We start from the raw sequence: 56,133 nt of genomic DNA on the forward strand, positions 1-56,133 counted from the left end.
CCCCAGACACCCCAAGGGGCGAAGCGTTCCTCCACATTTCCGGCCCCTACGCCCCGCTCGGCGAGTCGTAGCCTCCCCCTCTTCCCTTTTTCGAACATGCGTACGAACATGGAGGCATGGCCACCACCGACCGGCAGGCCACAACGCTGGCCCTCGCACACGCCCTGTCAGCCGCCGAACGCGGACTGGCCGTGATCCCCCTGTCCCGGACGAAACTCCCGGCCCTGCGCTCCCCGCACCGCGACGACCTCGACGCCGACCCGGTGGGCGTGCCCTGCCACGGCGAGTGCGGACGCCTCGGCCACGGGGTGTACGACGCCTCGACCGACCCGGCACGCATCCGCGAACTGTTCGCCGCCGCGCCCTGGGCCACCGGCTACGGCATCGCGTGCGGGCTGCCGCCGCACCATCTGATCGGCATCGACCTCGACACCAAGTCGGGTACGGACTCCTCGTCCGCCCTGCGCGAACTCGCCCTCCGCCACCTGTTCACGATTCCCGAGACGGTCGTCGTCCTGACCCCCAGCGGCGGCCGCCACCTCTGGCTCAGCGGCCCGCCCGACGTGGTCGTCCCCAACTCCGCGAGCCGGCTCGCCCCCGGCATCGACATCCGCGGCGCCGGCGGCTACCTCGTCGGCCCCGGCTCCCGCACCGACCACGGCCTCTACGGCGCCGCCCCGGCCACCGCCCACCTCGCACCGGCCCCGTGCCCGCCCTCGCTCCTGCGCCTCCTGCTCCCCCCGCCCCGCTCCCACCACCCGACCCCCACCTCGACCGGCCAACACGGCCAGGGCCTGGTCCAGTTCGTCCTCGCCGCCCACGAGGGCCAACGCAACACCCGCCTCTTCTGGGCGGCCTGCCGCGCCTACGAGAACGACATCGGGCCCGCGCTGACCGAGCCCCTGGTCGAGGCGGCGCTGGGCACGGGGCTCACCGAGAGAGAGGCCCGGGCGACGATCGCCTCGGCGGCCCGGATGACGGGGCATCGGCCTTGAACTCCCGAGCGACCAAAGCGAGTTCAGGTTTCTTTCTCCACCTCGTCACAGGCCCGCGACGGGGGATGATCCCCCCATGCGCATACGCCGAGAGGTCCGCCGGGTCCACTGGTTCCGCTGGGTCCTGTGGGGGCTGTGGCTCGCGTGTCTGGCGTTCGTCATCTGGTTCGCCGTAGAGGCGGTCACGCTGTTCCTCCAGGCCGAATCGTGGTGACACGACGAGAGCCCCCGACCGTTCTCACTGGTCAGGGGCTCTCACGCCGCGGTGGGTGTGGGATTTGAACCCACGGTCACATCGCTGCGACGACGGTTTTCAAGAGCGTCAAGCAAGCATAATGAACGCCCTGGTCACGTACGGTTTCGCCTCCGGCGGGGACCGGTCTGGCCCACACATGGCCCATGGACCCCGAAAGGGGCCCGCAGCGTCACCTCTTGCGGGGGGTCATCTGCTCAGGCGTCGACACACACCGGAACCCTGTGTCGTCGTCCTGCATCGTGTCGTTGGCGTCATTCGGTACGGCTGGCACTCCCCGGAACAGAGGGCTCGTGAATGCGCTGCCCCTCAACTCGTACCTCCCTGGCGCGGTCGGCGTCGCGAGCCATTCCCACACGTTACCCACCATGTCGTAGACCCCGTAGGGCGAGACACCGCTGTGATACCGAGAGACGGAGGTCGTGCGCTCGACTCCGGTCTCTCGGACGTTGCACTTTGCGGCAGTCTTCTGGTCGCCCCACGGGAAGGTACGGCCGGAGGTACCGCGCGCCGCTTTCTCCCACTGCTCCGCTGTCGGGAGCGACTTCCCTGCCCATGTCGCGTACGCGTCCGCGTCGCGCCACGTCACGTGCACGACGGGGTGGTCGTACAACTCCCGCAGGCATCGGCCGTTCTCCCAATGCTCAGGTACCGAGCGCCGAGTGGCCGCGCAGAACCGCGCGTAATCCGCGTTGGTCGTCGGGAAGGTGTCTATGTGGAATTCGTCCACCCACACGGGATCGTCGTCTTCCCCTGCCAGAAAGATCCCTTCCGGAACATGCGCCATGAGCTTCCCGTCACCGGGATGCTTCACGTACTCGCCGCTGCTCGTCTGATCTTCACCAGGGTCGATGATTGCTTGGGTGGGGATGTCGTCCGCCGCGAGGATGCCAATGAAGCGGCCTTGAGTATCCTGGTCTGCCTTGGCGAGCAGGGTATCCAAGGCCGCTTGATTCACCATGCGCAGGGTCGCTTGCTCTCCGTCTGCCTCCCACCGGGAGACGATACGGTCGGACACCCCAAGCTTCTCGGCAAACTCCATGAGGCTCATTCGTACGGCTTCGCGCAGTGCCTTAACTTCACGTCCGGTCCATTTCGTAACGAGTGGCATGGGCTACCTCTGTCGTGAATCGCCGCCCCTGGCAGGGGCGGCAGCACGCGTTTACAAGCGGTCGCCGGGAATTCCGGCGTAGCCGACACGCAGTGCGTCGAGCACTGGGTGGTCCTGCGGGAACTGCACGTCGTCGAGGGCGCTCACAGAGCGCACGCCAATCGTCGTGTTCGTGGCGAATGCGGCGGCCATGTTCTGGATGTCAGCAAGCCGGACGGGGGCAGCGACTTGCTTGGGAGCGTCGAGGCTCTGGAGTAGGAGCATCGTCGTGCCGGGGAGCACGGGAGCGTCCGGCCAAATAACCGTCCCGTCCTGGTCGACAAAACCGAGATTCCACGTGCCGCCCTCGGAGATGCGACCGTCTGCTTCGACGAAAGCCGCATCGTCGAAACCGGCGAGTTGTGCGTCACGCCGAATCCGGAGTTGCGAGTGAAGTCCGATGTGCTTCACTTCTGCGCTGTCGCGAGTGAAGGTGAAGGACTTGGCGGTGAGTGGCGATGGAGAGAGCGCGCCCGCCGGCCGCAAGTTCACCAGCACGTGAGGACTTTGGGCGTCACTGGGGCGTCCCATGTCGATGGCGGGATCAAAGATCGTGACGCGCAGGCCAGCGACACCAGTGACGCCCTCGGCTGCCTTGCGGATGTAGATCAGCGTCTGCTCTCGGTCCAACTCGACGCCGAAAACGATGCGGCAGTCCCGCACCAAGCGATCCAGGTGAAGCGACAGACCCCGAACGGTGCCGTCCTCCATACGCATGGATGTGAAGTGGCCATAGTTCGTGAGGGCGAGGCTCTGGAGTTCGTCGAGGGTGACGGGTTTTCCGTTCAGTTCAGCCATGCGACCAGTCTTGCAGCTCCTGACGCAGCGCCAACACCCTGATACACAGCCAGAGTTCGGATTAGTTCGGTGCAGCGGCAGCGAGAGTACGTACCCACGGCGCGCTCGCCGGGACACGCTTAGAGCATGACGACGAACGCACCGCGAGAGCCGCTAAGCGCCGGGCTCCCCTCCCGTGGGACCCACGGCCGCCTCAAGCTGCTTGATGCGCTCAACGACGCCAGCCAGTTCGGCGGAGACACGTGCGACTTCGGCTTGCAGGTCGGTCAGGCGTTGGGCCGACTCACGGGGCGTCTGCTCGCCTGGGGCGGTGTCGCGCACGTAGGTACCGCTCCCGGAAACGCCCTCCACCAGCCCCTCATCCCGGAGCTGTGCGTAGGCGCCTTGCACAGTCATCAGCGATACGCCGAGCTTCTTGGCGTAGGCACGGCCTCCCGGGAGGCGGTCCCCAGGGCCGAACGTTCCCGCGGCGATCTCGTCTCTGATCCTGGCGGCGATTTCGCGGGCGTTGGGCTTCCGCTTCGGCTGTGAGTCCACCTCGAAAGCGTACTTGACCTAGGTCGTTTGTAACCACCTTGAGTAAACCCTTGACGAGCCAAAAGTGACCTAGGTAGCTTCTACTCAACGACAAGCGACCTAGGTCACTTGCTCGGAAAGTTGCGTTCGACCAGCACCACAGTTACTTGAAAACTGAACAGTGATCGTGCGGGGCTGACGCGGGAGCGGCGGTCATGGCAGGTGCCCAGGGCGAGGGTCCGGGGGCAAACCGTTGTGATGGACGCAGCTCTCCCCCTACGCGCCTGGCAGGCGCCACCCGGTGACGGGTGTGGGGAGATACAGCGGGGCTCCAACGCACGTGGCGGGATGAGAAGACCGCCCCCGAGGCGACCGGGTGACGTCGTCGGCGGCACGCCAACCTGCACCGTTTCGTGCAAGCCGCCTGCTGGCGTCAGAGCAGTGACGATGACGCACCCGACCAACCGGCTCGGGACCGGTCCGCCGCGCAACGGCGGACCGGTGAAGCCGTGTCCCTGCCATCTGCGGGAGGTCGGTCATGGACCGACGACATACCAAGGTCACCGCCGGATCGGACCGGCCGGCGGTGCCCGCTCCTTCTCCGGTCCGTTTCCTGGCTTCGCAGCGCCGTGCGCGTTGCGGCCGGCTGCCTCTGCCTCCCGTACGGCCCGCCTCGCGCGGTGCCGGACGGGAGGCAGCGCGGGGAGTCGGAATCCGCCGGCACCGACACAGAAGCGGTCCCCCGGGTTGCACCCCGAAGGACCGCGCACAGACGCCTTACCGGAGGCACCTGTGATCACGAGTCTGACAGACAAGGAACGCGAGGACCTCTCGCGCAAGAACGGCGAGGCGAACAAGCGCAGCGAGGACAACGCCCGTGCACGGGGCGGCCGTTGACGGCCGCACCCCCAAGAACTCCTGACCACCCCACCACCCCACCACCCCACCACCCCAACGGCGCGCACCCCCGGAGTTGGAGCTCCGGGGGTGCTGTTCGGGCCGTACCACCTGCTAGGGAGAACACGACCCAATGGAACACATCGTCACTGTTCAGGAAGCTGTTACTGCGTTCGCCGACTTCTTGGAGCCGACGAGCGCGGAGCTGGACGCGATCGACTCCGAGATGCCCGTCATCCTGGCGGACGTTGACCTGATCGACGCGCAGATCATGACCCTTGACCGCGCTCCCTCCGAGGTGGACCGGCAGCGCGTTCGCCGTGCCCGGCGCCGGCTGCTCACCGCTCGCCGTGAACTGGCCAACCTGGACGGCGCGGCCACGTCGGGTGGTGCGGCATGAGCGCGCTGCTGACTGCTGTCACTGCGGCGGGCTCGATCGCCTGCGGGTGGGGTGTTCACGGCCTGTGGTTGGGGCGTCGTCTGACGGCTGCCCGCTGCGACCCGCTGTCCGGTCTGTGGACCCGTGCCGCGTTCGAGCGGCGGGCCCTGCGGATTCTGGGCCGTCAGATGCACACGGCGGTGATCCTGGTCGACCTCGACGGCTTCAAGGCGTTGAACGACAGGTTCGGCCATGCGGCGGGGGACGCGGCGATCCGCGCCACCGCCGCGAGCCTGACCGACGCCGTGTCCGCCTACCCCGGGGCGGTCGTAGGCCGTCTCGGGGGAGACGAGTTCATCGCCGCTGTCCCGCTGCCCGCCGTGCACCGCTTGGCGTGGCTGTTGGAGGCGTTGCACGACGCGGTCACCGCCCCGTTCCGCTTCGAGGGCATCGACCTGAGCGTCGGTGTCTCTATCGGTGCCTCGCTCAGCAGTGACCTCCTTCCCGCCGCCCCGCAGGGCGGTCCGGGGGCGTTGTCGCTGCTGATGCGGCTCGCGGATGAGGCCATGTACACGGCGAAGCGGGCGGGCGGCGGTTGGTGCGACCCCGCCGCCGGTGCTCCGACCCACACGACGACCGCCGGGCGCCGTACCGGACGGCCCGGCACCCGCACCGCGCACCCCAAGGAGGCGGCGGCATGACCGAGAACCTGACCCTGGACAGCCTGACCGCCGCGCTGCGGGTACTGCGGGTGCTGACCCTGGACTTCGGGCACCTGCCCGCGCCGACCGTGCACATCTCGCCCCTCTACCCGGACCGGTTGGAGATCGCGTTCCACTCCGGTCTGCCGGGCTTCGAGGCCTGGCGCAAGGCATTGGACATCGCGCCCGACGCGGTCGACTTCCACGTGCAGAGCGAGGGCCGTACGGCAGTCCTGCGGGTGGTCACCACGTATGCGGGTGCGGAACTGGAACTGGTCGGCTACGGCGACATTGCCGCCCCGGTGCTGGTCGGGGGTGCGGCATGAGGCGCAACGCCCGGACCGTGCTGCCGGCCGTCGCTATGACGGCCGTCTCGATGGTGCTGACCCTCGCCGTGGTCGTGATGTGGCTCGGCACGGCCATGCCGTGGCCCGTCGCCCTGGTCGTCGGTCTCGGGATCGACGGGGGATGGCTGGCCACCCTCGCCTACGAACGGCGCCTCGCCGCACAGGGCGACCACTCCCGCACCGTGACCGCCGTGGGCTGGTGCTTCGGCGCGATCGCCGCCGGCGTCCTCATCGTCCACGCACTCACCGCCGAAGCATCCGCGGGGGCGTGGCTGGCCGTGGCCTGGCTGCCGATCGCTGCCAAAGCCCTCTGGCTGGTCCACGGGATGTGGGAGCGGACCGCGCTCACCCCGGTCGCGCTGGACGCGATCCGGGGCATTCAGCAGGAAGCCCGCGACGAAGCCGCCGTGGCCCGTGCCCGCCTGCGGGCGGAAGCGGCCACGGAGACGACGCGGTTGACGGCCGTGACGCAGGCGGGGGCGAGCGTCGCCCGGGTGCAGGCGCGGACCGCTGAGAGTCTGTCGCGGGCGTGGTCGACGCTGGAGACGGCCCGTCAGGGCGAGGACACCGGCAGGGCCTTGACCAGTGTGACGAGCCGCGTCACGCCCGGCGTCACACCCGCCTGGGAACTCCCCGTGTGGGGACGCTCCGAGCCGGTAGCGGCGATCGGTTGGGCGTCTCCCCCGCTCACCGATGGGGAGCTTGACGGGCTGGTCGACGAGATCCGTACCAGCGAGACCCCCGCCCTGTCGTACCGCGAGATGGCGATCCGCTTCCGTTCGGCCGGCCACTCCGCATCCGAGGTCCGCCTCCGGGCGGCATGGAAGCGGGTCGCCTGATGTCCGCCGCGTTCGGCAAGTGCTACGACCCCACCGGCGTCCGCTACGGCGTCCCCACCTTCCCCTGGAAGTACGCCCCCGACGACGAGCAGTACGCCACCCGCCGGCAGTTGAGGGCGTTGGGGCTGCGTCCGGGGGGTCAGCCGGTAGCGGCGCAGGTCATGCGCATCAACCGCCGTTCCGGCACGGTCCGCGTCGCCTACCTCTACCTCATCGACCTCGCCAAGCCCGTACGCCCGATGACCTCGCGGAAGTGGGGCGCCCTCGCGCTCGCCATGCTCGCCCGCCAGACCTGCCCCGAATGCGGGGTCATCTACAGCTACTGCATGCCCCGCTCGCTCGGCATGTGCGTGCCGTGCGCCTACCCCGAGGACCAGCGCGCCGCTTGAACCACCTCGTATCCCGGGTCCGGCCGCCCGACCTTCCACAGCAAGCCGGCCGGACCCGTCGACTCCCGAAGGAGTACGTACATCGTGACCGAGACCACCACGTTCACGCCCACCGGGGACCCGGAGGGCACCGAACAGCCGACGGCCGACGTGCTGCCGTTCCCGCTGAAGAAGAAGACCGACCCCGACCCGACCGCCCCGGGCGAGGGCACGGTGAAGCCGGGTGAGTGGGAGGCCGAACTCCCCGACACCGACGACCCGGAGGCCGACGGCCTGAGCGAGGGCGCCCCGGTCGACCCGCCGCGCGAGGTCTACCCGCCCTCGGTCGCGGAATGGATGGAGGCCAAGGACAAGGCCCGCATGCCGGTCCTGCCGGACTGGGTGAAACTCCCCGACCAGCGAACGGCCGTCCGCAAGTGGGCCGTTCGCCACTACTCGACTGTGATCGGCTACCACGCGGTCCGGTTGCCGCTGGTCTACACGCCGAAGATCTGCATGTACTCGCCGCGCGGCGCGTGGCGCTGGTCGACCGCGATCGGCCGCTGGGTGTTCGACGCCGAGGGCAAGGGCCTGCGTCTGAACTCCGTGGCCAACGAGGACGCTGCCGAGTACCTGAAGCTGTCCCGGCAGCGCAACGACCGCGTCCGCCTGCGCGGGATCGTCGCCACGGTGGGCGGGTTCGTCGGCCTCGCCGCCACCCTGACCCTGTACGTCATGGCGCCGTCCTGGCTGCTCATGCTGTCCATGGCGGCACTGGCCACCACGTTGGGTGTGGTGGGGGCGCCGGCGGACCGGCCGCTGATCGACATGGCCAAGGTGACGTTCCGCAAGCGCAAGCTGTCCTCGGACATCGTCATCCGCGCACACGAGGTGTCCGGGCTGACCAGCAAGGATCAGAACATCGCCTTCCCGCGTCCGATCGGCCGTGACGGCGACGGCTGGCGCGTGGTCGTCGACCTGCCGTTCGGCAAGTCGTTCAAAGACGCGCTCAACGCGCACACCAAGCTCGCGTCGGGCCTGGACATCGCCGCCACTCAGCTCTTCCTGGACAGGGACGAGTCGAGCGAGCGCAGGGTGTCGTACTGGATCGCCGACCGTGACCCGCTCGCCGTGCCGTCCGGCAGGTCGCCGCTGCTGGGGGCGACTCGGGTGGACTTCTGGAAGCCGTTCCCGTGGGGTGTCGACGAGCGCGGCAACCCGGTCATGGCGACCATGCTGTGGCTGTCCCTGCTGGTCGGCGCCGTCCCGAGGCAGGGCAAGACGTTCTCTGCCCGGACGATCGCGCTCGCCGCCGCGCTCGACCCGTACGTGCGCCTGTATGTGTTCGACGGGAAGGCGTCGCCGGACTGGCGCCGGTTCGCGCTGGTCGCGCACCGCATCGGGTTCGGCATCGTGCCCAAGAACGGCATCGACCCAGTGGCGCATCTGCTCACGTCGCTGCGGGAGTTGAAGGCGGATGTGGAGGACCGCTACCACCGGCTCTCGGAACTGCCGCTGCACATCTGCCCGGAGGGCAAGCTGACCCCGGAGATCAGCCGGGACAAGAAGCTGAACATGCCCCTCACGTTGTTCGTGGTGGATGAGGTGCAGGAGTACTTGCAGCACCCCGAACACGGCAAGGAGATCCTTTCCCTGCTCGTCTACCTCGCCCGGGTCGCCCCCGCCGTGGGTGTGAGCGTGATGACGTCCACGCAGAAGCCGGACGACAAGGCCTGCCCCTCCGAGCTGCGCGACCAGCACCAGGCGCGGTTCGCGCTGCGGGTCGGCGCCTACCAGGTGTCCGACACCATCCTCGGTGCCGGTTCGTACTCCGAGGGCCTGGACGCGTCCAAGCTCCTCAAGTCCCACAAGGGCGTTGGCCTGCTCAAGGGCATGTCGGACGACTCCGGGATCGTGCGCACCTACCTCGCCGACGGCCGCGACGCCGAACGCATCCTCACCCGTGCCGCCGCGCTGCGCGAGGCGGAGGGCACGCTGACCGGTGACGCGGCCGGCGAGGCCCCGGCCCCGGAGGTGTCCGCCACGGTCCTGGACGACGTCGCGGCCGTGCTGGGCAAGGGCGAGGCCAAGGTGTGGTCGGAGACCATCGTCGACCGCCTCGCCGACCTGCGCCCCGACGTCTACGGCCCGTGGGCGGAGTTGGAGCCCAAGCCCAAGGCGGAAGCGCTCACCGCAGCGCTCAAGCCGCACGGCGTGAGCACCGAGCAGATCAGCCGCCGCGTCGACGGCAAGGTCGTCAACAAGCGCGGCATCAAGCGCGAGGATCTCGCCGCCGCGATTACGCAGCGCAACGAAAAGCGGGACGCCGGATAGGTCCCCGGGGTCGCTTGCGCAAGCACCACCCGTCGCTTGCGCAAGCGACCCTGCTAGCGACCCAAACCGAACCTGATCAGGTCGCTAGCAGATAGCGGCCGACCTGCGGAAACCCTCAAAACCCGCCTGAGAGGCCCCTGATGAGCCTTCCCCTGCTCGCTATCGCCTGCCTACTCGCCGTCACGTTGTGTTACAGCGCCAAGTGCTGGCTGAGCCCGTTCGGCGACTGCCGCAAGTGCCACGGCATGGGCCACGGCATCAAGACCGACCGCAAGGGCAACGCCAAGCGCGGCCGTGACTGCCGCCGCTGCGACGCGACCGGCAAGCGCATACGCGTCGGCCGCTGGATCTACAACCGCGCCGCGCGCACCTACCGCGCCGGCACCCGCTGACCCGCCCGGAGACACCCATGGTCCTGACCATCCCGCTCGTACTGCTGCTCGCCGTCGTGGCCGTCCTGCTGCTCCGCTTCAAGGCCGTCGGCTTCGGCGCGGCCGTCGTCGTCGCGCTCTTCGGCTTCTACCTCGCCCACACCGGCGCGGCCGACACCGTCAACCACCTCGTCACCGCCGTCACCGACGCCCTCCCCGGCATCCGTCACTAGAAGGGAGATCAAGACATGAACGAACCCGCCGCCTACCACCCGACCGGCCACCAGGTCGCGGCCGTGGAAGTCCACCGCCCCGCCCCGCTCGCCTCCGCGCACACCGCGCCACTCATGCCCGTGCAGCCCGGCGCCATTCCGTCCGTGGCGAGCGTCGTCCTGCCGGACGGACGGGTCGTCACCGGCTACGCCATCAACCCCGCACAGCCCGAGCCGGTCGCGGCCAAGCCGCCCGTCTCCCGCGCGGCCGTGAACGTCGCGCTCGGGGGCGTCGGGTTCCTCGCCGTATGCGGCGGACTCCTCATGCTCACCGCGTTCATCACCGCCCTGACCGCCCTGATCACCCAACTCGTCATCCTCGCCGCCGTCATCTTCGGCGGCTGGATCGCCGTGCAGGTGTTCAGCGCGAGCGGCCACCACGGCGGGACAACGGTCAACATCCGCAAGGCCGTCATCAAGCGCAACAAGTTCTACGGCTGACAAGGGAGAACAACACCCGTGATCCGACTGCGCATTCAGGTCGCCCACTGGCCCCGCAGGGCCCTGGTCCTGACCGACACGCCACGCCCCGACTGCTCCAACTGTGGGGGATTCGGCGGCATCGAGCACCCCTACGGCGACGACAACGGCGAGTACGCCGGAAGCGACTGGGAGCCGTGCGAGTGCTGGAACGAGTCCCGGCGCTGGCTCCTGATACCCCTGCCGAACCGGCCCCGGTGTCTGCGTCGCCACGACAACGGCCGTGACCCGTGGGGACCCGACGGCTACAGCAGCGAACCGCCCTTCTAGCTACGCCAAGGGCGACCCCGTGTTCTTGGCGGAAGTGGGGGTCGCCCTTGTCAGCCAGTCACCCATCAAGGAACTGGAGACATCCAGCATGCCCGAGCACAGCATTCACCCGCGACTGCCCGACGGCACCGAACGAGTCGTCACCGCCCGCACCGAGACCGCCCCCGACGGAAGCACCGTTCTGACCCTGCTCACGGTCGGTCCGCCGCTCGTCCTGATCGAACACCGCATGTTCCTCGACAAGTACCTGACCCGCTCCCTGCTCTGCACCCTGGCCCGCGACCTCGACGACGTACCCGCACCCGGCCCCACCCCGGAAGCCGCCGCCCTCCTCGACGCCATCCGCGCCGACGACAAGACCGCCATCGCCGCCGCCGGAAACGCCTTCAACGACCGCGTCCTCAGCCTGTGGACAGACGGGAGCGCGGCGGCATGAACGCGCACCTGAACACCGCGCTCGCCCTCGCCGCGCGCGGGGTCCCCGTGCTGCCGCTGCGGGCGGGAAAGGTGCCGTTCGGCAACTGCCGTACCTGCGCGAAGAACGCGTGCGGCGGCCGGCCGAACATGAAGGCCCCCGGCCCCTGCCAGTGCCCCGGCGTCTGCCACGCGTGGGCCGCCGCCACCACCAACCCGCACGTCCTCAACTCCCCCCAGTGGGAGGCGGCATGGCGTCGCGCGGCGGCGGTCGCGTACCACCCCGGAGGCGCCGGGCTGACCGTCGTCGACCTCGACAACGCGGCAGCCGTCGCGTGGGCCCGCGACACCCTGCCCGCCACACGGACCGTGCCGACCACGCGCGGACAGCACTGGCTCTACCGGGGCGTCATGCCCTCCCACAACGACGTACGGTCCGGCGTGGACGTCAAGTCCCTCATGTCGTACGCCCGTTGGCTGGGGCCCGGCACCGGTCGCATGACCGTCCTGCCGGATGCCGTGCGCGCCCTCGCGGTGAAGGAAGACACCACCCCCGCCGCCGGGGAGGTGGTGTCTTCTCTCCCCGAGCGCGCCACCTGGAACCGTACGGTCGCCACCGGCTGCCGCCACACGGAGCGGTACGTCCGTACCGGTCTGGATCGCGGCCTCGCCCTGGTCCGGGCGCACGCCGAATCCGGGGCGGGATCGCAGGCGTTCGGGGCGGCACGCTTCCTCGCCGTCCAGCACACCGACTGCCCCGGCCCCTGCGCCCTCGACCTCGCGGGGGAAGAGATCGTGGCCGCCGCCGTCTCCGTGGGCGTCCCCGAGGCCTACGCCCGCCGTGCGGTCACCAACGGCCTTGAGACCGCCTCAAGGCGTGCGGCATGAACAAAGCAGCCTGTAACCCTGCAAACAGCCCTCAGGGCGCCGTACAGGGTCCGCCAACGGTCTCCGTAGGCGAATCGGAGGTCGCCGCCCGCAAGGGCGTCCCTACTGCCCTTCGCTCTGACCCACACGGGGACGGCGGGCGTCGCCCCGTGGCCTGGCTTCACATCGTTGCGCCGCCGTCCTGGGGGGTCACGCCTTCCGCCCGTTCCTGGTGCACCTGCGGGTACGAGCGGCACGCCATCGGCCGCGCGGCCGTCCTGCAACTGATCGCCGCTCACGGCGAACACCGCACCGCATGCCCCCTGTTGAACACCACGTCGGAAGGCAGGGCCGCCGCATGACGACCAACGACACGGGCGCGGATCTGTGGGAAGGGTTCGAGCACATCGAACCCGAGCAGATCACCGGACCCGCCTGGGACGAACCCGTTCCCCTGCGGGCCCGCCCGCCCCTCCCGGGCTTCCCCGTGGACACCCTCCCCGCCTGGCTGGCCGGCATGGTGCGCGGTGTCGCCGAAGAGACCCAGACCCCGGCTGACCTCGCCGGATGCCTGGCCCTGGCAGTCCTGGCCACCGCGGCGGGCGGGCGGGTCAAGGTGTGCGTACGCGGACACTGGCGCGAGCCCGTGAACATCTACACCGCCATCGCGCTGCCCCCCGGCAACCGCAAGTCCGCCGTCTTCGACCTCATGGTCAAACCGCTGCTCGATGCCGAGAAAGCCCTGATCGAACTCTCCGGGCCCGTGCGGGCGGAAGCCGAGACCCTGGCACGGCTGGCCAAGTCCGCAGCCGAGAAAGCCGCGGGCAAGGCGGCCAACGCGGAACCCGAACACCGCGACACCCTGACCGCCGAAGCCGTCCAACTCGCCCAGGACGCCGACAAGATGCGGGTCCCCGCCGAACCGCAGCTCGTCGCGGACGACGTGACCCCGGAGAACGTCGGAACCCTCCTGGACGAACAGGGCGGGCGGATCTCCTGCCTGAGCGCAGAGGGGGAACTGTTCGACATCATCGCCGGCCGCTACACCGGCAAGCCCAACATGGGCATGTTCCTCAAGGGCCACGCCGGCGACATGCTCAGGGTCAACCGCCAGGGCCGTAGTGCCCAGCACGTCGACTCGCCCGCGGTCACCATCGGTCTCGCCGTGCAGCCGGAAGTCCTGGACGCGCTCAGCCGCATCGACGGGGCCGACGGCCGCGGCCTGCTCGCCCGCTTCCTCTACTCCAAACCGCTGTCCCTGGTCGGCTCCCGCAGCCTGACCCCCGCCCTGCTCGACGAACAGGTGGCCGCCACCTACGCCAAGCACCTCGCGGGCCTCACCCTCGCCCTGGCGGACTGGACCGATCCCGCCCTCGTCCAGCTCACCCCGGAAGCGGACGCGGTCCTGTTGGCGTTCCAGAAGGTCACGGAGTCGCGGCTGGGTCCGGACGGGAGTTTCGCGCCGATCGTGAAGTGGGCGTCGAAGCGGGACGGCGCCGTGGCCCGCATCGCCGCACTCCTCCACCTCGCCACCCACCCCGAGGACGGATGGCACCAACCCATCCAAGCCCCGACCATGGCCGCCGCCACCGAGTTGGGCGACTACTTCACCGCACACGCCCTGGACGTATTCAGCGCCATGAACGCCGACCCCGCCCACGAATCCGCACTGACCGTCCTCGCGCAACTCGTCACCACCAACCCCGCACAGTTCACCAAACGCGAGCTGTTCCGGACACTGCGCCCGGCCGACTTCCCCGCCATCAGCGACCTCGACCCCGCCCTCGCCCTCCTCGAAGAACACGGCTGGATCCGCCAACTCCCACCCCCGCCCCGCTCCGGCAAGGGTGGCCGCCCGCCATCCCCCCGCTACGAAACCCACCCCCGCATCGCACGCGGCGCCTGACACAACCCCCAGACCGCCGACACAACTGACACAACCTCCCGCCCAAGCCGCTGACCTGCACGAACACCCATGATCACGGTTCTGACAGAACCGAATAAAAACCCGACAGAACCCCCGGCACCACCATCGGGCGTCCCCTGACAGAACCTCCCCCCAAGAGGTTCTGTCAGGTTTTAATTCGGTTCTGTCAGAGATCCAAAACCCATGAAAACCGCAGGTCAACTGCTCATCGGCGAGGTTCTGTCAGTTCTGTCAGCGATTCCTAAGCCTTCCCCGGAATACGCCAAGGAGTCGAACCGTGGCCCGCCCCCAGAAACTCAAGCTCCGCGAAGTCCTCGAAGAGATCGACATGAGCCGCGCCGCCTTTTATCGCATGCGCGCTCGTGGCCAAGCCCCCCGCATGCACAAAATCCCGAACGGCCAACTCCGCGTCAGCCGCGCGGACTTGGACGCGTGGTGGGAGCGGTGCGAGGAGCGCGCCGCTTAAATCCGACCGCTTCACCGGGGCCCGCGCCGAGCGCGGGCCCCTCGTTCTGTTTGGAGAGACATGCTCACGTACGACGTCGATATCTGGTCCATCCGCAAGCGTGCTGGCCGCCCGAAGCCGTGGGAACTGCGTTGGCGTGTCGGTGAGCGTCCGCACTCCCGCAGCTTCAAACTCAAGCCCCAAGCGGACGGCCGTCGGGCAGAGTTGATGAGTGCTCTACGCGACCACCAGCAATTCGACGAGGAAACGGGGCTTCCCGCAGGCGATTTGATGGCCCGCACCTCCCCTTCCTGGTACGAGCACGTCACGGGGTACGTCCTCATGAAATGGCCGCAAGCCGCCGCCAAGCACCGGGCGAGCATTGCGGAATCGCTCGCGGTCGTGACCCCCACGCTTGTCACCAGCAAGCGGGGGGCGCCCACCTCGACTGTGTTGCGTGATGCCCTTTACCAGTGGGCGTTCCGGGCGGTTCGTGGCCCCGAAGGGTCTTGGGTGTCGCGCCACGTCGTCGAGGAACCGCCTGCGGACATCTGCGCCGCTCTGGAGTGGATTGCCTCGCGCTCCATCAAGGTCAAGGATTTGGAGGACCCCACCCTTCTACGTCCCGCCCTGGAGGCGCTCTCACTTCGGCTGGACGGGGTCAGGGCTGCCGAAAACACGGTCAGGCGCAAGCGCATGGTATTGAGCAACGTGCTCCGCTACACCGTCGAGGAGAAGGGTCTACTCACGGCGAACCCTCTATCCCGCGTGGACTGGACGCCTCCCGAGAGTGACGACGAGATTGATTTCCGGTACGTGCCCGGCCCGAGTAAGGCACGCGCGTTGCTCGGGGCTGTCCGCGACTCCGGTCCGCGCGGCGAGCACCTACACGCATTCTTCGGGTGCCTCTACTACGCGGCTATGCGACCCGGTGAAATCGTCGCGCTCAAGGAATCGGACTGCACGCTGCCGCCCAACTCGCCGGAGTCCGTCAAGGAATGGGGCGAACTGCTGCTCGGGGAAAGCCGCCCGGAAGTCGGTGGCGGCTGGACAGACGAGGGCACGTCGTACGAGAGGCGCGGCCTCAAGCGACGCAAGCGCGGCGCGACGCGAACCGTGCCCATCCCGCCCGTTCTTGTGCACCTACTCCGGGAGCACATCGCCCGATACGGCACGGCCGATGACGGCCGACTCTTCCGGGCGTCGCGGGGAGGGCGAGTGTCCTCTACGGAGTACTGCAATGCCTGGGAGAGAGCACGGAGCGTCGTGCTCTCTCCCGGTGAAGTCGAGTCCGCCCTCGCGGCAGTGCCCTACTCCCTGCGTCACGCGGGGGTCTCCCTGTGGATCAAGTCGGGGGTCGACCCGGCGGAGGTCGCTGCTCGCGCCGGCCACAGCATCGCAGTGCTGTACCGCTTCTACGCGAAGATCCTGAAGGGTGGTCAGCAGCACTCCAACAACCTGATCTCCCGCGCCCTAGGCGAGGACGAGATGCCCTGATCCTGGCCCACAGATGGCCCACACGCACTGGTCAAAGCTGGGATACCGGCGAGAAAGGGTGAGACAGCTAATACTCGAAAGGGGCGCCCCGTCCACCGGGGCACCCCCTCTGACCAGCACCTAAGCTGACCTGCTGCGGTGGGTGTGGGATTTGAACCCACGGTCACATCGCTGCGACGACGGTTTTCAAGACCGTTCCCTTAGGCCGCTCGGGCAACCCACCCGCGCACCCGCCCACCAGGGACGGAGCGGGTACAGCGTACCGGCACCGGGCGGGTCGCGGGGTGCACGGTCCGGGTTCCTCGTCCGGGCGCGGGGTTGCCCGGACGAGGAACCGGCCGGCGTCCGTCGCGCCCGTGGCCGGCGCGGCTCTGCTGACCTCGGCCGTCACGGCGCCCGCGTAGCCGCGGGCCCGCGTCCGCGGTTCCTCCGCACCGGACTCCCGGCGCGGAACGCGGAACAGGGGCGCCGCCCGGCAGGCGACACCCCTGGTCACGTCCCTACGGCCGCTGCAGCGCCCGGTCCACCACGACGCTCGCGGCGACGTACGACCACTGGTCGTACGTCGTCCCGCCCGCCGTCCGCCGATCGCGCATCCCGAGGTACCGGTACGTCTTCGCGTCGAACACCAGGATCGGGCCGCCGTGTGCCCAGGGGGTTCCGGCGGGTCCCACGTACTGGATGCCGATGCCCACGCGGCCGTCCCCGTCCTTCTGGTGGGGCAGGACCTTGATGCCGGGGACGGTGGCCAGCGCTTCGTAGGCCGCGGAGCGCAGCCCCTTCGGCAGGACGGGGGTGCGGAGCAGGCCGGCGACGAGGTACTGGGTCATCGGCCAGTCGGCGGCCTTCATCGGCCTGTTGTAGTCCGGCTTTCCGGGGCCGTCGCGGAGGGCGATCAGCAACTTGGCCGGATCGGTGGGCAGTTGCTTCAGCAGGGTCCACCTGCGGGGCGGCCAGTCGCCCTGGCCCGCGCGGTACACCGGGACCCATTGCTTGTGGCCCAGCTCGCTGACGTAGGACTCCTTGGAGCCGTCGACCGAGTTCCAGTTCTCGTCGACGTACGTGCGGGTCCGGCCGCCGGTGGTCGGGGTCTCTTTGGTGATCTCCTTGGTGTAGATGAACTGGTCGTCGCGCGGAGCGATCGGCTTCTCCAGGCGGCGTTCCTCGGCCGCCGCGCCGTGCAGCACGGTGGTCGCGCTCACCGACTGGGTGCGGGGGGAGGAGCCGTCGTCCGCGGCGATCACCACACTCGTCGCCACCGCCGCGGCCGCGACGCCCGCCACCGCCATCCGCAGCACCGGACGGCGTCGTACGGTCGCGGGGGCGAGGGTGGTGGGCGTGAGCATCGCCTGGTGGAGGCGGAAAAGGGCACGCGCGCGTGCGGGGTCCGTGAGCGGGGGCGTGTCCGCGTCCCACTCCCTCAGGAGCTGGAGTTCGTTCCTCGGTTCACTCATCGTCGGATTCCTCTCGGAAGGCTGTCGGATCGGATCCGCCCAATGCGTCGCGAAGTTTTCTGCGGGCCCTGTGCAGCCGTGACCGGACCGTCCCCACCGGTACCTCCAGCGCGCGTGCGACCTCCTCGTAGCCGAGGTCGGCCCAGGCGACCAGCAGCAGCACGTCCCGGTGCCTGGCGGGCAACCGGGCCATGGCCAGGGCCAGTTCGCCGCGTACGGCCTGTGCGCTGACCCGTGCGGCCACCCGGTCGGCGACCGGGTCCTCGGCGCCGTCGGCGCGGGCGGCCGACGGCAGCCGGCCGATCGCCCTCAGCCGTCGGGCCTCGGCGCGCCGGTGCCGGCCTATGAGGTTGGTCGCGATGCCGAACAACCACGGGCGGGCGTCCGGCAGTTGGGTGTCGTACCGGAAGCGCTGCTGGAACGCGGTGGTGAACGTCTCCGCCATCAGGTCCTCGGCGACCTCCGTGCCGAGCCGGCGCGCCGCGTAACGGTGCACCGGGTCGGCGTGGCGGTCGAAGAGCACGGCGAACGCCTCGGGCTCGTCCCACGACCGTTCGATCACCGAGGCGTCACTCATCCGGGCGCCGCTGTCCTGCCCCACCCTGACACCTGGTTCGACGGTCATCGGGGCTCCTCTCGTCCATGCGGACTCGCTGATGAAGATTGGGCTTTCACCGGTACTTCGCCGCAGGGAGGAATCAGGTTCCCTCGTGGTGCACGCACGCGTGGAGGACGTGCACGCACGCGTGGAGGGTGCCCAAAACGAACGGGCCGGGCGAGGAGAGTCCTCGCCCGGCCCGTCGGCCGATCTTGTGACGCTATGTCAGCTGTCGCCGACCCTCGACCCCAAGGTCAGGTCGGTCGTGTGCTCCGTGCCGCCGCGCTTGTAGGTGATCTTGACCTTGTCGCCCGGCTTGTGGGTCCAGATCTCGCCGATGAGGGTCGGGCCGCTGTCGATCACCGAGTCGTCGAGCTTGGTGATGACGTCGCCGGCCTTGAGGCCCGCCTTGGCCGCCGGGCCGCCGGCCTCCACCGAGGAGGAGCCGCTGACGCCCTCGGCGGTGATCGTCGCTCCGGAGGTGCTGTCCTCCAGCGAGACCGAGGCGCCGATCTTGGCGTACACCGGCTTGCCGGTCTTGATCAGCTGCTGGGCGACGTACTTCGCCTGGTTGATCGGGATGGCGAAGCCCAGGCCGATCGAGCCGGACTGGCTGGTGCCGCTGAGGCCGCCGCTGCTGGTCGACTGGATCGCGGAGTTGATGCCGATGACCGAGCCCTGGGCGTCGAGCAGCGGGCCGCCCGAGTTGCCGGGGTTGATCGAGGCGTCGGTCTGCAGGGCGCTCATGTACGAGGCCTTGCTGGTGGAGCTGCCGTCGCTGGAGGCCACCGGGCGGTTCTTGGCGCTGATGATGCCCGTGGTCACCGTGTTGGACAGTCCGAAGGGGGCGCCGATGGCGATCGTCTCGTCGCCGACGGCCACCTTGTCCGAGTCGCCGAGGGCGAGCGGCTTCAGGTTGCTGGGGGCGTTCTTGAGCTTGATCACCGCGACGTCGTAGCCCTGGGCGTGGCCGACGATCTCGGCGTCGTACTTCTTGCCGTCCGGGAAGGTCGCCGTGAGCTTGCCGCCGTCGACCGCGTCGGCGACGACGTGGTTGTTGGTGACGATGTGGCCCTGGGTGTCGAACACGAAGCCCGTGCCGGTGCCGCCCTCGCCGCTGGTGCTCTCGGCCTCGATGGTGACCGTGCTGGGCAGGGACTTGGCGGCGACCCCGGCGATGGTGCCCGGGTCGCGCTTCACGGAGGCGCTGCTGCCGGTGTCGGCGGAGACGGTGGTGGAGTTGCTGTTGTCGTCGTGGTCCTTGGCCAGGGTGTAGCCGAGGCCACCGCCCAGACCGCCGGCCACCAGCGCGGCGATCAGCACCGCGGCGATCAGGCCGCCGCGTCCGGTGCCGGGCTTCTTGGGCGCGGGCTGCTGCTGGTAGGGGGTGCCCCAGCCGTCGCCGCCGTAGCCACCCGCACCCGCGGCCGCGTCACCGCCGTATCCGCCGACGCCCTCGCCGCCGTACGCGCCCGTGCCACCGTCGGCGTACGACGAGGCGGCGGGCGGCGGGGGCGGCCAGGCGGCGTCGGGGGCGGATCCCGTGCCCTGCGGGGGCCCGTCGGCGTACGCCGGCGCGTGGCCGGCGTGCAGCGTGTCCTGCGGGGCGCCCGGAGGCACCGGCGGGAGCTGCGTCGTAGGGGCGCCCCCTTCGGGCGCGGCCGCCTGCGGGGAAGCTGCGGGAGATTCCACCGGCACAGGAGGTGCAGACGGGGCCGGGGGTACCTCAGTGCCCTCGTTCTCGGTGCTCACAGCTCTTCTCCTCGGTCCACGGCTGTTGTTCTCGGAAGCATGCGGTCACACTCTTCACGCTTGTCGATCGGTCCGGCGCGAAACAGCTGTGCATGTGCTTTTGTATGCCGTCAGCTTTTCCCACCGGCCGTCAGAGCACCATAAGCGGTGCCTGTGGGTTCACGGCGAACCTTTATAAGGGATTCGGCGGGTCATACAGGACCTGTCGGGCCAAAAAGACATACTCTCCGCGCGCCTCGACCACCCGTCCACCGCCTTTCGGTTCCACGCCTTCCCCGTCGCGGTGGCACCATGACGCGGTGACCCACGCACGGCAGCACCGGATCCAAGTCGTCGCCCACCGCGGAGCCTCCGAAGAGGCCCCCGAGCACACCCTGGCCGCCTACAAGAAGGCGATCGAGGACGGTGCGGACGCCCTCGAATGCGATGTACGGCTGACCGCCGACGGCCATCTCGTCTGTGTCCACGACCGCCGGGTCAACCGGACGTCGAACGGACGCGGGGCGGTCTCGGCGCTGGAGCTCGCCGATCTGGCCGCGCTCGACTTCGGGTCCTGGAAGGGCCGCGACCTGTCCCGCGACTCCTGGAAGACGCGGGACGAGGAGCCGGACTGGGAGCACCCCCCGGAGGACCGGGCGGACACCTCCGTCCTCACCCTGGAGCGGCTGCTCGAACTCGTCGCGGACGCCGGCCGGCGGGTGGAGCTGGCCATCGAGACGAAGCATCCGACGCGCTGGGCGGGGCAGGTCGAGGAACGGCTGCTGGTGCTCCTGAAGCGCTTCGGGCTGGACGCCCCGGCCACCGCCGCGGACTCCCCGGTACGGGTCATGAGCTTCTCGGCGCGCTCGCTGCACCGGGTGCGGGCGGCCTCTCCCACGCTGCCGACGGTCTACCTGTTGCAGTTCCTCTCGCCGCGCCTGAGGGACGGTCGACTTCCGGCCGGTGTCCGGATCGCAGGCCCCTCGATCCGGATCGTGCGCAATCACCCTGCGTATATCGAACGGCTGAAAAACGCCGGTCATCAGGTGCATGTCTGGACCGTCAACGAGCCCGAGGACGTCGATCTCTGCGTTGACCTGGGCATTGACGCCATCATCACCAACCGGCCGGGGGCCGTTCTGAGCCAGCTCGGTCGCGATCGATAAACAACCTCATAAAGACCGCCAAACACCCCTTGACCCGGGCACCTCACCTGCACCATCCTCCGAACCCGGCCACACCGTCGAAAACCAGCCACTCGCTTACAGGGAGTGCTCCGGCGCGTTCGGTCCGTGTTCGATCGTTGTGAATGCGTCACTGAACGTGGATTGGCCGGTTTCCGGTACAGGCCAATGGGGCATCCACACCGTGGCGTGGGGCGAAGGAGGTCTCGGGGGTGGCGTTGGTGGTGGCACAGGAGGTGCCCACGTCGTCGAGCATGGCCGTGTCCCATGGCCCTGCGGGCGTAGGGGAAGCAAGACATCGCATGCGCGACCAGTTGCGCACCGGCGGTGTGTCGGAAGAGGTCATCGACGACGCCGTACTGATCCTCTCCGAACTTCTGAGCAACGCGTGCAAGCACGGCCGGCCCCTGGGCGACGCCCTGGCCGGTGACGGTGACGTCCGGTGCGCCTGGCGCGTGGACACGGGCGGCCGGCTCACGGTCGAGGTGACGGACGGCGGCGGCCCGACCCGCCCGGCTCCGGCCACCCCGTCGGTGACCGCCCACGGCGGACGCGGGCTGAACATCATCAGCGCGCTCGCCGACGACTGGGGCGTACGCGACGAGAACCGGGGCGAGATCACGGTGTGGGTCGTCGTGCAGGACGACGACGACCGGGACGGCGGCGAGGGTGCCGACGATCCGGACGCCGGGCACCGACGCGACGACTTCGCTACGCGCGTCATGGCTCCCGCGGTCACGACTCCTACGGTGTCGGCGGTCCCCCGGCTGGAGTTCGCGGACGCGTTCGACGAGCTGGACTGACGCGCGCGTCCACGCCCGCCGGGTTGTCCACAGGCCGTCCACCACGGTTCCCGTGTCGCCGGGTTGTCCACAGGCTCCCGTCGGTCATGGCGTGAACGGCTAGGCTCCCGCCCGTACGAGACGAGCCGTAACCGGGAGACACCCACGATGGCCAAGAAGCGACCCCAGACCACGGCCAAGCGGCCTCAGCTCAGCGACGAGGCGGTCCCGGTCGTCGGTGCCCGCGAGCCCTGCCCCTGCGGCAGCGGCCGCCGCTACAAGGCCTGCCACGGCCGCGCCGCCGCCCACGCGGTGACCGAGCTGGTGCAGCGCCCCTTCGAGGGGCTGCCCGGCGAGGGCGACTGGGTCGCGCTGCGCGAGCTGGTGCCCGCGGCCACGGTCGCACTGCCCCTGAAGGGCGGCCTCCCCGAGGGCGTCCCGTCGGTCACGCTCGCCACGGTGCTGCCGATGGCCTGGCCGGCCCTGCGCCGGGACGACGGCTCGGTGCTGCTCGGCCTGCAGAACGACACGGCGTCCGGCGACATCAGCCGCGACCTCGCCGACACCCTCCAGCGCGCGCTGGTCGCCGATCCGGGCACTCCGGTGCAGGCCCGCCGCGCCCCGGCCGACGGTCCGCGACTGCAGGATCTGCTCGACCCGGAAGGCGCGTTCGAGCCAGTTGTGCACCCGGGCTTCGAATTCTGGGTCCCGGAGGCTTCGAGCGCGGCGCCGGAGGTGACCGCCTCCCTGGAGCGCGCCAACGCCGCCGCCATCCCGACCGTGAAGCTCCAGGGCGTGGACGCCGCGTACTGGTGCGAGACGCCCGACAAGAACCATCTGCGCTGGGTCATGCCGTACCCGGAGGAGCAGCTTCTGGACGGACTCGCGCGGTTGCACGCGGCGGGCCGCTCGGGTCTCGGCGAGGGCACCCGTCTCGTGGGGTCCTTCCGTGCTCACGGTCTCACCGTGCCCGTCTGGGACCTGCCGAGCGGGCTCGGCGCGGACGACATCGAGAAGCCGGCCGCCGAGTTCGCCGAGCGCCTCACCGCCGCGCTGGCCACGGAGACACCGCTCACCGCGGACGAGCGCCGCGCGCGCGGCGGCCTCACCAACCGGCAGGTCACGCTGAGCTGACACCCGGAATGGGCCAGGGGTCCGACTGAACGACCGTTCAGTCGCAACAGGCCTGTTCACTCCGGTGACTCCTGTCGCAACTCCCCGTTGTGAAAGGGAAGTCGGTGTCCGAATAGCCGAGATCGAATTTGCGAACCGCCGATCTCTTGTTACCGTTCGAGTAGCCCGGTTGCTGGTGCATCCCCCGTCGCCAGCAACCGGGTCTTTGCATGCCCGGCTCCCGTTTACGGAACGACGCCGTCCGTCAACTCGCGGTAGGCGCCGAGGAGTTGCTCCCCGAGCGCAGCAACAGCGGCCCGCTCCCACCCCGCCCGGCGAACTCCGCGACGGCCGTGTAGGCCCCCGGTTCGCCCTGGGTCCGCTCCCGGGGTGTCTCGCACAGCACGGGCTCGTCCTCGGCCTCCACGAGGCAGTGCATCTGCACGGTGCGGTCCGCCGGCCCCATGAGGCTCAGCACCGCGTCCAGGCCGTCGCCGGTCGCGTTGCGGTAGTAGGTGCGCGCCCAGGTGTCCTCACCCTGTGTCATGACACAGGTCTGCGCCTCGATGCCGTCGGGGGAGGAGAGTTCGGGTCCGCAGCGCGCGGCCGTCGCCAGTCCCAGGCCGAGTTTCAGCGGGGAGCGGACGGGCGAGGGCGCCGGCGAGGGCGCGCCCGACGGCTTCTTGTCGTCGTCGGACGCGTCCGAGGCGCCGGAAGACCCCGACGCGTCGGAGGAGCCGGCCGAGCCGAGGGATCCGGAGGACCGCACCAGGGACCGTACGACCGCGTGACCCTCGTCGCGTACGGGTCCCGCGGACGCCACGGCCAGCGGCAGCGCGACCGCGCACACCGCAACGCCCGCGAGGGCGAACAGACGAACCATTCGGGGGTCTGGGGGTCGTCCCCCGGAATGACGGCGCATACTGCGGAAGATAACGACGAACTACGGGCGCCACGTTCCACGCACGCCCGACACCCCTACAACTCGGGCGCGCTCACACCCGTACGAGTGAGGGCCTCGACCACGGCGTCCACCACGGCCTCGACATCGGGCACCCAGGGCGAGGCCGAGCCGGGCAGTGGTGCGCGCTCCCAGCGGATCTGGCCCTGGCCGGTCTCGGAGGGCGGCAGGGCGAGGTAGCCGCCCTCGCCGTGGAAGCGGAGCGAGCCCGGGACGTGGTCCTGGGCGTAGAGCAGCTCGCCCAGCTTCTCCAGGGAGTACGGCTTGACGAGCAGCGACCAGCGGGTGGGCGCCGCGACGACCGGGCCGAGGCGCATGCCCTGGCGGTCGAGCGCGGCGAGGGCCCGGGCGGCCGCGGGTGCGGGCAGGCTGACCGCGCAGGGAGCCTTGTCGCCGGTGGCGAGGACGATCGGCGCCGCCGGGCGGTTGCCCCACCACCAGCGCACCATGCGGGCGTCGGTGGTGGCCGCGAGGAGGCCGGGGTCGAAGGGGTGGGCGCCGGGCACCGTGCACTCAGGGTCCGGACAGCCGCAGCGGGCCCGGCCCTGAGGGTCCGGTGCCACGCCCGGGAGTACGGGCCATTTCCATTCTGTCGCGAAGGTCAGGGCCGCGCTGAGCATCTCAGACCTCCTGTTGTCTCGCCTGGACAGGAGCCTGCGTCGCTTTCCGAGGATCTCGCGCATGAGCGCTCGTTCCTTTCCGTTGCACCGCTGGCAACACCGAGGACCACATCACATCATGTGTCGATCACTTCACTGTGCGTACCTGTTGGCGCATCACACCCCTGTCTTCGACAAGGGGAACCCGTGCGTGCAAGAAAAGCGTGGGCATGGCGCGGGGGTGGCGAAGTCTGGCGTTTTGCCGTCCCGCGTAGTTCTCTCCGCCTCCGCCACGGGAGGATGGGTCACGATCGTCGGTGGTTAAGACGCCCGGGTCCCTCACCAGGTTCCGGGTGGCCCCCAGCCACCCCTGGCCTTCTCCGAGTACGTACCCATCACGACCGCTGTGACGCTCCGTCGAGCAAACCCAGTCGACCTCAATGGACCGTCCCCTGATGCAGTTTTAGGCCAACTTTGCCAATCCGCAAGAGGAGAGCGAAATACCCCCGCCAAACCCATGGACACCAGGAATCCCAGCAGGACAATGCTGGACATCCCCTCACGAGTGCGTGTACATGTGGAGACACTGCCAGCGGCGCAGAATGACATGGGGGTTTGCGATGCTTTTGAGCAATACGCACCGGTCGGAAAGCCGGACGCCATGACCGCCCCGCACCCTTCGAAAGTGGCTGGAATCGATTCAACGGTTCCCTCGCCCGCACACACTGTCGCGCCCGCGCCTGCCGCCACCGGTACCCCTCCAAGCCCCTCCTCGAACACGCAGAACCCGCCTGATACCACCCAGAACGCGCCAGGCGCCCTGCTCCAGGACCGGCTCGCCGGCTGGGTGTCCGATCTCACGACCCTCCATGAACTCACGGAGCGGCTGGCACGCACGGACGCACTCGACGAGGCACTCCAGGAGCTGCTGCGCGCCGGAGCCGCCCTGGTGGGCGCCCGCCGCGGACTCGTCGTCCTGGAACCCGGCGACGGCCTCGGCCCCGAGACCACCATCGGCCTGGGCCTCGCCCGCGCCGACCTCGGCCACATCGAGACCGTCCCGCGCGGGGCGATGTCGTACGGCCAGATTCTCGACGGCGCTCCCGGGGGCGAGGGCGGCGAGATCGTCCACCCCGACCTGTTCGCCGAGGACGGCCTCGATCCGCGCCACCGCGAGGTCGCCGTACGCCTGGGCTACGCGGCCAGTTACGCGCTGCCCCTGGCGACCGACGTGGGCGGGCGGCTCGGCGCCGCCGTGTGGCTGTACGACGAGCCCGCCGAGCCGGTCGAGCGGCAACGCCATCTGGTCCGGCTGTACGCGCGGTACGCCACCGAGCACCTGACCCGGGTCCTCGAGGTCGAGCGCACACGCGCGTGCATGGCGACCATCGCCGAGGAGCTGCTGCCGTCCCGGCTCCCCCGCGTGGCCGGTGTGCAGCTCGCCGCGCTGCACCGCACGGGTCCGCGCGGCGGCGGCGACTGGTACGACGCGCTGCCGCTGCCCGACGCCGCGCTCGGCCTCGCGGTCGGTTCGGTGACCGGTTCCGGGCCGAGCGCGATCGCCGCGATGGGCCGGCTCCGGGCGTCCCTGCGGGCGTACGCGGTGATGGAGGGCGAGGACCCGGTCGCGGTCCTGTCCGACCTCGAACTGCTCCTGCGGCTCACCGAGCCCGCCCGCTCGGCCACCGCGCTGTTCGCCTACTGCGAGCCCGCGCTGCGCAAGATCACCCTGGCGGGGGCGGGTCACAGCCCGCCGCTCCTGGTCGGCGAGCGGCGCACGGAGTTCGTGGAGACCTCCGTGTCCGCGCCGCTCGGCATGCTCGCCTGCTGGGAGGCGCCGAGCGTGGAGCTGGAGGCCGAGGCCGGCGAGACGGTGCTGCTCTACACGGACGGGCTGCTGCACCGCACCGGCGACCCCATGGACCGCGCCTTCGCCCGCCTCCACGCGGCGGCGGCGAGCGTCCCCAAGGCGCTGCGCGAGGACCCGGCCGCGATCGCCGACCACGTGCTGCGGACCGTGCTGCCGGACGGCCTCGACACGGCCGACAGCGACGAGGACGTCGTCCTCCTGGCGGCCCGTTTCGAGTAGTCGCCCGGACGCCATGTGTAACAGGCCATACGGCCCTGGGCCCCCTTCCGTACGACCGTACGATGGAGGGGGTCCAGTGCCGTATCTAGGAGGATGACCGTGGCCGACGAGCTCACCCCGGAGACCCCGGAGACTGAGTCTGAGGAGCCCATCAAGAAGCGGAAGAACGGCCTGTACCCGGGCGTCTCCGACGAGTTGGCGGACAGCATGAAGTCCGGCTGGGCCGACACCGAGCTGCACGACCTGCGGCCCGTCGAGCAGGCCGAGGACACCGCGCGCCGCCGCGCCGCGCTCTCCGCGCGCTTCCCGGGCGAGCGCCTGGTGATCCCCGCGGGCAACCTGAAGGTCCGCTCGAACGACACCGAGTACCCCTTCCGGGCGTCGGTCGAGTACGCGTACCTGACGGGCAACCTCACCGAGGACGGCGTCCTCGTCCTGGAGCCCGCCACCGAGGGCCACAAGGCGACGATCTACCTCCTGCCGCGCTCCGACCGCGAGAACGGCGAGTTCTGGCTCTCCGGCCAGGGCGAGCTGTGGGTCGGCCGCCGCCACTCCCTCACCGAGGCCGAGAAGCTGTACGGCATCCCCGCCTCCGACGTCCGCGAACTGCCCGAGGCGCTGCGCGAGGCCACCGGCCCGGTGCGCGTCGTGCACGGTTACGACGCCGGCATCCAGGCCGCGCTGACCGACAAGGTCACCGCCGAGCGCGACGAGGAACTGCGCGTCTTCCTCTCCGAAGCCCGCCTGGTCAAGGACGAGTTCGAGATCGGCGAGCTGCAGAAGGCCGTCGACTCGACGGTCCGCGGCTTCGAGGACGTGGTCAAGGTCCTCGACAGGCCCGAGGCGACCACCGAGCGCTACATCGAGGGCACGTTCTTCCTCCGCGCGCGCGTCGAGGGCAACGACATCGGCTACAGCTCGATCTGCGCCGCGGGACCGCACGCCACCACCCTGCACTGGGTGCGCAACGACGGCCCGGTCCGCTCCGGCGACCTGCTCCTCCTGGACGCCGGCGTCGAGACGTACACCCTGTACACGGCGGACATCACCCGCACACTGCCGGTCGACGGCCGCTTCACCGAGATCCAGAAGCAGGTCTACGACGCCGTCTACGAGGCCCAGGAGGCCGGTATCGCGGCGGTGCAGCCGGGCGGCAAGTACCGCGACTTCCACGACGCGGCGCAGCGCGTGCTGGCCGAGAAGGTCGTCGAGTGGGGCCTTGTCGAGGGTCCCGTGGAGCGTGTTCTGGAGCTGGGCCTCCAGCGCCGGTGGACGCTGCACGGCACGGGTCACATGCTCGGCATGGACGTCCACGACTGCGCCGCCGCGCGGACCGAGACGTACGTGGAGGGCACGTTGGAGCCCGGCATGGTCCTCACGGTGGAGCCCGGCCTGTACTTCCAGGCGGACGATCTCACCGTCCCCGAGGAGTACCGCGGCATCGGCGTCCGTATCGAGGACGACATCCTGGTCACCGAGAACGGCAACCGGAACCTCTCCGCCGGCCTGCCCCGGGCCTCGGCCGAGGTCGAGAGCTGGATGGCGTCCCTGAAGGGCTGACCGTCGACAGTCGGTAGCTGATACAAGACTGATGGCCGGGCACACGTGCGGTGCCCGGCCATTCGTGTGCCGGACAGCCGCCGATCGTGTGCCTAGGGGAGGGCTTTTTTCGTGAACGTGCCTAGGGGGAGGGCTTTTTCATGAACGACTTCTGGTCCGGTGTCGGGGTCGACCTGCATCTGGAACCCGACCCGGAGGGCGGCCGCCGGGTCGGTCTCGAACGCGCGCTGCGGGACGCCGTACGGGACGGCCGGCTCGCCCCCGGGACCCGTCTCCCCGCCACCCGACGCCTCGCGACCGAACTCGGCGTCTCCCGGGGCACCGCGAAGGCCGCCTACGACCAGCTCGTCGCCGAGGGCTACCTGACCGCGCGCCAGGGCTCGGGCACCCAGGTCGCGCTGCTGCCCTCCGTCGACGCGGAGGCACCGGACGCGGCGGCACGCACGCGTGTACCCCGTTTCGACCTACGGCCCGGCAGCCCGGACGTCGGCGCGTTCCCGGCCGCGGCCTGGCTGCGCTCGCTGCGCCGCGCCATCGCGACGGCACCCTCCATGGCGTACGACTACGGAGATCCGCGCGGTCGTATCGAGCTGCGCACCGCGCTGTCGGGGTACCTGGGGCGGGCGCGCGGGGTGATCGCGCCCCCGGAGCGGATCGTGATCACGTCCGGGTATGTGCAGGGACTCGCGCTCCTCACGCGCGTGCTCGACGGTTCCCGGGTGGCCATGGAGGACCCCGGGCTGCCGTTCCACCGGGAGGTGGTCCGGCACAACGGCGGACGCGTGGTGCCCGTGCGGGTCGACGAACGGGGCGCCTGCGCCGAGGACTTGGGGGACGCGGCGGCCGTGGTGGTGACACCGGCCCACCAGTACCCGACCGGCGTCACCCTGCATCCGGAACGCAGACGGGCACTCACCGACTGGGCACGCGCGCGTGGGGGACTGATCGTCGAGGACGACTACGACGGAGAGTTCCGCTACGACCGGCAGCCCGTAGGCGCCCTCCAGGGGATGGCGCCGGGTCAGGTCGCGTACCTGGGGACCGCGTCGAAGACCCTCGGGCCCGCGCTGCGGCTCGGCTGGATGGTGCTGCCGCCGCACCTCGTCGACGCGGTCGCCGACGCCAAGCTGCACAGCGACCACCACACCGAGACCATCGGCCAGTTGGCGCTCGCCGAACTGATCGACAGCCATGCCTACGACCGGCACGTGCGCGCGTGCCGGCTGCGGTACCGGCGCCGCCGCGACCAACTGCTCGGCCGGCTGGGGGCGCACGGGAGCGTGCGGGGCATCGCGGCCGGGCTGCACGCGCTGGTGGAGGTCGCCGACGAGGAGGCCGTCCTCGCCCGGGCCGAGAAGGAGGGGCTCGCGGTCGGGCGGCTCGGGGAGCACTGGCATGAGGCGGGCGAGCGCGAGGGGCGGCCGCAGGGGCTTGTCGTGGGGTACGGGACACCTCGGGAGCGGGTCTATCCGGAGGCGCTGGAGGTGTTGGGGCGAGTGCTGGAGGGGGCGTGAGAGGCCTGAGGAAGGGCCGAGGGGGCCGTCGGGCTGAGGTGGCCGAGGAAAGGCCTGGGGACGGGCTGGGAAGGGCCTGGGAGGGCTGGGCGAGTCTGCCGAATTGGGCCACTGAAATGGTGACCAATTGGGCCTCTTGAGGGACCCAACCCCGCCCTATCGTCGTAGCCATGACGAACTCACTCGTCCCACCCGCCGGCCCGCAACGTACCCTCGCGCTGGCCCAGTTGACCAACTCCGTCGGTGACGGCGCCTACTACGTGACCTCGGCGCTGTACTTCACCCACGTCGTCGGGCTCGCCCCCGCGCGCGTGGGTCTCGGGCTCACGCTCGCCTGGGCCGTCGGATCGCTGGTCGGGGTGCCGCTGGGGCGGCTGGCGGACCGGCGCGGGCCGCGCGGTACGGCGGTGCTGCTGGCGCTGGCGACGGGGTGCGCGGTGGCGTCCTTCCTCGTCGTACGGGGATTCGTGCCGTTCGTGATCGCCGCGTGTGCCTACGCCTCGGCGCAGTCGGGGCTCGCGGCGGCCCGGCAGGCGCTGCTGGCGGGGCTGGTGTCCGCCGGGGAGCGGACCGGACTGCTGGCGCATCTCCAGTCGACACTGAACGCCGGTCTCGCGGTGGGCGCGGGTCTCGGCGGGCTCGCGCTGCGGGCGGGGACGCGGTCGGCGTACCTCGGGGTGTTCGCGCTGGACGCGGTGAGCTTCCTGGTGTGTGCGGGGCTGCTGCTGCGGCTGCCGTCGGTACAAGGCGGCCGGGCACGGAAGGCGGGTGGTCTCGGTGTCCTGCGGGACCGGCCGTACGTCGTCGTCACGCTGCTCAACACCGTGCTGCTGCTGCGGATGCCGTTGCTCAGCCTCGGGCTGCCGCTGTGGATCGCGGAGCGGACGGACGCGCCGACCTGGCTGGTCTCCGCGCTGTTCGTGCTCAACACCGGGGCGGTGATGGTCTTCCAGGTGCGGACGGCCCGCGGGATCACGGGGCTCGCGTCGGCCACGCGCGCGGTGCGGCGGTCGGGCTGGATCATGCTGGCGGCCTGCGCGGTGTTCGCGCTCTCGGCGGGCGCGTCGCCGTGGGTGGCCGTGGGGGCGCTGGTGGTCGGGGCGGTGCTCCAAGTGGCCGCCGAGATGGGGCAGTCGGCGGGTTCCTGGCAGCTCTCCTTCGACCTGGCCCCGGCCGACCGGGTGGGCGAGTACCAGGGCTTCTTCGGGACCGGCGTCACGGTCGCCAGGACGATGGGTCCCCTGGTGCTGACGTCCCTCCTCCTGGAGTGGGGGACACCGGGCTGGCTGCTGCTGGGCGGGGCGACGGTGGTGGCGTCGTACGCGATGGGTCCGGCGGTGCGGAGGGCCTCCGGCGCTGGTGAAGTGACTGTCAGGGAACCGGTGTTGGTGAGTTGACCGGCACGAGCGACGGTCGCGGGCGATGACTGGACAGGCCACGTCGACGGGCCGAACGGCGGCGAGCGAGACAGCGGCCCGTGCGCGGCAAGGCCTGGCGGACCACATCGATGCGCCCACCGGGGCCTCTCGGAACGGCCTGCCGGTCAGCAGCCGATCGTCGGCCCGCGTCAGCGAGTCGACCGGCACCGGTCCCACCATGCGGCCCGCGCCGGTGAGTTCCACGGCACTGATCCCACCAGGCCACCCACGCCAGTGAGTTCCACGGCACTGATCCGATCAGGCCCGCCGCGCCAGTGAGTTCCACGGCACTGATCCGATCAGGCCCGCCGCGCCGAAGGACCCACCGCGCCCGCCCCACTCAGACCACCCGCGCCGGCGAACCCCCCGCCCCCGCCCCCGACCCGCTCAAGCCACCCGCGCCAAAGACCCCACCGGCAACGAGTCCAGGAACAACGCGCCCGCCAGGAGTCCCGCGCTTCCGCGAGGGCTCCACGCGCGTGTGTGCAGGTCGGTGTCGAAGGCGGCCAGGGCCTCCGCGCCCGCCGGTGTCGCGGTGCCGCCCGCCTCCAGGACGCCGCGGGCCCCCGCCTGGACCTGGCGCAGGCCCAACGGGCCCACGGCGTGGAGGAGTTCGGTGTCCTGGAGGGTGGACATCACCGTGAGGAGGGCGTCCAGGCGGGCCTGGGTCTCCGTCGCGCCGGTCGCGCGGGTCGTGGCGAGGGTGTCCAACGCCCGCCGTACGTGCGGGAATCCGGCCTTCGCCTCGCCCCGCGCGCCGGCCGCGCCGTACTTCGCCGAGATCGACGAACCGCGTGAGGGCCGGCGCGGGGCGCGTCGGTCGGGGTGGGCGGCGATGCGTTTGGCCGTCGCGGCGACGTCCTTCGCCCCCGCACGGGGGTCCAGGGCCGCCGCCGCGACCAGCAGGCCGAGCGCCCACAGGGCACCCCGATGGCCGCCGCCCGCGAGGGCGACGGAGTGTTCCGTGCAGCGGCCGATCGCGCCGAGTTCCGCGCGGAGCACAGGAGTCGGCTCACCGGTGCGGCGGGCGGCCGCCGCCATCGCCGCGAGGCCGGGGGTCAGCGCCTTGGCGGACCAGCGCAGGGCGCGGTGGTCCACGCGGGTCGTGCGGGCGGCCAGGTCGCGCGGGTCGGGCAGGCCCGGCTTGGGAGCCAGCGCCAGTTGCCCGGTGAGTGCGTCCACGGCGGCCCGCGCCAGTGCCTCGTCCTCGCGGCTCTGCATCGTCGTACCTTACGAGGAGGCGGAGGCCGAAGGGGAGGGGCTGGCGCTGTCGGACGGCGGCGCACCTGTCGGGGCGTCACTCGGGGGCGTGCCGCCTCCGCCGCCGCCCCCGCCCGTGTCCTCCGCGTCCGGGTCGACGCCGAGCGTCAGGGAGCCCTTGTAGCCCTTGGACGGGTCCTTCTTGTGGACGGCCTTGAGGGTGAGGAGGCCGCTGGCGGCGCCTCCGCCGTCGTAGACCATGTCGTCGGCGAGGACGGTGTACGAGCCCGTGTGCTTGGCGTACGGGTCGAGGGTGAAGATCTCCTCGGCGATGTCGTCGGCGAAGAAGAACTGGCCGGTGTAGTTGACCTTGCCGCCCTCGTAGGTGCCGTCCTCCTTCTCGCCGCCGGTGTGCACCTTCACGTGGATGTGGCAGGTCCGGGGCGTGTACCAGCCCGGGAAGATCGTCTCGAACTTGACGACCCCGTTGGCGTTCGCGACCTGGTAACCGCGCAGGTAGGTCAGGTCGTTGGCGCTGTCGCCCTCCTCGCTCTCGGCGGGGGCCGAGCCGCCGGGGTTGGCGGTGGTGTAGCCGGAGTAGTAGCCCCAGGCGTCGCAGTGCCAGATCTCCACGGCCGCGCCCTTGACCGGCGTACAGCCGTCCGTGGCGTCGACGACGGTCAGCCGCAGGGTGAGCGGGACGCCCGCCTTGCCCTCGGTGATGTCCTTGCGGACCAGCGCGCCGTCGAGGTAGTAGGGGCCCTCCGTGACGCTCGTCATCAGCGTCATGCACGCGTCGCTGGTCGAACTCGCCGTGGCGGAGGCGGTCGCGTCGGATGTCGTGTCGGCGGACGCCGACTGGAACCCGGCCGCCACCAGCCCGCCGGCCGCGACCGTGCCGCCGGTCACCGCGAGGGCGCGGCGCCGGCTGATCGTTTTCTCTTTGTGGTTTCCCGTCATGGTCGTGAAGCTAGGAACGGCCGCCGTCAAGGGCGTGAGCGTGCGCTGTGCGCAAGGTAAGAATTCTCAGAAAGCTGAAGTCGGGTCGTCGGCGATGTCAGCGACGTCAGAGCGGCCTCGGGTCGTCGTCGTGCAGGATCCGCTGGAACAGACGGTGGTCCCGCCACTGCCCGGCGACGTGTGTATAGCGCGGAGCCATGCCGATCGGCTCGAACCCGCTCTTCTCCAGGACGCGTTGGGAGGCCAGGTTGTCGAGCAGCGTGACCGCCTCCAGCCGGTGCAGCCCGATCGTCTCCCGCGCGATCCGGCACACCCGCTCGACCCCCGCGGTGGCCAGGCCCCGCCCCTGCTCGTCGGCGGTGATCCAGTAGCCGAGCGAGCCGCTGCGGAAGGAGCCGAGCACGATCCCGGCCAGCGTGAAGGCCCCGGTGACCCGCTCGCCGGAGACGAGGAGCAGCGGCACGACCCGGCCCGCCCCGCACTCCCGCAGCATCGCCTCCAGCCGCCCGCGCTGCCCTTCGGCGGTGAAGAAGGCGTCCGGGCGGTACGGCTCCCAGGGACTCCGGTTCTCGGCGAAGGCGGCGGCGAGGGCCGGGGCGTCGGCGGGCTCGGCGAGCCGCAGCATCATGCCGTCGGCCAGTTGTTCGGGTCGGATGTCCATCCGCAGATTCTGCCGCCGCGGCACCGACACCGAGGCACTCGCCTCGAACGGCCTTGGCACTCGCCTCGAACGCGCCCTCACACCGCCATCAGCGGCGCGTCCTTCCGCCACTTCAGGATCTTGTCGAAGCTCACCACCGCGCCGCCCACACCCGGCTTGTTGCCGATGTGGACGTGGTCGGCGAGTTCCTGGATGAGGCACAGACCGCGGCCGTTCTCGGCCTCGCTCGGGGCCGGCCGGACGGACTGGGTGCGGGCGAAACCGGGGCCGGAGTCCGCGACTTCGATACGACACTTCTCGCCGTCGAGGTACGCGGTGACCCGGTACGCCTCGGTGGGCGCGCCGTGCGCGGTGTCGCCGCCGTGCTCGACGGCGTTGGCGCACGCCTCGCTGAGGGCGACGGAGAGGTCGTAGGAGATGTCCGGGTCGACGCCCGCGGTCTCCATCGTGCCGAGGAACAGTCGCCGGGCGAGTGGCACGCTCGCGGCCTCGCGCCTCAGATGGAGTGACCACCAGATGCTCATGCTCCAGCCTCCCGGCCGCGGCTCGACATAGTGATACCTATTGCCGCCAGTGCCCCTGTGTAAGCACGGAGTTGACGTGATGCCGCCCATATGGGGGATGTGTCCCAAACGTAATTGGTGTATCCGGAGGTAGCTCACGCCGGAGAGTGATCTTTGTGACGTACGACACACTATGGCCCCGATGTTGCGGACCTGCCGTATGGCCACGACAGGGCCGGTGCGATGATGAGCCCGCCATGACTGCCCCCCACCCACGTACGGCGCGCTCCGGAGGTGAACTCCGGGTCCTGCGGGCCGCGGTGTTCGCCGCGGTCTGTGTCGTGCTGGCCGCGGCCGGTCATGCGATCGCCTCCTGCGCCACCGTTCCGCTGTGGACCCTGGGCGCGGGTTTCCTCGTCACGTTCCTCGTCGTGGCCCCGCTCGCCGGGCGTGAGCGCTCGCTGCCGGGGATCGCGGCGCTGCTCGCGGTCGGACAGACCGTGCTGCACACACTGTTCGGGCTCGGCCAGACGGCCGGTACGGCCACCACAGCCGGTACGCCGACCACCGGCGGACTGTCCGCGTCCGACGCCTCGCTCGTCGCGCGGGCCGCGCATCTGCTGTGCGGGACCACCGCGGCGGCGATCAGCCCGGCGCATGCCCAGCAGATCCTCACCGACGCACGCCTGCTGCCGACTTCGGGCTCGACGAGTTCCGGCTCGATGAGTTCGATGAGTGGCGGCATGGGGTCGATGCATCACCCCGCGGACGCGATGTCCACCTCCGCCGCCTCCTCGATGTCGCTGTTCCCGTCCCTGTCCATGCTGCTCGGTCACGTCCTCGCGGCGCTCGCCGCCGGCTGGCTGCTGCGGCGCGGGGACCTGGCACTGCTGCGCCTGATGGAACTGTCGGCGCACGGAGTCGCACAAGGGGCACTCGTACGGTCCCTGCGCGGGGCCCTCGCCCTGGTGCGCGCCCTGCGGGCCGGGCTGCCGGGGGCACCCGAGGCGGGCCCGCGGCTGCGCCGTACCGCCTTCTTCGCGCCGCCCGCGCCGCACACCACCGCACTCCAGCACTCGGTGATCCGCCGCGGCCCGCCGGCCGCCGCCGCACACGTCCTCGCCGCCTGACGCGACGCGATCACCCTCACCTTCCTTCGAGCACGGCTCCCCGGGAGAGGACGGCCGCCGTCGTGCGGCACACGCGCGTGCCACGCGCCCCCTCTTCACCACCGGAACTCACTCGAACTCGAAGTGGAGTGCTCCTTTCCATGAAGTCCATGAAGTCCATGAAGTCGATGACGTCCTTGAAGACCTCTCGTATCGCCGCCGTCGCCGCCGTCGCCGGCTCGGCCGTGCTCGTCCTGTCCTCCCCCGCCTTCGCGCACGTCTCCGTGCAGCCGGAGGGCGCGGCCGTCAAGGGCGGCTACGCGGTCGTCGACTTCAAGGTCCCGAACGAGCGTGACGACGCGTCGACCACCAAGCTGGAAGTCACCTTCCCGACCGAGCACCCGCTGGCGTCCGTGATGCCGGAGCCGATCAGCGGCTGGACCGTCAAGGTCACCAAGTCGAAGCTGGCCAAGCCTGCCGAGATGCACGGCGAGACGATCACCGAGGCCGTCACCAAGGTGACCTGGACCGCGACCGGCAAGGGTGTCGAGCCGGGCTACTTCCAGAAGTTCCCGGTCTCCGTCGGCATGCTGCCCACGGACGCCGACCAGCTCGTCTTCAAGGCGCTCCAGACGTACTCCGACAAGCAGGTCGTGCGCTGGATCGAGGTGCAGAAGGACGGCGAGGAGGAGCCCGAGAACCCGGCTCCGACGCTGGAGCTGACCTCCGCAGCCGCCTCCGGCGCGACCGCCGAGGACGCCTCCGAGAAGACCGAGAACACCGCCGCCGACACCACGGCGTCGTCCGCCGACTCCTCCGACACCACCGCCCGCGTCCTCGGCGTGGTCGGCATCGCCGTCGGCGCGGCGGGCGTGGCGTACGGCGTTCTCGCCGGCCGACGGCGTACGACCGTCTGAGGCCCGTCCGCTCATGGCGCGCACAGGGGTCCGTGCGACTCTTGCGTTCGGACCCGGTGCGCGCCGGAGCTCTCACAACTGGGACATTTCTCTATGCGCAAGAAGACGTTCGCGGCGGCCGTTCTGCTCGCCGCCGCCACCCTGACGCTCTCCGCCTGCGGCAGCGGCGACGACAGCCAGAGCCCTGTCTCCGTGGTCTCCGAGGACACCGCGACGCAGGCCGCCACCGTGCTCGACACCCCGTTCGAGAAGCCGGACCTGGTCCTCACGGACACGCACGGCAAGAAGTACGACCTCCGGGCGGAGACCAAGGGCCGGCCGACGCTGATCTACTTCGGCTACACCCACTGCCCCGACATCTGCCCGCTGACGATGAACAACATCGCCGTCGCCAAGAAGGCGCTGCCCCAGGCCGAACAGGACAAGCTGCGGGTCGTGTTCGTGACCACCGACCCGGCGCGGGACACCCCCTCGGAACTCGGCAAGTGGCTCAAGGGCATCGACACCCAGTTCATCGGCCTGACCGGCGACTTCGCCACCATCCAGGCCGGCGCCCGCACGATGGGCATCTCCATCGAGCCCACATCGAAGGACAAGAACGGCAAGCTCGTCTCCGTCCACGGCACCCAGGTCGTCGCGTTCTCCCCGAAGACCGACGGCGGTTACCTGCTCTACGGCCAGGACACCACCGTCGACGACTACACCAAGGACCTCCCCAAGATCATCAAGGGGGAGACGCCGTGAGGCGGTTGGCCGCGCCCGTCGCGGTGCTGACCGGCGCGCTGGTCCTCACCGGGTGCGGCTCGGACGACACGAAGGCCCAGCTCTCCGTCAGCTCCGCCTACATGCCCCAGCCGGTCTCCGACATGGCGGCGGGCTTCCTGGACATCGCCAACAAGGGCGGTGCGAAGGACGAGTTGACCTCCGTCACCAGCGACCTCGGCCCGGTCTCCGTGCACGAGACGGTCGGCCAGGCGATGGAGGAGGTGACCTCCCTCGATGTGCCCGCACACGGTCAACTCGTGTTCAAGAGCGGGGGCAACCACCTGATGTTCGACAAGCTGAAGCACACGCTGAAGCAGGGCGACAACGTGACCGTGAAGCTGCACTTTGCCAAGTCCGGCCCTCTCACGGTTGAGATGCCCGTGAAGTCGGCGACGTACAACCCCACGACCGGGCACTGAGGGAGGGACCCCCACCTTGAAGACGACCATCACCCCCCGCGTCCGCAATCTGGTGCTGCTGCTCCTGGCCGTCACCGGCATGCTCTTCGCGGGGGCCGGGACGGCGTCCGCGCACGCCGCGCTGACCGGCAGCGACCCCAGTTCGGGGGTGGTGGTCGACAAGGCTCCGACGCAGATCTCGCTCACCTTCTCCGAGAAGGTGGCGACGAACGACGACTCGCTGCGCGTGCTCAACCCGAAGGGCAAACGCGTCGACGTCGGCAAACCGTCCAACATCAGCGGCACGACGTACGCCATCCAGGTCCGCAGCGGGCTGCCCGACGGCACGTACACGGTGGCCTGGCAGGTCGTGTCCGCCGACAGCCACCCGGTGGCCGGCGCCTTCACCTTCTCCGTCGGCGCCCCCTCCAGGACCGTCGTCTCGGTCTCCGACCAGGACGTCGGCGGCGGGCTCGTCGGCGGGCTGTACGGCTTCGGGCGCTACATGTCGTACGCCGGCTTCATCGTCATGGTGGGCGGCGCCGCCTTCGTCCTGGCCTGCTGGCAGCGGGGCGCCGGGGTGCGCGCGCTGCAGCGGCTGGTCGTCTCCGGCTGGGTCTCGCTGACCGCGGCCACGCTGTGGCTGCTGCTGGTGCGCGGCTCGTACACGACGACCGGGAAGTTCGGCGACATCTTCAACCTGAACCTCCTCGGTCAGGTCCTCCAGACCAAGACGGGCGCCGCGCTCGTCTCCCGGCTGCTGCTGCTCGCCGCCGCCGCGCTGTTCATCGCCGTGCTCTTCGGGGCCTACGACAAGCGTGAGGACGAGGAGAAGCGGGACCTGACCTTCGGGCTCTCCATCGGCGGCGGTGTGGTGGCCGCCGGGCTCGCCGCGAGCTGGGCGCTGGCCGAGCACGCCTCGACCGGGCTGGAGCCCGGCATCGCGATGCCCGTGGACGTCGTCCACCTGCTGGCCGTGGCGACCTGGCTCGGCGGCCTGTCCGCCCTCCTCGTCGCGCTGTACCGGGCCCCCGCCGACAACCCGGTCGGGCGGAGCGCCGTACAGAACTTCTCACGCATCGCGTTCGGCAGCGTCATCGCACTCGTCGCGACCGGCATCTACCAGTCCTGGCGCCAGCTCGGCTCCTGGTCGGCGTTCACCGACACCGGCTACGGACAGCTGCTGCTCGTGAAGATCGGGCTCGTGGCGCTGCTCGTCGGCATCGCGTCGATCTCCCGCCGCTGGACGGGACGACTGGCGGAGACGGCGGACGACACAGCGGACAGCACGGCGGCTACGGCCGAAAGGACCGGGACAGTCGTCGAGGAGCGCGCGCCGGAGCGGGAGAAGGAGAAGGCGCACGTCAGCGCGTCCACGAAGACCGCCGACGCCGAGTCCACCACGTCCGCGGAGGCCGGTTCCGAGGTGGGCGCGTCCTCGTCCTCGTCCGCGTCCGGCAAGGACGACTCCGAGGCGACCGGCGACTCCCGGCGCGCCGCCCAACTCGCCCGCCAGCAGGCCGCCGTGGACACCACGCGGCAGAAGCGGCTGCGGGACGCCGACCCGATCCGCTTCGGGCTGCGCCGCTCGGTGCTCGCCGAGGCCGCCGTCGCCGTCGTCGTCCTCGCCGTCACCACGGCCCTGACGGCCACCGAACCGGGCCGCACCGAGGAGGACGCCAAGGCGGCCAAGGCATCCGCCTCCTCGGCCGCCAACACCTCGTCCTCCGGCGCCCTGACCCTGGACATGTCCTTCGACACCGGAGGCACGGACGGCAAGGGCGTCATCCGGCTCGACCTCGACCCCGCGCGCGTGGGCGGCAACGAGATGCACGTCTATGTGCAGCGCCCCAACGGCCGGGCCTTCGACGTCCCCGAGGTGAAGGTCGCCTTCACCCTCGCCGCGAAGAAGATCGGCCCGCTGCCCGTGACGCCCGACCGCATCACCACCGGGCACTGGGCCGCGACCGGAATTCAGATCCCCATGGCGGGCGACTGGAAGATCTCGGTGACCGTGCGGACCTCCGACATCGACCAGACGACCGTCGACAAGAACGCGCAGATCGGCTGAACCACGCCATGCCTGACCAGTCCATTCCCGAGGCCCGGACCGTAGAAGCACCCCCTGGGGAGGCCGTTTCCGAAAACACCTCCCCCGGGGACGGCGTTTCCCGCCGACGACTCCTCGGTACGGCCGCTGCCACCGGGCTCGTGCTCGGTGCGGCGGGCGGAGCCGTGGGGTACGCGTCCGCACCGGCCGGGGCCACACCGTTGACCTCGCTGGGCGCGGACATGGCAATGTTTCACGGGAAACATCAGCCCGGCATCACCGAGGGCCTCCAGGCGCGCGGCCATCTCGTCGCCTTCGACCTGGCGGCGGGCGCGAGCCGCAAGGAGGCGGCCGCTCTGCTGCGCCGCTGGTCGACGACCGCCGAGCGACTGATGGCGGGTGAGGCGGCGGCGCAGGACGACACGGAGGTCGCCCAGGACGCGGGGCCCTCGTCGCTGACGATCACCTTCGGTTTCGGCAACAGCTTCTTCTCCCGTACGGGGCTGGAGAAGCAGCGGCCCGTCTCCCTCGACCCGCTGCCCGACTTCTCCTCCGACCACCTCGACAAGGCGCGGAGCAACGGCGACCTGTGGGTGCAGATCGGCGCGAACGACGCGCTGGTCGCCTTCCATGCCCTGCGCACGATCCAGAAGGACGCGGGCAGCGCGGCCAGGGTCCGCTGGCAGATGAACGGCTTCAACCGGACGCCGGGTGCCACGGCCCACAAGATGACCGCCCGCAATCTGATGGGCCAGCTCGACGGCACCCGCAACCCCAAGCCGACCGAGTCCGACTTCGACAAGCGGATCTTCGTGCCGGCGTCCGGTTCGACCGACCCGGCGTGGATGGCGAACGGCTCCTACGCCGTCGTACGCCGTATCCGCATGCTCCTCGACGACTGGGAGAAGCTCTCGGTCGGCGCCCAGGAGGATGTCGTGGGGCGCCGCAAGTCCAACGGGGCGGCGCTGTCCGGGGGCGGCGAGACGACCGCGATGGACCTGGAGAAGACCGACGCGAAGGGCGCCCTGGTCGTCCCCATCAACGCGCACGCCCGGATCGCCCGCCCCGACCAGAACGGCGGCGCGGCCATCCTGCGGCGCCCCTTCTCGTACCACGACGGCATCGCCGCCGACGGCACCCCGGACGCCGGGCTCCTCTTCGTCTGCTGGCAGGCCGATCCCTTGCGCGGCTTCGTCACCGTGCAGCGGAAACTCGACCGCGGTGACGCCCTGTCGACGTACATCCGCCATGAGGCGAGCGGCCTGTTCGCGGTGCCGGGCGGGGCGGCGAAGGGCGAGTACGTGGGGCAGCGGCTGCTGGAGGGGTGAGCCGGTCGCTCTGCACAGGGGCAGCGGCTGCTGGAGGCGGGAGCCGTCGCCCTGACGGGTGGCTCGGCCAGGAAGGGTACGTCCGGTTTCGCAAGGCCCATTAGGGTGAGGTCATGCCAGCCAGCTACGCGTATCTCGGCCCTGAGGGCACCTTCACCGAAGTCGCCCTGCGGACGCTTCCCGAGACGGCCACCCGGGAGCTGATCCCGTACGTGTCGGTGCAGTCCGCCCTGGACGCGGTGCGCAGCGGCGAGGCCGAGGCCGCGTTCGTGCCGATCGAGAACTCCGTCGAGGGCGGCATCACCACCACCCTGGACGAGCTGGTCGCGGGCGCGCCGCTGATGATCTACCGCGAGGTGCTGCTGTCGATCACCTTCGCGCTGCTGGTCAGGCCGGGCACGAAGATCTCCGACATCAAGACGGTCTCCGCGCATCCCGCCGCCCAGCCGCAGGTCCGCAACTGGATGAAGGCGAACCTCCCGGACGCCCTGTGGGAGTCGGCGGCCTCGAACGCGGACGCCGCGCGACTGGTCCAGGAGGGCCGCTACGACGCCGCGTTCGCCGGTGAGTTCGCCGCCGCCCGGTACGGCCTGGAGGCCCTGGAGACGGAGATCCACGACGCGGAGAACGCGCAGACGCGGTTCGTGCTGGTGGGCAGGCCCGCCCGCCCGGCGGCCCCGACCGGCGCGGACAAGACCTCGGTCGTGATCTGGCAGCGGGACGACCACCCCGGCGGGCTGCGCGACCTGCTGGGCGAGTTCGCCACCCGGGGCATCAACCTCATGCTGCTCCAGTCCCGCCCGACCGGCGCCGGCATCGGCAACTACTGCTTCTGCATCGACGCCGAGGGACACATCTCCGACCGCCGGGTGGCCGAGGCCCTGGCGGGGCTCAAGCGGATCTGTCTCCAGGTGCGCTTCCTCGGTTCGTACCCGCGCGCGGACGTCGGCGTGGACGGGGTGCGGCCGCTCTTCCCGGCGACCTCGGACGAGGACTTCCTTGCGGCGGCCGACTGGGTCGCGCACTGCCAGGACGGCCGTTTCTGACCGGTGGTGCCTTGGTGGCGCACCGGTAGTACCTGCGTATCTTCGTTATCCACAGAAGTTATCCACAGGTCCGCTTCTCGACCTGGGGACAAGTCGACAACGAAGTGCGATCCAGTCGACAAATCTCCCTAGAGGCCGTCCACACGTCCACCGGTGCGTAGGTCACTCTTCGTCCACCTGTTTCCTGCGGGCAATCCTATGGAGCGACGCATTTCAACCCGAAAGGGGATGTGGGGCACGTTTGGGACAGGAATTGCCCGTCGCGCGAAACGCTCTGGAAATGATCGTTTTCGATGTCCACAGATCTTTCGCACACCCTGTGGATAACTCTTCCGGGATGTGGATTCCTGTGGACAACCACGGCCTCAAGTCCCTTTTCCCACAAGGGATTCGAGTCAACAGGCCGCCCCACGCCTGCCCCGTTCCAGGGAGCGGGACGCCTTTTCGTTGACCCGCGTCACCACACGAGAACACTCTGCGCAATTACCCCATAACTACATGTAAGCCGCAGTTCGGAATACCGAGTCGTGAGCCGGAACCCGTCACCGGTAGCCTGGTCCGCGTGATTGACCTTCGCCTGCTTCGTGAGGACCCCGACCGTGTGCGCGCGTCCCAGCGCGCCCGTGGAGAGGACGTCGCGCTCGTCGACTCTCTCCTGTCCGCCGACGAGCGGCGCAGGTCGTCCGGCGTCCGCTTCGACGAACTCCGCGCCGAGCAGAAGGCGATCGGCCTTCTCATCCGCAAGGCGTCCGGGGACGAGAAGGCCGAGCTGCTCGCGAAGGCCGGTCAGCTCGCCGCCGACGTCAAGACGGCCGACGCCGACCAGCACGAGGCGGACGAGGAGACCAAGCGCCTCGCGCTCCAGCTCGGCAACCTCGTGCACCCCGACGTGCCCGTGGGCGGCGAGGAGGACTTCGTCGTCCTGGAGACGCACGGCACGATCCGCGACTTCGCCGCCGAGGGCTTCGAGCCCAAGGACCACCTGGAGCTCGGCGAGGCGCTGGGCGCCATCGACGTCGAGCGCGGCGCGAAGGTCTCCGGATCCCGCTTCTACTACCTCACCGGCGTCGGCGCCCTCCTGGAGCTGGCGCTCGTCAACGCGGCGATCGCGCAGGCGACGGAGGCCGGCTTCATCCCGATGCTGACCCCGGCGCTGGTCCGCCCGCGCGCCATGGAGGGCACCGGCTTCCTCGGCCAGGCCGCGGAGAACGTGTACCACCTGGAGAAGGACGACTTCTACCTGGTCGGCACCTCCGAGGTCCCCCTCGCCGCGTACCACATGGACGAGATCCTCGACGCCGACAAGCTCCCGATGCGCTACGCGGGCTTCTCCCCGTGCTTCCGCCGCGAGGCCGGGACGTACGGCAAGGACACGCGGGGCATCTTCCGCGTGCACCAGTTCGACAAGGTCGAGATGTTCTCGTACGTCCTCCCCGAGGACGCGGAGAACGAGCACCAGCGGCTCCTGGACTGGGAGAAGCAGTGGCTCACCGCCCTCGAACTGCCCTTCCAGGTCATCGACGTGGCCTCGGGCGACCTGGGCTCGTCGGCGTCCCGCAAGTTCGACTGCGAGGCGTGGATCCCGACCCAGGGCAAGTACCGCGAGCTGACCTCGGCCTCCAACTGCGACGGCTTCCAGGCACGCCGGCTGTCCGTCCGGATGCGCGACGGCAAGAAGGTGCAGCCGCTGGCCACGCTCAACGGCACGCTGTGCGCCGTACCGCGCACGATCGTGGCGATCCTGGAGAACCACCAGCTGCCCGACGGTTCCGTGCGCGTGCCCGAGGTACTGCGTCCGTACCTGGGCGGCCGTGAGGTCCTGACGCCGGTCGCCAAGTGAGCACCGGTTTCCCGTACAAGCTGATCGCGACCGACCTCGACGGGACGCTGCTGCGCTCCGACGAGTCGGTCTCGCCGCGCACCCGTGCCGCCCTCGCGGCGGCCACGGAGGCCGGCGCCGCGCACATCGTGGTGACCGGCCGCGCGGTCCCCTGGACCCGGCACATCCTCGACGACCTCGGCTACGAGGGCCTCGCCGTGTGCGGTCAGGGCGCGCAGGTCTACGACGCCGGGGAGCACCGCCTGCTGACCTCGGTCACCCTGGACCGGCAACTCGCCGGGGTGGCACTCGCCAAGATCGAGGCGGAGGTCGGCCCGCTGTACCTCGCGGCGAGCCGGGACGGTCTCGACGGAGACGTCCTGGTCGGCGACGGGTACGCGGTGACGGGCTCGCTGCCGTCGACTCCGCTGGCGGACGTGTCCGAGCTGTGGGCCGCGCCGCTGAACAAGATCTATATCCAGCACCCGAGTCTGACGGACGATGAACTCGCGGAGGCGGCACGCCTCGCGGCGGGCGGCTTCGTCTCGGTCGCGCTGGCCGGCGAGGGCATCGTCGAGTTGCTCCCGCTGGGTCTCACCAAGGCGACCGGGCTGTCGTTGGCGGCCCGGCGGCTGGGTCTGAAGGCCGCCGACACGGTTGCCTTCGGCGATATGCCCAACGACATCGCGATGTTCGGGTGGGCGGCCCACGGCGTGGCCATGGCCAACGCGCATGAGGAGCTCAAGGCTGTGGCGGACGAGGTGACGTCTTCCCATGAGGAGGACGGGATCGCGGTGGTGTTGGAGCGACTGCTGGGTTGAGGTCGTTGTTTGGCTGCGGGTCCGGTGGGGGCTGGTCGCACCCGCGCGGCGGAGCCGTATATCGATACAGCCTCGCGTCCCTGAGGTGGGACCACATGTCCTGGGTCAGATCGCCGGCGTCTTGCGGAGGATGCACGGATCGAACGTGCGCGGGCTTTCCAAGCCCGACCTGGGCTTAGCAAGCCCGTGCCTTACCACTCGGCCAATCCTCCGGGAGGGCGGCCCACGCGATAATGAGTCGCGTGCTCGAAGCGGCCGCCCCGGGCAGCTCCCCGTGGTGGGCGACTCGACGGAGGGTAACTACTCCGGAGACCGCCGCGGGCTGCCCTGAAGGGAGTTGGACGTCCTGTCTGGCATCGACATCGTCCAGCTCCTCTCCCAGTCGGTGGCGCCGGCTGATCCGGCGTCGACACAACAACTGTGCCTGTACGCCGAGTTGGGCGCCACCGAATTAACCGGGCCCCGGTACGCGCCCCTTCAGGGGCGCGAGGCCGCATCGACATGCGGCTCCGCCGCGCGGGCGCGACCAGCCCCCGCTCGCCCGCGGCCAAGGACCCACGCAGCCCACCCGAACGCTTACTTCCGCCGCCACTTGCGCCGCCGAGCCTTGCTGAAGAACCACCCCGCGGGCGGCTCGTCCGAGCGCCACGGCTGCGGTTCGGGAGACTCCGCACGCCAGCGCGCCGCGAGCATCCGCGCCCGGGCCGACGGCTCGGCCGTCTCGGCGGAGCGTATGAAGTCGTCGTCCAGGACCAGCTTGTCCCAGCCGTCCCCGGACTCCGCCTGACCGCCGCCGTACGTCGCCTCTCCGGCCATCCCCGTCCTCCTAGCCACGCGTCCCGTTTGCCCAGTGTGCCCGGACAGAGATGAAGCCCCCGTCAAGATCAGGACCTGTCATCTCCGCGGCAGGCCCTGCCGTTCCTCAGGCCCTGTCACTCCTCGCCGGCCAGCTTCAGCGAGCGCAGCTTCTGGCCGGCGTACCAGGTCGCTCCCACGGTGACCGCGACCAGGAAGATCGTCGCCGTGGTCAGTCCGACGTCCGAGGTGACCAGGTCGCCGCCGGACACCTTGTGGGCGACGGCCAGGGACCACTGCTGGACGCTGAGCGTGCGGGCACCGGCGACCAGGGAGCCGAACAGGGCCTCCCAGACGAGGGCGTAGACGAGTCCGAAGACCACCGCGTGCCGGGAGACCGTGCCGAGCAGCAGGAAGAGCGCCGCGTAGGCGATGGAGGCCACCAGGGCGGCCACCGTGTAGGCGACGGCGATCTGCTGGCCGTTGCCGTTCAGGATGAGCCCGGAGATCAGCATGGGCACGGCCGAGAACACCATGGTGACGCCGACCGCCACGATCAGCTTGGTGAAGATGATCGTGGGCCGCTTCAGCGGCTTGGACAGCAGGTACACCACCGAACCGTCGTCGATCTCCGGTCCGATCGCGCCCGTGCCCGCGATGACGCCGATGATCGGCACCATCGTGGCGAGGCCGAGCCCGCCCAGGACGTCCACCGCGGTCTGGTCGTCGGCGCCGGCGAGGCCCCGCACCACCACGGAGATGGCGATCAGCAGCAGGGGCAGGGCACCCAGGATGAGGGCCCGGCGCTTGCCGAGCAGGGCCCGGTAGGTGAGTCGGGCGACTGTGGGGTCGTACATCTCTTGGCCTCCTACGCCGCGACGAGATACGAGAAGACGGACTCGAGGGACTCGTCGGACGGCGAGACCGTGAGCAGCCGGATGCCGTGGTCCTTGGCCACCCGGGGCAGCAGGACCGTGAACCGGCCGAAGTCGACGGCCTGGACACGCAGCGCGCCCTCGGCGAGGTCGACCTCGATGCCGGACGTCGACGGGTCCGCGATCAGCGCGGCCGCGAGGGCGCGGTCGTCGCTGGAGCGGACCAGGTAGCGGTGCGGGCGGTCGGTCATCAGGCGGCGGATCTTGCGGAAGTCGCCACTGGCCGCGTGCCGTCCGGCGACGACGACCTCGATGTGCCAGGCCAGTTGTTCGACCTCTTCGAGGATGTGGGACGAGAACAGCACCGTGCGGCCCTCGTCGCCCATCCGCCGCAGCAGGTCCATGAGCTGCATGCGCTGGCGCGGGTCCATGCCGTTGAAGGGCTCGTCGAGCAGGAGCAGCGAGGGGTCGTGGACCAGGGCGGACGCCATCTTCACGCGCTGGCGCATGCCCTTGGAATACGTGGAGATCTTGCGGTCCTGCGCGTACTCCATCTCGACCGTGGCGAGCGCCTTCTGGGCCGCCTTGGCGCCGAGGCCGTGCAACTCGGCGTTGGCGACGACGAATTCGCGTCCCGTCAGGAAGTCGTACATCGCCTCGCGCTCGGGGACGATCCCGATGTGCTTGTAGATCTGCTCGTTGCGCCACACCTGCTGGCCGTCGAGGGTGACGGTGCCGGTGGAGGGGGCGAGGAAGCCGCCCATCATGTTGATGAGGGTGGACTTCCCGGCGCCGTTGGGGCCGAGGAGTCCGGTGACTCCGGGGCCGACGTTCATGGTGATGTCGTTGACGGCGACCACGTTGCCGAACCAGCGGGAGACGTGGTCGATGGAGAGCGTGGTCACAGGCCCACCTTCCGGTAGCGGCGGATCAGGAGGCCGTAGGTCGCGGCGATGAGGCCCAGGACGGCGAGGAGGTAGACGACGCCTTCCGCGTGGGTGGGGCCGACGCCTCCGGGGAACGCCGAGGTCGCGCCCAGGAAGGCCGACTGGAGTCCGTCGATGAGGGTGACGGGCGAGAAGAGGCCGATCCAGGGGATGGCGTTCGTGGCGTTCTGCGCGTCGGCGATCGCCTGGAGGGTGGAGACGGCGCCGTAGGAGATGGTCAGTACGGCGATGACGGCCGCGATGCCGAAGCCTCGGCGCGGGGTGACCGCGGCGATGACCAGGCCGATGCCGGCGAAGAGGAGGGAGAGGAGGGTCACGGAGACGAGGCCCTGGGCGAAGCCCTTGGTCTGGTCGGCGAAGTCGAGCTTCGCGAGCAACGCTCCTACGTAGAGCACGATCAGGGGAGCCGCGGTCAGGACGAACATGGCCGAGGCCAGGGCCGCGAACTTGGCCCTTACGTAGTCGGCGGTCTCGATCGGCCGCGAGAAGTACAGCGGTACGGTCTTGAAGCGCAGGTCGCGCGAGACCGACTGGGGTGCCTGCGAGGCTACGTAGAGGCTGATGACGGCCTGCATGATGATCGCGTAGCGCGTGTAGTCGACGGGCAGTTCCTTGGCCTTCGTGGCGACCGCGACGGCCACCATGATGGCCGCGGGCACGCACATGACCACGAACAGCAGCATCGGCAGCACCTTGGACTTCACCGAGCGGCCGAGGCCGTAGGAGCCGCGCAGGGACTGCGAGTAGAGCGAGCGGCGGGCGTAGGCGCGGCCCAGGCGGGGGCCGTTGTAGTTGCGGTAGCCGATGTTGTGGATACGGGTCTGGTCGCCCGGCTGGGGGACCAGGGGCTGGTCAATTGCCATGGCCTACGGCCTCCTTCCGCTCTGCGTCGCTGCCGGTGCCTGTATCGGTACCGGTGTTGGTGTCGGTGAAGACCTCGGAGATGTGGTGCCGGCGCTGCTCCATGCGCACCAGGCCGAGGCCGAGGTCCGCGATCACGTCCCGGATCACGTCGTACGTCTCCTCGCCCGAGGCCGTCAGGAGCAGGACGTGGCCCGCGCCCGGCAGACCGCTGCCGTCGTGGGTGTCCACCCCGCGCGCGTGGAGCGCGTCGCGCACCGCGCGGGTGCCGTCCGGGTGCTCGTCGGTGTCGGTGACCTCGATCGCCAGGGTGGTCGTGGTCTGGGTGAAGTCCGTGGTGGAACTGGAGCGCAGGAGCTTGCCGCCGTCGACCACGATCACGTGGTCGCAGGTGCGCTCCAGCTCGCCCAGCAGGTGCGAGGTCACCAGGACGGAGATGCCGAAGTCCGTGTGGATACGGCGGATGAGGCCGAGCATCTCGTCACGGCCGACCGGGTCGAGGCCGTTGGTCGGCTCGTCCAGGAAGACCAACTGCGGGTCGTGGACGAGGGCCTGCGCGAGCTTGACGCGCTGCTTCATGCCCGTCGAGTAGCCGCCGATGGGGCGGTAGCGCTCCTCGTACAGACCGACATGGCGCAGGGTGTCGGCGGTGCGCTCGCGCGCCGCGGTCGGGGGCAGGCCGGACATGCGCGCCATGTGGACGACGAACTCGGTGGCCGAGACGTCGGGCGGCAGACAGTCGTGCTCCGGCATGTACCCGACGCGCTCGCGGATGTCGGCACCCTTGGTGGCGACATCGAGGCCGAGCACTTCGGCTCGGCCCTCGGAGGCGGGGGACAGACCCAGCAGGATCTTGATCAGGGTCGACTTGCCGGCTCCGTTGGCACCGACGAGCCCCGTCACACCGGGGCCGACGTCCACGGAGAGCCGGTCAAGCGCGGTCACCCGCGGGAACCGCTTGCTCAGGCTTTCGGTCGCGATCACAGTCACGTCTACGAAGGTAGTGACGCGGGCCACTGCGGTCGTCACCCCGCAGAGCTGTACTCACGTCAGACTCCAGACGTACGGGCCCGTAGGGGATGCCCCTACCTGAGAGTTACGCGACCGGCCCGTGCGGTTGTCCACAGGTGGAGATCGGGCCTATTGACGGAGCCTCTAACAACTGTCACATTCACCAGTGTCAAGTTACGAGCACGTACCGCAGTCGGTGTGGACAGGTGGGGCGGTGGCATGACTACGGCGGTGACACGCGAACTCTCCGCGGAACTGCGGGGGTTCAGGGAGGTCCAGCGGCTGGCGTACGAGTGCGCCGAAGCCGTCGCGGCCCGGCTGGAACCCGGGGTGACCGAGCGCGAGGCGGCCCGGATGCAGCGGTCGTGGCTGCGCGCGCGGGGCGTGAAGGACTGGTTCCATCTGCCCTTCGCCTGGTTCGGCGACCGCACGGCGTTCACCGACTTCCGGGTGCCGCTCCAGTTCTTCCCCACGAACCGCCGGCTGGAGCCCGGGATGCCGTTCATCCTGGACATGGCCCCCGTGTACAGGGGATTCACGGCCGACATCGGTTATTCGGGCTCCCTGGGGGCGAACCCGGTGCAGGACCGGCTGATGGCCGACCTGGAGGCGCATCGCGAGCTGCTCCTGCGCGAGGTGCGCGAGCGGCGCCCGCTGCGCGAGATCTACGAGGACGTGGACCGCCTCATGGTCCGCCAGGGCTACGCCAACCGGCACCGCGCGTATCCCTTCGGCGTGATCGCGCACAAGGTCGACCGGGTGGCCGAACGCCCTTGGTCCCCGCGCCTGTTCGGGTTCGGCACGCAGTCCCTGAAGGGCCTCGCGAGCGACGCGCTGCACGGCCACCGGGACGGCTGGTCCCCGCTGTGGTCGCCGTACCGCTTCTCCGACCACCCCCCGCACCCGGGCCTGTGGGCGGTCGAACCGCATCTCGGATTCCGGGGCACGGGCGCCAAGTTCGAGGAGATCCTCGTCGTCACCGACTCCGAGGACCCCGAACAGAGCGCCTTCTGGCTCGACGACGATCTGCCGCACGTGCGGCGCTGGGCGGAGGACAAGTGACGCTTGAGGGTGCGCGCGAGCGCCGGGTGCGGACCGGCGGAGTCGAGCTGTGCGTGGCCGAGTTGGGGGATCCGTCGAACCCGACGGTGGTCCTGGTGCACGGTTACCCCGACAGCAAGGAGGTCTGGTCCGAAGTGGCCGGCCGCCTCGCCGACCGCTTCCATGTGGTGCTCTACGACGTCCGGGGCCACGGCCGTTCCACAGCCCCGCAGCCGCTGCGGGGCGGGTTCACCCTGGAGAAGCTCACGGACGACTTCCTGGCGGTCGCGGACGCGGTCAGCCCGGACCGGCCGGTGCACCTGGTGGGGCACGACTGGGGTTCGGTGCAGTCCTGGGAGTTCGTCACCGTCGCGCGCACGGAGGGCCGTATCGCCTCCTTCACGTCGATGTCCGGGCCGTCGCTCGACCACTTCGGGCACTGGATCGACAAACGCCTGACCCGGCCCACCCCGCGCCGCGTCGGCCAACTCCTGGGCCAGGGCGCCAAGTCCTGGTACGTGTACCTGCTGCACACGCCCCTGCTGCCCGAACTCGCCTGGCGCGGCCCGCTCGGCAAACGCTGGCCGAGGATCCTGGAGCGCGTCGAGAAGGTCCCGCGCGGCGATTACCCGACCTCGTCGCTGCCCCAGGACGCGGCCCACGGCGCCTGGCTGTACCGGGACAACGTCCGGGCGCGGCTGCGCAGACCACGCCCCGACGCGTACGCGCACGCGCCCGTGCAGCTCATCACGCCCCTGGGGGACGCGTTCCTGTCGGAGCGGCTCTACGACGACCTGGAGCTGTGGGCGCCGGGACTGGTGCGCCGCACGCTGCCGGCCAAGCACTGGATCCCGCGCACACGGCCCGATCAACTGGCCTCCTGGATCACGGAGTTCGTGACCGCCAACGAAGGCGACCGGCCCGCGTCGACACCGGCGACCGGCAAGTACGTCGAGCGGTTCGGCGGGCAGCTCGTGCTGGTCACGGGCGCGGGCAGCGGTATCGGGCGGGCCACGGCGTTCGCCTTCGCCGAGTCCGGCGCGCGCGTGGTGGCCGTCGACCGGGACGCGGAGAGCGCGGCCCGCACCGCCGAACTGGCCCGGCTGATCGGCGCCCCCGAGGCCTGGGCGGAGACGGTCGACGTGTCCGACGAGCAGGCCATGGAGAAGCTCGCCGCCAAGGTCGCCGCCGAGTACGGCGTGGTGGACGTGCTGGTGAACAACGCCGGAATCGGACTCTCCGGTTCCTTCTTCGACACCACCCCGGAGGACTGGAAGAAGGTCCTCGACGTCAACCTGTGGGGCGTGATCCACGGCTGCCGGCTCTTCGGGAAACAGATGGCCGACCGCGGCCAGGGCGGCCACATCGTCAACACCGCGTCGGCGGCGGCCTTCCAGCCCTCCAAGGCACTGCCCGCGTACGGCACGTCCAAGGCGGCGGTGCTGATGCTCAGCGAGTGCCTGCGCGCGGAACTGTCCGGGCAGGGGATCGGCGTCTCGGCGATATGCCCGGGCCTCGTCAACACCAACATCACCTCGACCGCGCACTTCGCCGGGGTCGACGCCGACGAGGAGAAACGGCGCCAGAAGAAGTCGGCGCGCCTGTACGGGCTGCGGAACTACCCGCCGGAGAAGGTCGCCGACGCGATCCTGCGGGCGGTCGTCCGCAACCAGGCCGTCGTACCCGTCACCCCGGAGGCACGCGGCGCCCATCTGATGTCCCGGTTCGCCCCGCGCGCGTTGCGGGCGATGGCCCGGCTGGAGCCGCCGCTGTGACCTCCGCGGACGAGCAGCACACAGGCGGACACCACGCGATCGCGCCCCGCCGGGTCTCCTTCGACTGGTCGCGCACACCCCTGCACTGGATACCGGACGAGCCGACCGCCACGCATGTCCTCAACGTCCTGCATCTGCTGCTGCCGGCGGGGGAGCGGTGGTTCGTGAAGGTCCTCAAGGAGGGCCTGCCGCTGGTCAGGGATCCCCAACTCCGGGCCGACGTCAAGGGGTTCATGGGCCAAGAGGCCACGCACAGCGTCCAGCACGCGCACGTGCTGGACCGGCTCACGGCTCAGCGGTTCGACACCGAGGCCTTCACCCGGCACGTCGACTTCCTCTTCGAACGGCTGCTCGGCGAACGCCCGCCGCTCGGCGCGCCGGTGCCGGAGCGGGAGTGGCTGCGCTTCCGGCTCGCGGTCGTCGCGGCGATCGAGCAGTTCACGGCGGTGCTGGGCGACTGGATCCTGACCGCCGAGGGCCTCGACCGGGCCGGCGCCGACGAGATCATGCTGGACCTGCTGCGCTGGCACGGCGCGGAGGAGGTCGAACACCGCGCGGTCGCCTTCGACATGTTCCAGCACTGCGGCGGCCACGGCCTCCCCCGCTACGCGCACCGCGTGGTCGGCATGGCGGTGACGGCCCCCGTGATGCTCGCCCTGTGGGCCTGGGGCACGGCCTACTTGATCCGCCGCGACCCCCAACTCCCCGACCACGTCCGCTACTCCCTCACCGAACACAACAAGGCCGTGCGAAAAGGCCTGCTCCCCACCTGGAGATCACTCGGCGCGGCCGTCCCCCGCTATCTGCGGCGCTCCTACCATCCGTCGCGGGAGGGGTCGTTGAGCCGGGCGGTGGAGTATCTGAAGCGCTCACCGGCGGCTCGGGCGGGGGCCGCGTGACCTCCGGGGCGGGTCCCGACTCCCGTCCCCACGAGCCCACTTACCGCATCGAGGACCTCGCTCGGCTCAGCGGTGCCACGGTCCGGACGATCCGTGCCTACCAGGACCGCGGTCTGCTCCCCCGGCCCGAGCGGCGCGGGCGGGCCAACGTGTACGCCGATGTCCATCTCGCCCGGCTCCGGCAGATCGCGGACCTGCTCGACCGCGGCTACGGGCTGGCCTCCATCAAGGAGTTGCTGGACGCCTGGGACGCGGGCCGGGGGCTCGGCGGGGTGCTCGGGCTGGTCGCCGAGGTGGACGGGCCGTGGACCGACGAGGAGGCGGTCCGGGTCTCGCGTGCCGAGCTGGAGCAGCGCTTCGGCGGCAGCCCGGACGCCGCCGCCGTGGCCGAGGCCGTCGAACTCGGCGTGCTGGAGCCGGTCCCCGGGGACCCCGACACCTTCCTCGTGCCGAGCCCCCAAGAGCTGGCGGTGGCCGTCGAGTTGTACGCCTCGGGCGTTCCCCTGACCGCGATCTCGTCCCATCTACGGGAGTTGAGGGTCCAGGTCGAGCACATCGCCGCCCGTTTCCTGGAGTTCACCACCGAGCACGTCTTCGCCCGCTACCTCGAAGGACCGCACCGCCCGACGGACGCGGACGCCACAGAAGCGGCCTCGCTCGTACGACGGCTGCGCCCGCTCGCGCGGCAGACCGTGGACGCCGAACTCGCCCGCGCGATGCGCCTGTTCGCCAACCGTTCGCTGCGCCGGCACCTCGGAACGGCGGACCCCTCGCGGCCGGCGTCCTCGTCACGTTCCGTGGCCGTGCCCGAGTCGACAATGCGGGCCGTAGAGGCGCTGGTTGGGGCTGCGAAGGCGGCCGAGTTCATCGCGTTGGCGGCCGAACGGGAGCTGGGGGCAAGGGCGTTGGATGCGCTCATGCCAAATGGGGTACCCCCAGCCGATCTTGACGAACAGGTGTGACATGTCGGGGAGTTGTCCACAGAAACGCCAATTCCCCTGTGGATAACTACAGTTGGTTGTGGATCAAACATCGGCGATAAAAGAAAATGCGTGATCCACGTCTCTCGCGTCATGCTGAGCGGATGGATGAAAGACGCACCGTGAAGGTGTCGAAGTACCTCTCCAAGCATCTGCGCCACCAACCCGAGCGGATCGGGCTCACACTCGACGAGGCCGGCTGGGTCGAGATCGACACACTGATCGCGGCCTGTGCCGCACACGGGTTCCGGTTCAACCGCGAGGAACTCGACCATGTGGTGGCCACGAACGACAAACGCCGCTTCGCGATCGAGGGCACCCGTATCCGCGCCAGCCAGGGCCACAGCATCGAGGTCGACCTCGGACTGCCCCCGGCCACCCCGCCGCCGTACCTCTTCCACGGCACGGTCGCCCGCAACCTGGACGCGATCCGGGCCGAGGGGCTCAAGCCCATGAACCGGCACGCCGTACACCTCTCCGCCGACCGGGAGACCGCGACCCGTGTGGGCGCCCGCCGCGGCCGGCCCGTCGTGCTCTCCGTGGACGCGGGCGCGATGCACAAGGACGGCCAGGTGTTCCGGGTCAGCGAGAACGGGGTGTGGCTCACGGAGGCGGTACCCGCGCGCTACCTGCGGTTCCCCGCATCGCACTGACCCCGCACGGCCGGAGAAGACCCGAGGGGGCCCGAGGAGCACTGCCTGGCTATGGCCTCGGCCGTACCGCCCCCGGCATGATCAGAGGTATGGACCACCTCCCCAGCACCGAGGCCGCCGTCACCGCCCTCCGTGCCCTCGCGGCCGAGTACGCGCGCGAGATCGAGGTCACCCATGACATCGGCGCAGACCAGACTTCTCGCCGCACCTCGGCGGGCTTCGGCGTCACCACCGACCCGGACGGCTCGCTCCCGCACGAGGCCTTCGCCGAGTTCGGCGGACTGCCCCGGGTGAGCGTGCGGTTCTACCCCGAGGACGACGCCCTGATCACGGTCGAGGGCATCGACTGCCCCGACATCGACCGCGACGACGTCCCCGCCTTCCTCCGCTCCGTCTTCGACGGCCGCGCGTACGTCAAGACCCGCCGTTTCCCGCCCGCATGCCGCCTGATCGTCCCGCTGCCCGGCGACCGGACGCACGAGGAGTGGATCTCGATGATCATCCTCACCCCGTGGCTCAACAGCCGCATCCAGTGACGGTTTCACGTGAAACACGCCCGGCCCATAACCTGGGAATCATGAGCCTGCGTCTGAGCACCGTGATCCTCCCGTACCGCCGCTGGAACGAGGGGAGCCGCGAGGCGTGGCAGCGCGCGGAACAGCTCGGCTTCCACACCGCCTACACCTACGACCACCTGTCCTGGCGCACCTTCCGGGACGGCCCGTGGTTCGGTGCCGTACCGACGCTCACCGCCGCCGCGGCCGTCACCGAGCGGATGCGGCTGGGCACGCTCGTCACCTCGCCGAACTTCCGGCACCCGGTGACCCTCGCCAAGGACCTCATCTCCCTCGACGACGTCTCCGACGGGCGGGTCACCCTCGGCATCGGTGCGGGCGGCACCGGCTTCGACGCCACCGCGCTCGGGCAGGAACCGTGGACCCCGCGTGAGCGGGCCGACCGGTTCGGAGAGTTCGTTCCGCTGCTGGACCGGCTGCTCACCGAGGACTCGGTGTCCTACGAGGGCGACTTCTACTCGGCGCACGAGGCGCGCAACATCCCGGGCTGTGTGCAGCGGCCCCGGCTGCCCTTCGCGGTGGCCGCCACCGGGCCCCGCGGGCTGAAGCTCGCCGCCCGGTACGGACAGGCGTGGGTGACCACCGGCGACCCGAAGCTGTTCGCGAACGGCACCCCTGAGCAGTCGGTTCACGCCATTCGTGGGCAGGTCGAGAAGCTGGCCGACGCGTGCGCCGCGATCGGCCGGGAAGTGGCGGGGATCGACAAGGTCCTGCTCACCGGTTTCACCCCGGACCGCAGCCGTCCGCTGGAGTCCCTCGGCGCCTTCGTCGACTTCGCGGGCCGGCACCAGGAACTGGGCTTCACCGACATCGTGATCCACTGGCCCGTCCCGGACTACCCCGACTTCGCCGCGGACGAGAAGATCTTCGAGCAGATCGCCATGGAGGCTCCGGCACAGCTGCGCTGAGTCGGCACCACGGCATCACCGCATCACCGCTCCGCCGTGACTGTGGAGTGCATCGGCCCTGGTGAGGGCGGTGACCACTCACCTGTGCACACTCCCGCACAACCGTGCGGGCA

At 70.3% G+C, this 56,133-nt stretch carries 57 protein-coding genes and 2 tRNA genes; 39 read left to right on the plus strand and 20 right to left on the minus strand.

Annotation, left to right across the window (positions count from 1 at the left end; all coding sequences use genetic code 11):
* Positions 1-116 precede the first annotated feature (116 nt).
* A complete protein-coding gene (locus ACIRRY_RS15955; protein ID WP_403972586.1) occupies positions 117-995 on the plus strand; it encodes a bifunctional DNA primase/polymerase in 879 nt (292 codons plus the stop codon).
* 45 nt (positions 996-1,040) lie between these two features.
* On the opposite strand, the gene ACIRRY_RS15960 is transcribed toward ACIRRY_RS15955, so the two are convergent.
* The 4 genes from ACIRRY_RS15960 to ACIRRY_RS15975 all read right to left on the minus strand — a co-directional run bounded on the left by ACIRRY_RS15960 (position 1,041) and on the right by ACIRRY_RS15975 (position 3,733).
* Positions 1,041-1,157, minus strand: coding sequence for a hypothetical protein (locus ACIRRY_RS15960; protein WP_403972588.1), 117 nt, complete (start codon positions 1,155-1,157; stop codon positions 1,041-1,043).
* A 263-nt stretch (positions 1,158-1,420) separates the two neighbouring features.
* Positions 1,421-2,359 carry an SUMF1/EgtB/PvdO family nonheme iron enzyme gene (locus ACIRRY_RS15965; RefSeq protein WP_403972590.1) on the minus strand — a complete coding sequence of 313 codons (939 nt, stop codon included), beginning with the start codon at positions 2,357-2,359 and terminating at the stop codon, positions 1,421-1,423.
* Between the two features lie 51 nt (positions 2,360-2,410).
* Entirely contained in the window at positions 2,411-3,196 is a 786-nt protein-coding gene (locus ACIRRY_RS15970; RefSeq protein ID WP_403972592.1) for an aminotransferase class IV family protein, read from the minus strand.
* Positions 3,197-3,349: 153 nt separating this feature from the next.
* Positions 3,350-3,733 (minus strand): GntR family transcriptional regulator, encoded by a 384-nt coding sequence (locus ACIRRY_RS15975; protein WP_403972594.1) that lies wholly within the window; start codon positions 3,731-3,733, stop codon positions 3,350-3,352.
* A gap of 1,009 nt (positions 3,734-4,742) precedes the next feature.
* Between ACIRRY_RS15975 and ACIRRY_RS15980 the strand changes: the two genes are divergently transcribed.
* The 15 genes from ACIRRY_RS15980 (at position 4,743) to ACIRRY_RS16050 (ending at position 16,120) form a co-directional block, all read left to right on the plus strand.
* The gene (locus ACIRRY_RS15980; protein ID WP_403972597.1) at positions 4,743-5,009 is read left to right on the plus strand and encodes a DUF6284 family protein; all 267 of its coding nucleotides are present in this window, start codon (positions 4,743-4,745) and stop codon (positions 5,007-5,009) included.
* Positions 5,006-5,689 carry a GGDEF domain-containing protein gene (locus tag ACIRRY_RS15985; RefSeq protein ID WP_403972599.1) on the plus strand — a complete coding sequence of 228 codons (684 nt, stop codon included), beginning with the start codon at positions 5,006-5,008 and terminating at the stop codon, positions 5,687-5,689. The genes ACIRRY_RS15980 and ACIRRY_RS15985 overlap by 4 nt, the downstream gene beginning before the upstream one ends.
* Positions 5,686-6,015 (plus strand): hypothetical protein, encoded by a 330-nt coding sequence (locus ACIRRY_RS15990; protein WP_403972602.1) that lies wholly within the window; start codon positions 5,686-5,688, stop codon positions 6,013-6,015. Before ACIRRY_RS15985 ends, ACIRRY_RS15990 begins: the two co-directional genes overlap by 4 nt.
* On the plus strand, positions 6,012-6,875 hold the full coding sequence (locus tag ACIRRY_RS15995) for a protein spdB (protein WP_403972605.1): 864 nt from the start codon (positions 6,012-6,014) through the stop codon (positions 6,873-6,875). The genes ACIRRY_RS15990 and ACIRRY_RS15995 overlap by 4 nt, the downstream gene beginning before the upstream one ends.
* Positions 6,875-7,264, plus strand: coding sequence for an RRQRL motif-containing zinc-binding protein (locus ACIRRY_RS16000; protein WP_403972608.1), 390 nt, complete (start codon positions 6,875-6,877; stop codon positions 7,262-7,264). Before ACIRRY_RS15995 ends, ACIRRY_RS16000 begins: the two co-directional genes overlap by 1 nt.
* Before the next feature lie 84 nt (positions 7,265-7,348).
* A complete protein-coding gene (locus ACIRRY_RS16005) occupies positions 7,349-9,577 on the plus strand; it encodes a cell division protein FtsK (RefSeq protein WP_403972611.1) in 2,229 nt (742 codons plus the stop codon).
* Between the two features lie 140 nt (positions 9,578-9,717).
* The gene (locus tag ACIRRY_RS16010; protein ID WP_403972613.1) at positions 9,718-9,969 is read left to right on the plus strand and encodes a hypothetical protein; all 252 of its coding nucleotides are present in this window, start codon (positions 9,718-9,720) and stop codon (positions 9,967-9,969) included.
* Between the two features lie 17 nt (positions 9,970-9,986).
* Positions 9,987-10,181 (plus strand): hypothetical protein, encoded by a 195-nt coding sequence (locus tag ACIRRY_RS16015; protein ID WP_403972616.1) that lies wholly within the window; start codon positions 9,987-9,989, stop codon positions 10,179-10,181.
* A gap of 15 nt (positions 10,182-10,196) precedes the next feature.
* On the plus strand, positions 10,197-10,661 hold the full coding sequence (locus tag ACIRRY_RS16020) for a hypothetical protein (RefSeq protein WP_403972619.1): 465 nt from the start codon (positions 10,197-10,199) through the stop codon (positions 10,659-10,661).
* A gap of 18 nt (positions 10,662-10,679) precedes the next feature.
* The gene (locus ACIRRY_RS16025; RefSeq protein ID WP_403972621.1) at positions 10,680-10,970 is read left to right on the plus strand and encodes a hypothetical protein; all 291 of its coding nucleotides are present in this window, start codon (positions 10,680-10,682) and stop codon (positions 10,968-10,970) included.
* 19 nt (positions 10,971-10,989) lie between these two features.
* Positions 10,990-11,406, plus strand: a complete 417-nt coding sequence (locus ACIRRY_RS16030; RefSeq protein WP_403972623.1) for a hypothetical protein — start codon at positions 10,990-10,992, stop codon at positions 11,404-11,406.
* The gene (locus tag ACIRRY_RS16035; protein ID WP_403972625.1) at positions 11,403-12,272 is read left to right on the plus strand and encodes a bifunctional DNA primase/polymerase; all 870 of its coding nucleotides are present in this window, start codon (positions 11,403-11,405) and stop codon (positions 12,270-12,272) included. The genes ACIRRY_RS16030 and ACIRRY_RS16035 overlap by 4 nt, the downstream gene beginning before the upstream one ends.
* 337 nt (positions 12,273-12,609) lie before the next feature.
* Complete coding sequence (locus ACIRRY_RS16040; RefSeq protein WP_403972628.1) at positions 12,610-14,157, plus strand: YfjI family protein; 1,548 nt, start codon at positions 12,610-12,612, stop codon at positions 14,155-14,157.
* A 298-nt stretch (positions 14,158-14,455) separates the two neighbouring features.
* Complete coding sequence (locus ACIRRY_RS16045; protein WP_403972630.1) at positions 14,456-14,644, plus strand: helix-turn-helix transcriptional regulator; 189 nt, start codon at positions 14,456-14,458, stop codon at positions 14,642-14,644.
* Between the two features lie 60 nt (positions 14,645-14,704).
* Positions 14,705-16,120 (plus strand): tyrosine-type recombinase/integrase, encoded by a 1,416-nt coding sequence (locus ACIRRY_RS16050; protein ID WP_403972633.1) that lies wholly within the window; start codon positions 14,705-14,707, stop codon positions 16,118-16,120.
* 136 nt (positions 16,121-16,256) lie between these two features.
* On the opposite strand, the gene ACIRRY_RS16055 is transcribed toward ACIRRY_RS16050, so the two are convergent.
* The 4 genes from ACIRRY_RS16055 to ACIRRY_RS16070 form a co-directional block, all read right to left on the minus strand.
* A tRNA-Ser gene (locus ACIRRY_RS16055) sits at positions 16,257-16,343 on the minus strand.
* Between the two features lie 277 nt (positions 16,344-16,620).
* On the minus strand, positions 16,621-17,574 hold the full coding sequence (locus tag ACIRRY_RS16060) for a CU044_5270 family protein (RefSeq protein WP_403972635.1): 954 nt from the start codon (positions 17,572-17,574) through the stop codon (positions 16,621-16,623).
* A complete protein-coding gene (locus ACIRRY_RS16065; protein ID WP_403972638.1) occupies positions 17,567-18,199 on the minus strand; it encodes an RNA polymerase sigma factor in 633 nt (210 codons plus the stop codon). Before ACIRRY_RS16065 ends, ACIRRY_RS16060 begins: the two co-directional genes overlap by 8 nt.
* Before the next feature lie 198 nt (positions 18,200-18,397).
* Positions 18,398-19,924: a S1C family serine protease gene (locus ACIRRY_RS16070; protein ID WP_403972641.1), complete on the minus strand. Its 1,527-nt coding sequence runs from the start codon at positions 19,922-19,924 to the stop codon at positions 18,398-18,400.
* Between the two features lie 299 nt (positions 19,925-20,223).
* On the opposite strand from ACIRRY_RS16070, the gene ACIRRY_RS16075 reads away from it, so the two are divergent.
* From ACIRRY_RS16075 to ACIRRY_RS16085, 3 genes are all read left to right on the plus strand, one after another.
* Positions 20,224-21,069, plus strand: a complete 846-nt coding sequence (locus ACIRRY_RS16075) for a glycerophosphodiester phosphodiesterase (RefSeq protein ID WP_403972644.1) — start codon at positions 20,224-20,226, stop codon at positions 21,067-21,069.
* Between the two features lie 230 nt (positions 21,070-21,299).
* A complete protein-coding gene (locus ACIRRY_RS16080) occupies positions 21,300-21,890 on the plus strand; it encodes an ATP-binding protein (RefSeq protein WP_403972646.1) in 591 nt (196 codons plus the stop codon).
* Between the two features lie 147 nt (positions 21,891-22,037).
* A complete protein-coding gene (locus ACIRRY_RS16085) occupies positions 22,038-23,003 on the plus strand; it encodes a DUF5926 family protein (protein WP_403972648.1) in 966 nt (321 codons plus the stop codon).
* 244 nt (positions 23,004-23,247) lie between these two features.
* On the opposite strand, the gene ACIRRY_RS16090 is transcribed toward ACIRRY_RS16085, so the two are convergent.
* Together ACIRRY_RS16090 and ACIRRY_RS16095 are read right to left on the minus strand one after the other, a co-directional pair.
* On the minus strand, positions 23,248-23,865 hold the full coding sequence (locus ACIRRY_RS16090; RefSeq protein WP_403972650.1) for a hypothetical protein: 618 nt from the start codon (positions 23,863-23,865) through the stop codon (positions 23,248-23,250).
* A 95-nt stretch (positions 23,866-23,960) separates the two neighbouring features.
* Entirely contained in the window at positions 23,961-24,626 is a 666-nt protein-coding gene (locus ACIRRY_RS16095) for a bifunctional DNA primase/polymerase (protein ID WP_403972652.1), read from the minus strand.
* 460 nt (positions 24,627-25,086) lie between these two features.
* Here ACIRRY_RS16095 and ACIRRY_RS16100 point away from each other — a divergent pair, with 460 nt between their 5' ends.
* The 4 genes from ACIRRY_RS16100 (at position 25,087) to ACIRRY_RS16115 (ending at position 31,102) form a co-directional block, all read left to right on the plus strand.
* Positions 25,087-26,631, plus strand: coding sequence for a PP2C family protein-serine/threonine phosphatase (locus ACIRRY_RS16100; RefSeq protein ID WP_403973603.1), 1,545 nt, complete (start codon positions 25,087-25,089; stop codon positions 26,629-26,631).
* 93 nt (positions 26,632-26,724) lie between these two features.
* Positions 26,725-28,191: an aminopeptidase P family protein gene (locus tag ACIRRY_RS16105; RefSeq protein ID WP_403972654.1), complete on the plus strand. Its 1,467-nt coding sequence runs from the start codon at positions 26,725-26,727 to the stop codon at positions 28,189-28,191.
* Between the two features lie 140 nt (positions 28,192-28,331).
* Entirely contained in the window at positions 28,332-29,705 is a 1,374-nt protein-coding gene (locus tag ACIRRY_RS16110; protein ID WP_403972656.1) for a PLP-dependent aminotransferase family protein, read from the plus strand.
* Positions 29,706-29,875: 170 nt separating this feature from the next.
* Positions 29,876-31,102: an MFS transporter gene (locus ACIRRY_RS16115; RefSeq protein WP_403972659.1), complete on the plus strand. Its 1,227-nt coding sequence runs from the start codon at positions 29,876-29,878 to the stop codon at positions 31,100-31,102.
* A gap of 408 nt (positions 31,103-31,510) precedes the next feature.
* Here ACIRRY_RS16115 and ACIRRY_RS16120 read toward each other — a convergent pair whose 3' ends face one another.
* The 4 genes from ACIRRY_RS16120 to ACIRRY_RS16135 form a co-directional block, all read right to left on the minus strand.
* On the minus strand, positions 31,511-32,344 hold the full coding sequence (locus tag ACIRRY_RS16120) for a triphosphoribosyl-dephospho-CoA synthase (RefSeq protein ID WP_403972661.1): 834 nt from the start codon (positions 32,342-32,344) through the stop codon (positions 31,511-31,513).
* 9 nt (positions 32,345-32,353) lie between these two features.
* Complete coding sequence (locus tag ACIRRY_RS16125; protein ID WP_403972663.1) at positions 32,354-33,283, minus strand: intradiol ring-cleavage dioxygenase; 930 nt, start codon at positions 33,281-33,283, stop codon at positions 32,354-32,356.
* 106 nt (positions 33,284-33,389) lie between these two features.
* Positions 33,390-33,944 carry a GNAT family N-acetyltransferase gene (locus ACIRRY_RS16130; protein ID WP_403972665.1) on the minus strand — a complete coding sequence of 185 codons (555 nt, stop codon included), beginning with the start codon at positions 33,942-33,944 and terminating at the stop codon, positions 33,390-33,392.
* A gap of 77 nt (positions 33,945-34,021) precedes the next feature.
* Complete coding sequence (locus ACIRRY_RS16135; RefSeq protein ID WP_019055063.1) at positions 34,022-34,468, minus strand: ATP-binding protein; 447 nt, start codon at positions 34,466-34,468, stop codon at positions 34,022-34,024.
* Positions 34,469-34,704: 236 nt separating this feature from the next.
* Here ACIRRY_RS16135 and ACIRRY_RS16140 point away from each other — a divergent pair, with 236 nt between their 5' ends.
* The 9 genes from ACIRRY_RS16140 (at position 34,705) to ACIRRY_RS16180 (ending at position 44,700) form a co-directional block, all read left to right on the plus strand.
* Positions 34,705-35,577 carry a hypothetical protein gene (locus tag ACIRRY_RS16140; protein ID WP_403972667.1) on the plus strand — a complete coding sequence of 291 codons (873 nt, stop codon included), beginning with the start codon at positions 34,705-34,707 and terminating at the stop codon, positions 35,575-35,577.
* 176 nt (positions 35,578-35,753) lie between these two features.
* Complete coding sequence (locus ACIRRY_RS16145) at positions 35,754-36,473, plus strand: YcnI family protein (protein WP_403973605.1); 720 nt, start codon at positions 35,754-35,756, stop codon at positions 36,471-36,473.
* 93 nt (positions 36,474-36,566) lie between these two features.
* Positions 36,567-37,217: an SCO family protein gene (locus tag ACIRRY_RS16150; RefSeq protein WP_403972669.1), complete on the plus strand. Its 651-nt coding sequence runs from the start codon at positions 36,567-36,569 to the stop codon at positions 37,215-37,217.
* On the plus strand, positions 37,214-37,657 hold the full coding sequence (locus ACIRRY_RS16155; protein ID WP_403972671.1) for a copper chaperone PCu(A)C: 444 nt from the start codon (positions 37,214-37,216) through the stop codon (positions 37,655-37,657). Before ACIRRY_RS16150 ends, ACIRRY_RS16155 begins: the two co-directional genes overlap by 4 nt.
* Before the next feature lie 16 nt (positions 37,658-37,673).
* On the plus strand, positions 37,674-39,707 hold the full coding sequence (locus tag ACIRRY_RS16160; RefSeq protein ID WP_403972674.1) for a copper resistance CopC/CopD family protein: 2,034 nt from the start codon (positions 37,674-37,676) through the stop codon (positions 39,705-39,707).
* A gap of 8 nt (positions 39,708-39,715) precedes the next feature.
* Entirely contained in the window at positions 39,716-41,014 is a 1,299-nt protein-coding gene (gene efeB, locus ACIRRY_RS16165) for an iron uptake transporter deferrochelatase/peroxidase subunit (RefSeq protein WP_403972676.1), read from the plus strand.
* Between the two features lie 113 nt (positions 41,015-41,127).
* Positions 41,128-42,060, plus strand: a complete 933-nt coding sequence (gene pheA, locus ACIRRY_RS16170) for a prephenate dehydratase (protein WP_403972678.1) — start codon at positions 41,128-41,130, stop codon at positions 42,058-42,060.
* A gap of 562 nt (positions 42,061-42,622) precedes the next feature.
* Entirely contained in the window at positions 42,623-43,900 is a 1,278-nt protein-coding gene (gene serS, locus ACIRRY_RS16175; protein ID WP_403972680.1) for a serine--tRNA ligase, read from the plus strand.
* Positions 43,897-44,700, plus strand: coding sequence for an HAD family hydrolase (locus ACIRRY_RS16180; RefSeq protein WP_403972682.1), 804 nt, complete (start codon positions 43,897-43,899; stop codon positions 44,698-44,700). Before serS ends, ACIRRY_RS16180 begins: the two co-directional genes overlap by 4 nt.
* 124 nt (positions 44,701-44,824) lie before the next feature.
* Here ACIRRY_RS16180 and ACIRRY_RS16185 read toward each other — a convergent pair.
* From ACIRRY_RS16185 to ACIRRY_RS16210, 6 genes are all read right to left on the minus strand, one after another.
* Positions 44,825-44,912: transfer RNA gene (locus ACIRRY_RS16185), tRNA-Ser, on the minus strand.
* A 364-nt stretch (positions 44,913-45,276) separates the two neighbouring features.
* Positions 45,277-45,516 (minus strand): hypothetical protein, encoded by a 240-nt coding sequence (locus ACIRRY_RS16190; protein WP_366318870.1) that lies wholly within the window; start codon positions 45,514-45,516, stop codon positions 45,277-45,279.
* A 116-nt stretch (positions 45,517-45,632) separates the two neighbouring features.
* A complete protein-coding gene (locus ACIRRY_RS16195; protein WP_403972684.1) occupies positions 45,633-46,352 on the minus strand; it encodes an ABC transporter permease subunit in 720 nt (239 codons plus the stop codon).
* 11 nt (positions 46,353-46,363) lie between these two features.
* On the minus strand, positions 46,364-47,275 hold the full coding sequence (locus ACIRRY_RS16200) for an ABC transporter ATP-binding protein (RefSeq protein ID WP_366435073.1): 912 nt from the start codon (positions 47,273-47,275) through the stop codon (positions 46,364-46,366).
* On the minus strand, positions 47,272-48,180 hold the full coding sequence (locus ACIRRY_RS16205; protein ID WP_403972686.1) for an ABC transporter permease: 909 nt from the start codon (positions 48,178-48,180) through the stop codon (positions 47,272-47,274). The genes ACIRRY_RS16200 and ACIRRY_RS16205 overlap by 4 nt, the downstream gene beginning before the upstream one ends.
* Complete coding sequence (locus ACIRRY_RS16210) at positions 48,170-49,162, minus strand: ABC transporter ATP-binding protein (protein ID WP_403973607.1); 993 nt, start codon at positions 49,160-49,162, stop codon at positions 48,170-48,172. The genes ACIRRY_RS16205 and ACIRRY_RS16210 overlap by 11 nt, the downstream gene beginning before the upstream one ends.
* A 246-nt stretch (positions 49,163-49,408) precedes the next feature.
* Between ACIRRY_RS16210 and ACIRRY_RS16215 the strand changes: the two genes are divergently transcribed.
* The 7 genes from ACIRRY_RS16215 (at position 49,409) to ACIRRY_RS16245 (ending at position 56,020) form a co-directional block, all read left to right on the plus strand.
* The gene (locus ACIRRY_RS16215) at positions 49,409-50,251 is read left to right on the plus strand and encodes a M24 family metallopeptidase (RefSeq protein ID WP_403972688.1); all 843 of its coding nucleotides are present in this window, start codon (positions 49,409-49,411) and stop codon (positions 50,249-50,251) included.
* The gene (locus ACIRRY_RS16220; protein WP_403972691.1) at positions 50,248-52,005 is read left to right on the plus strand and encodes an SDR family oxidoreductase; all 1,758 of its coding nucleotides are present in this window, start codon (positions 50,248-50,250) and stop codon (positions 52,003-52,005) included. The genes ACIRRY_RS16215 and ACIRRY_RS16220 overlap by 4 nt, the downstream gene beginning before the upstream one ends.
* A complete protein-coding gene (locus ACIRRY_RS16225; RefSeq protein ID WP_403972693.1) occupies positions 52,002-52,904 on the plus strand; it encodes a metal-dependent hydrolase in 903 nt (300 codons plus the stop codon). Before ACIRRY_RS16220 ends, ACIRRY_RS16225 begins: the two co-directional genes overlap by 4 nt.
* The gene (locus tag ACIRRY_RS16230; protein WP_403972695.1) at positions 52,901-53,866 is read left to right on the plus strand and encodes a MerR family transcriptional regulator; all 966 of its coding nucleotides are present in this window, start codon (positions 52,901-52,903) and stop codon (positions 53,864-53,866) included. The genes ACIRRY_RS16225 and ACIRRY_RS16230 overlap by 4 nt, the downstream gene beginning before the upstream one ends.
* 122 nt (positions 53,867-53,988) lie before the next feature.
* Positions 53,989-54,537 (plus strand): RNA 2'-phosphotransferase, encoded by a 549-nt coding sequence (locus tag ACIRRY_RS16235; RefSeq protein ID WP_403972697.1) that lies wholly within the window; start codon positions 53,989-53,991, stop codon positions 54,535-54,537.
* 89 nt (positions 54,538-54,626) lie between these two features.
* Positions 54,627-55,073, plus strand: a complete 447-nt coding sequence (locus tag ACIRRY_RS16240; protein ID WP_403972699.1) for a hypothetical protein — start codon at positions 54,627-54,629, stop codon at positions 55,071-55,073.
* A gap of 41 nt (positions 55,074-55,114) precedes the next feature.
* Positions 55,115-56,020: an LLM class flavin-dependent oxidoreductase gene (locus ACIRRY_RS16245; RefSeq protein WP_403972702.1), complete on the plus strand. Its 906-nt coding sequence runs from the start codon at positions 55,115-55,117 to the stop codon at positions 56,018-56,020.
* Positions 56,021-56,133 lie beyond the last annotated feature (113 nt).

This window comes from Streptomyces sp. NPDC101776 (genome assembly GCF_044766845.1).
GTDB lineage: Bacteria > Actinomycetota > Actinomycetes > Streptomycetales > Streptomycetaceae > Streptomyces.

Coding starts and splice junctions, on each gene's coding strand:
- ACIRRY_RS15955 (WP_403972586.1), top strand. CDS start 117: ATGGCCACCACCGACCGGCAGGCCACAACGCTGGCCCTCGCACACGCC.
- ACIRRY_RS15960 (WP_403972588.1), bottom strand. CDS start 1,157: ATGACGAACGCCAGACACGCGAGCCACAGCCCCCACAGGACCCAGCGG.
- ACIRRY_RS15965 (WP_403972590.1), bottom strand. CDS start 2,359: ATGCCACTCGTTACGAAATGGACCGGACGTGAAGTTAAGGCACTGCGC.
- ACIRRY_RS15970 (WP_403972592.1), bottom strand. CDS start 3,196: ATGGCTGAACTGAACGGAAAACCCGTCACCCTCGACGAACTCCAGAGC.
- ACIRRY_RS15980 (WP_403972597.1), top strand. CDS start 4,743: ATGGAACACATCGTCACTGTTCAGGAAGCTGTTACTGCGTTCGCCGAC.
- ACIRRY_RS15985 (WP_403972599.1), top strand. CDS start 5,006: ATGAGCGCGCTGCTGACTGCTGTCACTGCGGCGGGCTCGATCGCCTGC.
- ACIRRY_RS15990 (WP_403972602.1), top strand. CDS start 5,686: ATGACCGAGAACCTGACCCTGGACAGCCTGACCGCCGCGCTGCGGGTA.
- ACIRRY_RS15995 (WP_403972605.1), top strand. CDS start 6,012: ATGAGGCGCAACGCCCGGACCGTGCTGCCGGCCGTCGCTATGACGGCC.
- ACIRRY_RS16000 (WP_403972608.1), top strand. CDS start 6,875: ATGTCCGCCGCGTTCGGCAAGTGCTACGACCCCACCGGCGTCCGCTAC.
- ACIRRY_RS16010 (WP_403972613.1), top strand. CDS start 9,718: ATGAGCCTTCCCCTGCTCGCTATCGCCTGCCTACTCGCCGTCACGTTG.
- ACIRRY_RS16015 (WP_403972616.1), top strand. CDS start 9,987: ATGGTCCTGACCATCCCGCTCGTACTGCTGCTCGCCGTCGTGGCCGTC.
- ACIRRY_RS16020 (WP_403972619.1), top strand. CDS start 10,197: ATGAACGAACCCGCCGCCTACCACCCGACCGGCCACCAGGTCGCGGCC.
- ACIRRY_RS16035 (WP_403972625.1), top strand. CDS start 11,403: ATGAACGCGCACCTGAACACCGCGCTCGCCCTCGCCGCGCGCGGGGTC.
- ACIRRY_RS16040 (WP_403972628.1), top strand. CDS start 12,610: ATGACGACCAACGACACGGGCGCGGATCTGTGGGAAGGGTTCGAGCAC.
- ACIRRY_RS16050 (WP_403972633.1), top strand. CDS start 14,705: ATGCTCACGTACGACGTCGATATCTGGTCCATCCGCAAGCGTGCTGGC.
- ACIRRY_RS16060 (WP_403972635.1), bottom strand. CDS start 17,574: ATGAGTGAACCGAGGAACGAACTCCAGCTCCTGAGGGAGTGGGACGCG.
- ACIRRY_RS16065 (WP_403972638.1), bottom strand. CDS start 18,199: ATGACCGTCGAACCAGGTGTCAGGGTGGGGCAGGACAGCGGCGCCCGG.
- ACIRRY_RS16085 (WP_403972648.1), top strand. CDS start 22,038: ATGGCCAAGAAGCGACCCCAGACCACGGCCAAGCGGCCTCAGCTCAGC.
- ACIRRY_RS16090 (WP_403972650.1), bottom strand. CDS start 23,865: ATGGTTCGTCTGTTCGCCCTCGCGGGCGTTGCGGTGTGCGCGGTCGCG.
- ACIRRY_RS16095 (WP_403972652.1), bottom strand. CDS start 24,626: ATGCGCGAGATCCTCGGAAAGCGACGCAGGCTCCTGTCCAGGCGAGAC.
- ACIRRY_RS16100 (WP_403973603.1), top strand. CDS start 25,087: ATGCTGGACATCCCCTCACGAGTGCGTGTACATGTGGAGACACTGCCA.
- ACIRRY_RS16105 (WP_403972654.1), top strand. CDS start 26,725: ATGACCGTGGCCGACGAGCTCACCCCGGAGACCCCGGAGACTGAGTCT.
- ACIRRY_RS16110 (WP_403972656.1), top strand. CDS start 28,332: ATGAACGACTTCTGGTCCGGTGTCGGGGTCGACCTGCATCTGGAACCC.
- ACIRRY_RS16115 (WP_403972659.1), top strand. CDS start 29,876: ATGACGAACTCACTCGTCCCACCCGCCGGCCCGCAACGTACCCTCGCG.
- ACIRRY_RS16120 (WP_403972661.1), bottom strand. CDS start 32,344: ATGCAGAGCCGCGAGGACGAGGCACTGGCGCGGGCCGCCGTGGACGCA.
- ACIRRY_RS16125 (WP_403972663.1), bottom strand. CDS start 33,283: ATGACGGGAAACCACAAAGAGAAAACGATCAGCCGGCGCCGCGCCCTC.
- ACIRRY_RS16130 (WP_403972665.1), bottom strand. CDS start 33,944: ATGGACATCCGACCCGAACAACTGGCCGACGGCATGATGCTGCGGCTC.
- ACIRRY_RS16135 (WP_019055063.1), bottom strand. CDS start 34,468: ATGAGCATCTGGTGGTCACTCCATCTGAGGCGCGAGGCCGCGAGCGTG.
- ACIRRY_RS16140 (WP_403972667.1), top strand. CDS start 34,705: ATGACTGCCCCCCACCCACGTACGGCGCGCTCCGGAGGTGAACTCCGG.
- ACIRRY_RS16150 (WP_403972669.1), top strand. CDS start 36,567: ATGCGCAAGAAGACGTTCGCGGCGGCCGTTCTGCTCGCCGCCGCCACC.
- efeB (WP_403972676.1), top strand. CDS start 39,716: ATGCCTGACCAGTCCATTCCCGAGGCCCGGACCGTAGAAGCACCCCCT.
- pheA (WP_403972678.1), top strand. CDS start 41,128: ATGCCAGCCAGCTACGCGTATCTCGGCCCTGAGGGCACCTTCACCGAA.
- ACIRRY_RS16190 (WP_366318870.1), bottom strand. CDS start 45,516: ATGGCCGGAGAGGCGACGTACGGCGGCGGTCAGGCGGAGTCCGGGGAC.
- ACIRRY_RS16195 (WP_403972684.1), bottom strand. CDS start 46,352: ATGTACGACCCCACAGTCGCCCGACTCACCTACCGGGCCCTGCTCGGC.
- ACIRRY_RS16205 (WP_403972686.1), bottom strand. CDS start 48,180: ATGGCAATTGACCAGCCCCTGGTCCCCCAGCCGGGCGACCAGACCCGT.
- ACIRRY_RS16215 (WP_403972688.1), top strand. CDS start 49,409: ATGACTACGGCGGTGACACGCGAACTCTCCGCGGAACTGCGGGGGTTC.
- ACIRRY_RS16235 (WP_403972697.1), top strand. CDS start 53,989: ATGGATGAAAGACGCACCGTGAAGGTGTCGAAGTACCTCTCCAAGCAT.
- ACIRRY_RS16240 (WP_403972699.1), top strand. CDS start 54,627: ATGGACCACCTCCCCAGCACCGAGGCCGCCGTCACCGCCCTCCGTGCC.
- ACIRRY_RS16245 (WP_403972702.1), top strand. CDS start 55,115: ATGAGCCTGCGTCTGAGCACCGTGATCCTCCCGTACCGCCGCTGGAAC.